General features: G+C 70.9%; 55 protein-coding genes (1 of these 55 cut by a window edge). 24 read left to right on the top strand and 31 right to left on the bottom strand.

Going from position 1 to position 56,356, the window contains the following annotated elements; all coding sequences use genetic code 11:
* On the bottom strand, positions 1-231 hold the 5' portion of the coding sequence (locus AB0G28_RS17265) for a VOC family protein (protein ID WP_361089311.1). The gene continues 165 nt to the left of window position 1, outside the view; 231 of the gene's 396 nt are visible here — the first part of the coding sequence; its start codon is at positions 229-231; its stop codon lies off the left edge, out of view.
* Positions 165-968, bottom strand: a complete 804-nt coding sequence (locus AB0G28_RS17260) for a helix-turn-helix domain-containing protein (protein WP_361089309.1) — start codon at positions 966-968, stop codon at positions 165-167. The genes AB0G28_RS17265 and AB0G28_RS17260 overlap by 67 nt, the downstream gene beginning before the upstream one ends.
* Before the next feature lie 215 nt (positions 969-1,183).
* Here AB0G28_RS17260 and AB0G28_RS17255 point away from each other — a divergent pair, with 215 nt between their 5' ends.
* Positions 1,184-2,152, top strand: coding sequence for a hypothetical protein (locus tag AB0G28_RS17255; RefSeq protein WP_361089307.1), 969 nt, complete (start codon positions 1,184-1,186; stop codon positions 2,150-2,152).
* 114 nt (positions 2,153-2,266) lie between these two features.
* Complete coding sequence (locus AB0G28_RS17250; RefSeq protein WP_361089305.1) at positions 2,267-3,784, top strand: right-handed parallel beta-helix repeat-containing protein; 1,518 nt, start codon at positions 2,267-2,269, stop codon at positions 3,782-3,784.
* 14 nt (positions 3,785-3,798) lie between these two features.
* On the opposite strand, the gene AB0G28_RS17245 is transcribed toward AB0G28_RS17250, so the two are convergent.
* On the bottom strand, positions 3,799-5,325 hold the full coding sequence (locus AB0G28_RS17245; RefSeq protein WP_361089303.1) for an MFS transporter: 1,527 nt from the start codon (positions 5,323-5,325) through the stop codon (positions 3,799-3,801).
* A complete protein-coding gene (locus tag AB0G28_RS17240) occupies positions 5,322-6,002 on the bottom strand; it encodes an LppX_LprAFG lipoprotein (RefSeq protein WP_361089301.1) in 681 nt (226 codons plus the stop codon). Before AB0G28_RS17240 ends, AB0G28_RS17245 begins: the two co-directional genes overlap by 4 nt.
* A 242-nt stretch (positions 6,003-6,244) precedes the next feature.
* On the opposite strand from AB0G28_RS17240, the gene AB0G28_RS17235 reads away from it, so the two are divergent.
* A complete protein-coding gene (locus AB0G28_RS17235; protein WP_361089299.1) occupies positions 6,245-6,991 on the top strand; it encodes a methyltransferase domain-containing protein in 747 nt (248 codons plus the stop codon).
* A gap of 90 nt (positions 6,992-7,081) precedes the next feature.
* Here the strand turns inward: AB0G28_RS17235 and AB0G28_RS17230 are convergent, their stop codons facing one another.
* Together AB0G28_RS17230 and AB0G28_RS17225 are read right to left on the bottom strand one after the other, a co-directional pair.
* Positions 7,082-7,387, bottom strand: a complete 306-nt coding sequence (locus AB0G28_RS17230; protein WP_361089297.1) for a hypothetical protein — start codon at positions 7,385-7,387, stop codon at positions 7,082-7,084.
* Between the two features lie 256 nt (positions 7,388-7,643).
* A complete protein-coding gene (locus AB0G28_RS17225; RefSeq protein WP_361089295.1) occupies positions 7,644-8,393 on the bottom strand; it encodes a TetR/AcrR family transcriptional regulator in 750 nt (249 codons plus the stop codon).
* An 85-nt stretch (positions 8,394-8,478) separates the two neighbouring features.
* Here AB0G28_RS17225 and AB0G28_RS17220 point away from each other — a divergent pair, with 85 nt between their 5' ends.
* A complete protein-coding gene (locus AB0G28_RS17220) occupies positions 8,479-9,609 on the top strand; it encodes an NAD(P)/FAD-dependent oxidoreductase (RefSeq protein ID WP_361089293.1) in 1,131 nt (376 codons plus the stop codon).
* 28 nt (positions 9,610-9,637) lie between these two features.
* Here AB0G28_RS17220 and AB0G28_RS17215 read toward each other — a convergent pair whose 3' ends face one another.
* Positions 9,638-11,065, bottom strand: a complete 1,428-nt coding sequence (locus AB0G28_RS17215) for a M1 family metallopeptidase (protein WP_361089291.1) — start codon at positions 11,063-11,065, stop codon at positions 9,638-9,640.
* A gap of 223 nt (positions 11,066-11,288) precedes the next feature.
* On the opposite strand from AB0G28_RS17215, the gene AB0G28_RS17210 reads away from it, so the two are divergent.
* On the top strand, positions 11,289-11,873 hold the full coding sequence (locus AB0G28_RS17210; RefSeq protein WP_361089289.1) for a dihydrofolate reductase family protein: 585 nt from the start codon (positions 11,289-11,291) through the stop codon (positions 11,871-11,873).
* Here AB0G28_RS17210 and AB0G28_RS17205 read toward each other — a convergent pair.
* Positions 11,870-12,748 carry a LysR family transcriptional regulator gene (locus tag AB0G28_RS17205; protein WP_361089287.1) on the bottom strand — a complete coding sequence of 293 codons (879 nt, stop codon included), beginning with the start codon at positions 12,746-12,748 and terminating at the stop codon, positions 11,870-11,872. The genes AB0G28_RS17210 and AB0G28_RS17205 overlap by 4 nt on opposite strands.
* A gap of 82 nt (positions 12,749-12,830) precedes the next feature.
* Here AB0G28_RS17205 and AB0G28_RS17200 point away from each other — a divergent pair, with 82 nt between their 5' ends.
* Positions 12,831-13,733: a DMT family transporter gene (locus tag AB0G28_RS17200; protein WP_361089285.1), complete on the top strand. Its 903-nt coding sequence runs from the start codon at positions 12,831-12,833 to the stop codon at positions 13,731-13,733.
* Here AB0G28_RS17200 and AB0G28_RS17195 read toward each other — a convergent pair.
* On the bottom strand, positions 13,629-14,111 hold the full coding sequence (locus AB0G28_RS17195) for a hypothetical protein (RefSeq protein ID WP_361089283.1): 483 nt from the start codon (positions 14,109-14,111) through the stop codon (positions 13,629-13,631). The genes AB0G28_RS17200 and AB0G28_RS17195 overlap by 105 nt on opposite strands.
* Before the next feature lie 443 nt (positions 14,112-14,554).
* On the opposite strand from AB0G28_RS17195, the gene AB0G28_RS17190 reads away from it, so the two are divergent.
* The 4 genes from AB0G28_RS17190 (at position 14,555) to AB0G28_RS17175 (ending at position 21,994) form a co-directional block, all read left to right on the top strand.
* Entirely contained in the window at positions 14,555-16,000 is a 1,446-nt protein-coding gene (locus AB0G28_RS17190; RefSeq protein WP_361089281.1) for a non-reducing end alpha-L-arabinofuranosidase family hydrolase, read from the top strand.
* Positions 16,001-16,144: 144 nt separating this feature from the next.
* The gene (locus tag AB0G28_RS17185) at positions 16,145-17,443 is read left to right on the top strand and encodes a DUF3592 domain-containing protein (protein WP_361089280.1); all 1,299 of its coding nucleotides are present in this window, start codon (positions 16,145-16,147) and stop codon (positions 17,441-17,443) included.
* A gap of 88 nt (positions 17,444-17,531) precedes the next feature.
* Positions 17,532-18,428, top strand: coding sequence for an S-4TM family putative pore-forming effector (locus tag AB0G28_RS17180; protein WP_361089278.1), 897 nt, complete (start codon positions 17,532-17,534; stop codon positions 18,426-18,428).
* 5 nt (positions 18,429-18,433) lie between these two features.
* Positions 18,434-21,994, top strand: a complete 3,561-nt coding sequence (locus AB0G28_RS17175; RefSeq protein ID WP_361089276.1) for a tetratricopeptide repeat protein — start codon at positions 18,434-18,436, stop codon at positions 21,992-21,994.
* On the opposite strand, the gene AB0G28_RS17170 is transcribed toward AB0G28_RS17175, so the two are convergent.
* Positions 21,991-22,602, bottom strand: a complete 612-nt coding sequence (locus tag AB0G28_RS17170; RefSeq protein WP_361089274.1) for a DNA-binding response regulator — start codon at positions 22,600-22,602, stop codon at positions 21,991-21,993. The genes AB0G28_RS17175 and AB0G28_RS17170 overlap by 4 nt on opposite strands.
* 175 nt (positions 22,603-22,777) lie before the next feature.
* Between AB0G28_RS17170 and AB0G28_RS17165 the strand changes: the two genes are divergently transcribed.
* Complete coding sequence (locus AB0G28_RS17165; RefSeq protein ID WP_361089272.1) at positions 22,778-23,035, top strand: hypothetical protein; 258 nt, start codon at positions 22,778-22,780, stop codon at positions 23,033-23,035.
* Positions 23,036-23,063: 28 nt separating this feature from the next.
* Here AB0G28_RS17165 and AB0G28_RS17160 read toward each other — a convergent pair whose 3' ends face one another.
* From AB0G28_RS17160 to AB0G28_RS17135, 6 genes are all read right to left on the bottom strand, one after another.
* Entirely contained in the window at positions 23,064-24,017 is a 954-nt protein-coding gene (locus AB0G28_RS17160; RefSeq protein WP_361089270.1) for an endonuclease/exonuclease/phosphatase family protein, read from the bottom strand.
* 88 nt (positions 24,018-24,105) lie between these two features.
* Positions 24,106-25,278 (bottom strand): FAD-dependent oxidoreductase, encoded by a 1,173-nt coding sequence (locus AB0G28_RS17155; RefSeq protein ID WP_361089268.1) that lies wholly within the window; start codon positions 25,276-25,278, stop codon positions 24,106-24,108.
* A 1-nt stretch (position 25,279) separates the two neighbouring features.
* Positions 25,280-25,495, bottom strand: coding sequence for a ferredoxin (locus AB0G28_RS17150; protein WP_361089266.1), 216 nt, complete (start codon positions 25,493-25,495; stop codon positions 25,280-25,282).
* 20 nt (positions 25,496-25,515) lie between these two features.
* Complete coding sequence (locus AB0G28_RS17145) at positions 25,516-26,364, bottom strand: fumarylacetoacetate hydrolase family protein (protein WP_361089264.1); 849 nt, start codon at positions 26,362-26,364, stop codon at positions 25,516-25,518.
* Complete coding sequence (locus AB0G28_RS17140; protein WP_361089262.1) at positions 26,361-27,272, bottom strand: catechol 1,2-dioxygenase; 912 nt, start codon at positions 27,270-27,272, stop codon at positions 26,361-26,363. The genes AB0G28_RS17145 and AB0G28_RS17140 overlap by 4 nt, the downstream gene beginning before the upstream one ends.
* Complete coding sequence (locus AB0G28_RS17135) at positions 27,272-28,735, bottom strand: aldehyde dehydrogenase (protein ID WP_361089260.1); 1,464 nt, start codon at positions 28,733-28,735, stop codon at positions 27,272-27,274. The genes AB0G28_RS17140 and AB0G28_RS17135 overlap by 1 nt, the downstream gene beginning before the upstream one ends.
* Before the next feature lie 69 nt (positions 28,736-28,804).
* On the opposite strand from AB0G28_RS17135, the gene AB0G28_RS17130 reads away from it, so the two are divergent.
* Together AB0G28_RS17130 and AB0G28_RS17125 are read left to right on the top strand one after the other, a co-directional pair.
* Positions 28,805-30,313: an aldehyde dehydrogenase family protein gene (locus tag AB0G28_RS17130; protein ID WP_361089258.1), complete on the top strand. Its 1,509-nt coding sequence runs from the start codon at positions 28,805-28,807 to the stop codon at positions 30,311-30,313.
* Positions 30,306-31,043: a gamma-glutamyl-gamma-aminobutyrate hydrolase family protein gene (locus tag AB0G28_RS17125; RefSeq protein ID WP_361089256.1), complete on the top strand. Its 738-nt coding sequence runs from the start codon at positions 30,306-30,308 to the stop codon at positions 31,041-31,043. Before AB0G28_RS17130 ends, AB0G28_RS17125 begins: the two co-directional genes overlap by 8 nt.
* Here the strand turns inward: AB0G28_RS17125 and AB0G28_RS17120 are convergent.
* Together AB0G28_RS17120 and AB0G28_RS17115 are read right to left on the bottom strand one after the other, a co-directional pair.
* Positions 30,982-31,494, bottom strand: a complete 513-nt coding sequence (locus AB0G28_RS17120) for a MarR family transcriptional regulator (RefSeq protein WP_361089255.1) — start codon at positions 31,492-31,494, stop codon at positions 30,982-30,984. The genes AB0G28_RS17125 and AB0G28_RS17120 overlap by 62 nt on opposite strands.
* Before the next feature lie 17 nt (positions 31,495-31,511).
* A complete protein-coding gene (locus tag AB0G28_RS17115) occupies positions 31,512-32,303 on the bottom strand; it encodes an acetoacetate decarboxylase family protein (RefSeq protein ID WP_361089253.1) in 792 nt (263 codons plus the stop codon).
* A 116-nt stretch (positions 32,304-32,419) separates the two neighbouring features.
* On the opposite strand from AB0G28_RS17115, the gene AB0G28_RS17110 reads away from it, so the two are divergent.
* From AB0G28_RS17110 to AB0G28_RS17090, 5 genes are all read left to right on the top strand, one after another.
* Positions 32,420-33,769 (top strand): glutamine synthetase family protein, encoded by a 1,350-nt coding sequence (locus AB0G28_RS17110; RefSeq protein ID WP_361089251.1) that lies wholly within the window; start codon positions 32,420-32,422, stop codon positions 33,767-33,769.
* A 9-nt stretch (positions 33,770-33,778) separates the two neighbouring features.
* The gene (locus AB0G28_RS17105) at positions 33,779-35,044 is read left to right on the top strand and encodes a cytochrome P450 (RefSeq protein WP_361089249.1); all 1,266 of its coding nucleotides are present in this window, start codon (positions 33,779-33,781) and stop codon (positions 35,042-35,044) included.
* Positions 35,044-35,751, top strand: a complete 708-nt coding sequence (locus AB0G28_RS17100; protein ID WP_361089248.1) for a type 1 glutamine amidotransferase — start codon at positions 35,044-35,046, stop codon at positions 35,749-35,751. The genes AB0G28_RS17105 and AB0G28_RS17100 overlap by 1 nt, the downstream gene beginning before the upstream one ends.
* A gap of 72 nt (positions 35,752-35,823) precedes the next feature.
* The gene (locus AB0G28_RS17095) at positions 35,824-37,257 is read left to right on the top strand and encodes an APC family permease (protein ID WP_361089246.1); all 1,434 of its coding nucleotides are present in this window, start codon (positions 35,824-35,826) and stop codon (positions 37,255-37,257) included.
* Complete coding sequence (locus AB0G28_RS17090; RefSeq protein ID WP_361089244.1) at positions 37,254-38,171, top strand: TIGR03619 family F420-dependent LLM class oxidoreductase; 918 nt, start codon at positions 37,254-37,256, stop codon at positions 38,169-38,171. The genes AB0G28_RS17095 and AB0G28_RS17090 overlap by 4 nt, the downstream gene beginning before the upstream one ends.
* Before the next feature lie 364 nt (positions 38,172-38,535).
* On the opposite strand, the gene AB0G28_RS17085 is transcribed toward AB0G28_RS17090, so the two are convergent.
* The 3 genes from AB0G28_RS17085 to AB0G28_RS17075 form a co-directional block, all read right to left on the bottom strand.
* Positions 38,536-39,195, bottom strand: a complete 660-nt coding sequence (locus AB0G28_RS17085) for a lytic polysaccharide monooxygenase (protein WP_361089242.1) — start codon at positions 39,193-39,195, stop codon at positions 38,536-38,538.
* Positions 39,196-39,280: 85 nt separating this feature from the next.
* Entirely contained in the window at positions 39,281-39,964 is a 684-nt protein-coding gene (locus AB0G28_RS17080) for a cupin domain-containing protein (protein ID WP_361089240.1), read from the bottom strand.
* Positions 39,961-40,533 (bottom strand): TetR/AcrR family transcriptional regulator, encoded by a 573-nt coding sequence (locus AB0G28_RS17075; RefSeq protein ID WP_361089238.1) that lies wholly within the window; start codon positions 40,531-40,533, stop codon positions 39,961-39,963. The genes AB0G28_RS17080 and AB0G28_RS17075 overlap by 4 nt, the downstream gene beginning before the upstream one ends.
* 103 nt (positions 40,534-40,636) lie before the next feature.
* On the opposite strand from AB0G28_RS17075, the gene AB0G28_RS17070 reads away from it, so the two are divergent.
* The 3 genes from AB0G28_RS17070 to AB0G28_RS17060 all read left to right on the top strand — a co-directional run bounded on the left by AB0G28_RS17070 (position 40,637) and on the right by AB0G28_RS17060 (position 44,546).
* Positions 40,637-41,020, top strand: coding sequence for a DoxX family protein (locus tag AB0G28_RS17070; RefSeq protein ID WP_361089237.1), 384 nt, complete (start codon positions 40,637-40,639; stop codon positions 41,018-41,020).
* Positions 41,021-41,034: 14 nt separating this feature from the next.
* On the top strand, positions 41,035-41,919 hold the full coding sequence (locus AB0G28_RS17065) for an RNA polymerase sigma-70 factor (protein WP_361089235.1): 885 nt from the start codon (positions 41,035-41,037) through the stop codon (positions 41,917-41,919).
* 338 nt (positions 41,920-42,257) lie between these two features.
* Positions 42,258-44,546, top strand: a complete 2,289-nt coding sequence (locus tag AB0G28_RS17060) for a LuxR C-terminal-related transcriptional regulator (RefSeq protein WP_361089233.1) — start codon at positions 42,258-42,260, stop codon at positions 44,544-44,546.
* A gap of 1,120 nt (positions 44,547-45,666) precedes the next feature.
* On the opposite strand, the gene AB0G28_RS17055 is transcribed toward AB0G28_RS17060, so the two are convergent.
* The 9 genes from AB0G28_RS17055 to AB0G28_RS17015 all read right to left on the bottom strand — a co-directional run bounded on the left by AB0G28_RS17055 (position 45,667) and on the right by AB0G28_RS17015 (position 54,216).
* Positions 45,667-46,488, bottom strand: coding sequence for a hypothetical protein (locus AB0G28_RS17055; protein WP_361089231.1), 822 nt, complete (start codon positions 46,486-46,488; stop codon positions 45,667-45,669).
* The gene (locus AB0G28_RS17050; protein WP_361089229.1) at positions 46,485-47,114 is read right to left on the bottom strand and encodes a hypothetical protein; all 630 of its coding nucleotides are present in this window, start codon (positions 47,112-47,114) and stop codon (positions 46,485-46,487) included. Before AB0G28_RS17050 ends, AB0G28_RS17055 begins: the two co-directional genes overlap by 4 nt.
* A 34-nt stretch (positions 47,115-47,148) precedes the next feature.
* The gene (locus AB0G28_RS17045) at positions 47,149-48,099 is read right to left on the bottom strand and encodes a hypothetical protein (protein WP_361089227.1); all 951 of its coding nucleotides are present in this window, start codon (positions 48,097-48,099) and stop codon (positions 47,149-47,151) included.
* A gap of 312 nt (positions 48,100-48,411) precedes the next feature.
* A complete protein-coding gene (locus tag AB0G28_RS17040) occupies positions 48,412-49,002 on the bottom strand; it encodes an ATP/GTP-binding protein (protein WP_361089225.1) in 591 nt (196 codons plus the stop codon).
* On the bottom strand, positions 48,983-49,354 hold the full coding sequence (locus AB0G28_RS17035) for a DUF742 domain-containing protein (protein WP_361089223.1): 372 nt from the start codon (positions 49,352-49,354) through the stop codon (positions 48,983-48,985). Before AB0G28_RS17035 ends, AB0G28_RS17040 begins: the two co-directional genes overlap by 20 nt.
* Positions 49,351-49,776: a roadblock/LC7 domain-containing protein gene (locus tag AB0G28_RS17030; RefSeq protein ID WP_003097762.1), complete on the bottom strand. Its 426-nt coding sequence runs from the start codon at positions 49,774-49,776 to the stop codon at positions 49,351-49,353. Before AB0G28_RS17030 ends, AB0G28_RS17035 begins: the two co-directional genes overlap by 4 nt.
* 54 nt (positions 49,777-49,830) lie before the next feature.
* Positions 49,831-52,233, bottom strand: a complete 2,403-nt coding sequence (locus AB0G28_RS17025) for a nitrate- and nitrite sensing domain-containing protein (protein ID WP_361089221.1) — start codon at positions 52,231-52,233, stop codon at positions 49,831-49,833.
* A gap of 390 nt (positions 52,234-52,623) precedes the next feature.
* Positions 52,624-53,841 (bottom strand): aminotransferase class V-fold PLP-dependent enzyme, encoded by a 1,218-nt coding sequence (locus AB0G28_RS17020; RefSeq protein WP_361089219.1) that lies wholly within the window; start codon positions 53,839-53,841, stop codon positions 52,624-52,626.
* A gap of 3 nt (positions 53,842-53,844) precedes the next feature.
* The gene (locus AB0G28_RS17015) at positions 53,845-54,216 is read right to left on the bottom strand and encodes a DUF5997 family protein (protein ID WP_361089217.1); all 372 of its coding nucleotides are present in this window, start codon (positions 54,214-54,216) and stop codon (positions 53,845-53,847) included.
* 42 nt (positions 54,217-54,258) lie between these two features.
* Between AB0G28_RS17015 and AB0G28_RS17010 the strand changes: the two genes are divergently transcribed.
* Positions 54,259-54,939, top strand: coding sequence for a LysR substrate-binding domain-containing protein (locus AB0G28_RS17010; protein ID WP_361089215.1), 681 nt, complete (start codon positions 54,259-54,261; stop codon positions 54,937-54,939).
* Between the two features lie 3 nt (positions 54,940-54,942).
* Here the strand turns inward: AB0G28_RS17010 and AB0G28_RS17005 are convergent, their stop codons facing one another.
* Positions 54,943-55,224, bottom strand: coding sequence for an isoamylase (locus AB0G28_RS17005; RefSeq protein ID WP_361089213.1), 282 nt, complete (start codon positions 55,222-55,224; stop codon positions 54,943-54,945).
* Positions 55,225-55,432: 208 nt separating this feature from the next.
* Between AB0G28_RS17005 and AB0G28_RS17000 the strand changes: the two genes are divergently transcribed.
* Positions 55,433-55,948: a hypothetical protein gene (locus AB0G28_RS17000; protein ID WP_361089212.1), complete on the top strand. Its 516-nt coding sequence runs from the start codon at positions 55,433-55,435 to the stop codon at positions 55,946-55,948.
* A 63-nt stretch (positions 55,949-56,011) separates the two neighbouring features.
* Positions 56,012-56,224 (top strand): hypothetical protein, encoded by a 213-nt coding sequence (locus AB0G28_RS16995; protein ID WP_361089210.1) that lies wholly within the window; start codon positions 56,012-56,014, stop codon positions 56,222-56,224.
* Positions 56,225-56,356 lie beyond the last annotated feature (132 nt).

Here is a 56,356-nt window from a genome sequence, read left to right as displayed (position 1 = left end):
CTTGACCATGAACGCCAGGTGCTGCAGGCCCGTCCGTTCGCTGCTGTGGGCACCGCCGTCGGCCGCCGGGTAGAAGAACACGTACGTTCCCGGCTTGCCGCCCGCGGGCCGGTACGCGAACTGGTCGCCGGAGCTCAGGAACGGCTCGAACCCGACCAGCGGCATCAGGCCGTCGTAATACCGCTTGGCCGCACCGAGGTCCGGCACGTTGATCCCCAGGTGACCGAGCACACCCCCGACCTTAACCGGCGCCGGCCCGGGGTGGCCGGGTCCGGAGGTGGTGCGTGCGTGTTTTTCGGCGGCGCGGAGGACGTCGTCGCCGAACTGTTCGAGGAATGGCCGGCGGTGGCGAGCCGGGTTCCGACGGCGGTGCCGGCGCCGAAGATTCCGGCGCCCCGCAGCACGGTGGTGGCGAGGCGCTGGTTGGCGCGGACGCCGGCCACCGCGGAGCGGACACCGGCGTTTTCGTCGAGGAAGTACCGGTGACGCCGGCTGTGGCCGTCGCGGCCGCGGCGGATCAGGCCGTGCTGGTGCAGCAGGGCGACCGCGTGCGAGATCGTCGCCGCCCTGACCCGCAGATGCCCCGCCAGTTCGACGGCCGTGCGGCTGCCGGTCTCGGAAACGAAGAGGCACGCCAGTACGCCCGCGGCGGTGCGCGGCATGCCGGTCCCGGTGAGCGCCGCGGTGAGTTCGGTGACGAACGCGGCGGTCGTGCCGGGATCGGGGCCGGGGTGCTCGCCGGTTTCCCGCGCCGCGGGCGGGCGAGGCCGGCGCCGGGCGCGGTGGGTGGTCGCGAGCTGGGCCAGCTCCGAGCGGTAGCGGCCCGGCCCGCCGTTGCGGGCGACCTCGCGGCTCACTGTCGAGGTGGGACGGCCGAGGCCGCGGGCGATTTCGGCGTAGTCCCGGTCCTGCGCGAGCCCCTCGGCGATCCGTTGCCGGTCGGCACTGGTCAGCCTGCGTCCTGGCATCCGGCCGGCTCCCGGGGTTCGGTCGTGGTGCGGCCAGTATGCGGGCCGCTCGCCGATCTTTGCAACGTGCGTGCATTACTCGGCATCGTCATTGCAATGATCATTATCGGGATGAGCTGGGTGGACAGTCTCGGTAGGGAATGTTCTCGTTGACCGGGTTTTGCCTCGTACCTAATGTTCCGGGCCGGTTGCCCGTCGAACGCAGGAGGTATCCGATGAGAGCTCGAGGCATCACCTACGACACCGGCTTCACCCCTGGGGGACGGTGTTCGCGGCCCGTTTTCGACGCCGAAGCGGTGCGCCGGGAGATCCGCGTCATCGCCGAGGACCTGCACTGCGACGCGGTGCGGATCACCGGCGGTGACCCGGATCGGCTGGCCGTCGCGGCCCGGCACGCCGCCGACGCCGGGCTGGAGGTGTGGTTCTCCCCGTTCCCCTGCGAACTGTCCGCCGCGGAGCTGGTGCCGTACTTCGCCGGCTGCGCGGACCGCGCCGAGGAGGTGGGGGCGGAGGTGTTCGTCACCGGCTGCGAGCTGAGCCTGTTCGCCCCCGGTTTCTTCCCGGGGCACGACAGTCTCGCCAGGATCGGCACCCTGGTGGGCGGCGCGCCCGAGGCGCCGGCCAAGGTCGCCGAGGTACCCGCGAAGCTGGATCCGTTGCTGGCCGGCATCGCGGCCGCGGTGCGCACCCGGTTCCGCGGCAAGCTCACCTACGCCTCCGGAACCTGGGAGCAGATCGACTGGACGCCCTTCGACATCGTGAGCGCCGACGCCTACGGCGATCCCGGCGACGCCTTCCGCCAGGGCCTGCGGGAGTACTTCCGGCACGGAAAGCCGCTCGCGGCGACCGAGTTCGGCTGCTGCACCTACCGCGGCGCCGCCGAGCGCGGCGGCCTGGGCTGGCTGGATGTCGTCGACCACGACGCCGATCCACCCCGGGTCGACGGGGCTTGGGTGCGCGACGAGGAGGAACAGGCCCGCCACCTGCGCGAGATGATCGCGGTCTTCGACGCGGAAGGGGTGGACACCGCCTTCTGGTTCACCTTCGCCGGTTATGAATACCCGCATCACGCCGACCCCCGCTTCGACCTCGACGTCGCCTCCTACGGGGTCTGCAAGGTGATGCCCGACGGCAGTCTCGCGCCCAAGCGGTCCTTCCACGCCATGGCCGATGCCTATCGATGACCACCGGGATCGTCCGTCGGCGGAGTGTCGACGGACTGTCGACAGGCCTTGCGATGGTGGCCACGTGGCAGCCGGCTCCTCTTTCGAGGATCCCTTCCAGGAACGGGAGAGCGCGTGAATCGGAACAAACGGCGGGTGTTGCTGGTGACCATGGCGATCGCCGTGTCGTCGGTCGGGACCGCGGTCGCCGTCCAGGCGGCCGGGTCCAGGGCCGGTTCGGGGGCCGGCGGGTGCTTCGACCCCGTCTCCTTCGGGGCCGTGCCGGACGACGCCGCGGACGACCGGGTGCCGATCCAGGCCGCCATCGACGCGGCGAGCGACGCGGGTGGTGGCACGGTGTGCCTCGGCAGCGGGCGCTGGCGGGTGACCCGTGCGCCCGTGGGTTCCTACGACCGGGTCGCGGCGCTGTCCACGCACGCAGCGCACGTGACGTTCAGCGGCACCGGGCCGGGCACGGTGCTCGAACTGGCGGGAGACCAGCAGGCCGGTGCGGTCTCGGTGATATCGATCGACCCGGGAGCGACCGATGTCACCGTGGAACGGCTGAAGATCGACACCTCGGCGGCGACCAACACCGACGAACAGACCCACGCGATCGCGATCGGCTCCGGTGTGTGCACGACGGCGAACGGAACCTGCTCGATGCCGGTCACGGACGTCACGGTGCGGGACGTCGTCTTCGCCCATCCGCCGGCACCCGGCGCGCGCAAGGGGGACTGCGTCCGGGTGCTCGGCAACACCCCGGCCACGGCGGTCAAGCGCGTGACGATCTCGGGCGCGTCGTTCGTCAGCTGCGCGCGCTCCGGGGTGGGGGTGCAGCGCAACGTGTTTTCGCTGGCGGTACTGGGAAACCACTTCGGCGAGCAGATCGGCGACACCGCCTTCGACGCGGAAGCCACCGGCGGTGACTGGGACGACGGCCTGCGGCTGGAGGGCAACTCCTTCGCCGATTCGCGGGTGACCTCCAGTGCCGCGTTGTCGACCTACCGGCATGCGACGATCACCGGGAACACCTTCAGCGGCAAGGGACTCGCCCCCTACCGGACCGAGGACGTCGTCGTCGCCGGCAACACGTTCGACGTGACGGCGGGGACCGGCGGCGGGGTCGTCGACTCGCAGAACGTCGCCACCCGCGACAAGATCACCGGCAACATCATCCGGCGGCACGGCGTGCCCGGTCCGGGCATCCGGATCACGCCGCACAGCGGCGGGATCCCGGCCCAGGTCACGGTGTCCGGCAACACGATCGTCGCGGACGGCAACGCGGACGCGATCTACGGCGACTCGGTGCAACAGATCGGCATTCGCGACAACGACATCACGTTCACCGAAGCCGCCCCCGACGGTTCCGGGATCACGCTGCAGGGCATCACCGGGCCGATCGAGGACGCGATGATCACCGGCAACACGGTGACCGGCGCGAGTCCCTACTTCGCGGCGATCCGGCTCGACTCGCGGCCCGAGCCGTTCGGCGGCGTCACCGTCGCACTCAACTCGTCACGCGGCGCCGCTCGCTCGCTGCAGTGCTCACAACGGGCACCGGGCGGGTTCCCGCCGTCGATCGTCTCGACCGGCAACCGCTGGAACGTCGCGCCGACCTGCCCGGTCGCCACGCTTCAGCCAGGTCAATAAGGTCCGAAGCGCTCCTACCGCCCCGGCCTGCCCTCCATGGCAGTCCGGGGCGCCCGGCCGCCGATGGTCACGGCGACGGCCGCGCCTGCCAGGCAAACCGCGGACGTGACCAGGAAGATCGCGCGGTATTCGGTCAGCAGCGCCTCGCGGACCGCGCCGAGGTAGTCGGCGAGGGCCCGGTCGTAGGCCGGCTGGGACGGGAACAGGATCCGGAGCGGCGGGTTCAGCGACGCGGTCAGCGTGTGGAAGTAGTGCAGGCCGAAGGCGGACACGGCGGCGACGCCGACCAGCATGCCGGTCATCCGCGCGACCACGACCGCGGCCGACGCGACGCCGTGCTGGGCGCGCGGCACCGCACGCAGCGCGACGGCCGACAGCGGGGCGATGACCAAGCCGAGCCCCAGTCCGGCCAGCGCCAGGTCGACGTCGAGGCGCGGCAGTCCCAGGACGGACCTGGCCGCGAGAACGTCGGCGGGCCAGCGGGACATCAGCAGGTAGCCGCCGGCCGCGAGCAGCATCCCGGCGCCGCAGATCCAGCGTTCGCCGATCCGCGTGGCGAGCAGGCCGCCGAGCAGCGCGCCGACCGGCAGCGCGACCAGGAACCGCAGGAGGAGCTCGACGCTGCCGCCGTCGTCGCGGCCGAGCAATGTCTGCGCGAACAGGTCGACGTCGACCAGCGTGATCATCAACGCCGCCCCGGCGGCGACGCTCGTCCCGAGTGCGGCGAGGAACGGCCGCAGTGCCACGTTCGCCGTGTCGACGAGCCGGACCTCGGCGCGCGACTCCCACCAGAGGAACGCGACCAGGCCGATCCCGGCGCCGACCAGGAACGGCACGCCCCACGGCGGCAGCACCTGCTCGCGCGGATCCGGATTGTCCAGGCCGATGACGAGCAACGCCAGCGTGAGCGCGAGCAGCAGGACACCACCGAGGTCCACGCGCGGCCGCACGGCGGGTTTGCCGCCCCGCACGGAAACCTGCACCGCGACGGCGGCCAGCACGGTCAGCGGGACGTTCACCCAGAACACGCCGCGCCAGCCGGTCGCGGCGGCCAGCCCGATGCCGTACAGCGGCCCGAGCACGCTGCCGAGCTCCTGCGCGGCGCCGACGGCTCCCAGCACGGCGGAGCGGCGGTTCCCCGGCCACAGGTCCGCGGCCAGCGCGAGGGTCACCGGAAGCAGTGCGCCCCCGGCGGTTCCCTGGATCACCCGGCCCACGACCAGTACCGGCACCGTGCCGGCCAGCGCGGTGACGACCGACCCGGCGAGGAAACCGCCGAGACAGGCCTGCAGCAGCAGCTTGCGGCCGAACCGGTCGGAGGCCTGGCCGAGCAGCGGCATCGCGGCCACGTAGCCGAGCAGGTAGCCGGTGATGACCGGCGTGACGATCTCCAGCCGGTTCACCGGAATGCTCAGGTCGTCGATGATCTGCCGCAGCAGGCCGACGACGACATAGGTGTCCAGCGCGCCGAGCAGCACGGCGAGACCGCCGGCACCGACCGCGAGCGCGCGGCCACCGCGCGAGCCGGTCAGCCCGGTCACGCCGGCGCGGTCACGGTGACCGGCTTGTCCACGTCGGACAGCGTCACGTCCACGCTGCCACCGCCCTGGTACCCGAGCGAAGCCTTGACCGGCAGGTGGCCGCCGTCCTGGCGGAGCCAGAAGGTGGCGTTCGCGTCCGAGGACACCCCTGGCACCAGGGCGGCCAGCGCGTCCTTCGGCACCGTTCCGGTGACGCGGTAGGTCGGCGTGCCGCCGACGTCTTCCTGCCCGTCGGTCTTCGGGCCCTGGACCGAGGACAGCACCTTCGGGATGCCGCGCTGCGGGTCGAGGATGGCGGACGGGTCGTAGATCGAGGAGCTCAGCATCGCGGGGATCCGCTGGAACCCGCCGGTGGGCCCCTTGATGTACAGCGAGCCGTCCACCAGGACGAACTGGGCGTCGACGACCTGGCCCATCAGCTCCAGCGTGCCGGTGCCCTTCGCACCACCGCCGTTGGCCTTGGTCAGGTCGCCGTCGAGGCTGTGCACGCTCAGGCCCGGCACGGTGCCGTTGACCTTGAGGGTGAAGTGCGTGCTGGTGACGCCGCCCGCGGCCGTCGCGCTGTCCTTGAGCAGGCCACCGGCGTCGGGCAGCGACGTGCCGCCGCCCGAGGAGCAGCCGGTGACGATCGCCGCGCCCAAGGCCACCGCCGCGAGCAGGGTACGCCGCAGAATCATGCGTTCACCCTAGAACAGGAGCCGCACTCCGGAACAGGCCGCCTCGCGATCGTGCTGGCGTGACTCGTCTACAAAGGACCCACCGCACCGGGCGCGATAACCGGTGGACCGGCACGGGTGACCCGCCTAGCCTTCCGTCGAACCGTCCGGCCTTCCGTCCGAAGAGGTGCATTTCATGAATGTCCGGGTAGCCCCAGCGCCGAGCAACGTGCACCACCCCTTGGACGTGAGGAACCCCCGAAGTGGATCTACCCCGTAGCTTCACCATCCGCGAGAGCGGCCACCGCATCCACAACCCGCTCACCAGCCGGAAACTGGCCGACCTGGGCGAGGCACTGGACCCGCCGCCCGGCACCCGGGTGCTCGACCTGGCCTGTGGTTCGGGCGAGCTGCTGTGCACCTGGGCCCGCGATCACCGCATCACTGGAACCGGCGTCGACATCAGCACCGTGTTCCTGGCGAAGGCCCGGGCACGGGCGATCGAACTGGAGGTCGCCGGACAGGTCGCTTTCACCCGTGGTGACGCGTCCGGCCACGTCGCCGACGACCCGGTCGACATCGGGTCGTGCCTCGGTGCGACCTGGATCGGAGGTGGCGTCGCCGGCACCGTGGAGCTGCTCCGGCGCAGCCTCCGCCCCGGCGGCGTGATGCTGATCGGCGAACCGTACTGGCGCAGGGAGCCCCCGGACCAGGCCACGGTCGAAGGCTGTCACGCCACCAGTGAAGACGACTTCCGCGCCCTCCCGGAACTGCTGGAGCAGTTCGGGGAGCTGGGTTGTGACGTCGTGGAGATGGTCCTGGCGGACCAGGACAGCTGGGACCGCTACGTGGCGGCTCAGTGGCTCAACATCCGCCGCTGGCTGGACGCACATCCCGAAGACGAGCTGGCCGGGCAGATGCGCGCGGAACTCGCCACCGCTCCGGCGCGCCACGCCAGGTACCAACGTGAATACCTCGGCTGGGGCGTCTTCGCTCTGATGGACCGCTGACCCCAGCGGCCGGGTGGGTCCCGGTGACCCGGCACCGGGACCCACTCACGCCGGCATGAGCGTGTGACCGTGGGATGGGAAGGTCGTGATCTACTGGAGCGGCTCAGGGGCGTGGTCGGGGACGGAGAAGCGGTGGTATCCCTCCGGCCAGTCGTCCTCGTCCACCCGGTGGTTGCTGATGAGGAAGCAGTCGGGGTCGTCGCGGAATCCGGGAAGGCCCCGTGCGGCACGGATGCGTTCTTCGGCCCGTTGCCGGGTGGAGTACACGCCGAGCAGCTTGACGTCGTCGCCGTCCTGTTCGTCCCAGGCGAGGTGACCGTCCTGGTCGAAGTGCCGCGTCGGTGAGCCATCGAGGTGACGGGCATGACCGACGTGCCACAGCAGGTGGACATCCATCACTGGAGGCTAACCGGTGGCTTCTCGGCGCGTGACATTCGCGGGTCCACGCGGACGATCGTCGTCTTCGGCCACCACCTGGTCCTTCGACGGCGGTGCCTCGCTTTGCTCAGTAGAGCTCGACCTCCCACCCATCCAGTTCCGCCTCCCCGGGGTGGGAGCTCTCCGGTGCAGTACTTGTAGAGCCACAGCGCGGCACGGCGTTCAGCGTACTTTTCGTTGACGGGTTGGTCCCAGTGGTCGTCCGACGGAGTGTTCACACGGCGGTGCCGGGCACCGGTGGCGGCCGGAGGCGGGTGAGGTTCTCCATGAACAGGGCGAGGGTGAACTCGAACCGGTCGTGGCCGGTGCCGGAGGTCAGCTCGGCCGCATGACGCCGGGTGTGGGGAAACGTGTCGGCCGGCAATGCGGTGAACCGGTCCAGCAGTTCCTCGCGGCTGAGGACCCATTCGTGGTCCGGGTGTTTCCGCCGCTGCCGCACCAACGACTGCTCCAGCGCGTAGGCACTGACGTAGAGCGACAACGCATCGAGCACCCAGGCCGCGGTCTGCGGCGCGATTCCGCCGGCCAGCAGGATGGCCAGTAGCCCTTCACGCACTCGCAGTGCGTCGAGGTTGGTGGGGACCATGCCCAGTGCGGCGCGGGAAACCCCCGGGTATTTCAGGTACTGGTCGCGCAGTTGCGCGTACACGTCGAGAATCTGTTCGCGCCACGTCGCCGGGTCCGGTTCGGGCAGCACGATCCCGGCGCAGATCCGGCCGACGAGGAGGTCGTCGATGTCGTCTTTGTTGACGATGTGCGCATACAGCGACGACGGCCCGGTGCCGAGGACCGCGGCGACCCGGCGGATGGTCAGGGCGTCGTAGCCCTCGGTGGCCACGACCTGCAGGGCGGCGTCGGTGATCCGGTCGACCGTGATGGGTTTCCGGCCCGGTGCGGGTGCCGCGGGATCTCCGCTGGGTCGCGCGTGCCGCGCGGCGCGGCGTTGCCGGGGATCGGAGGCCATGCCGTCACTATAGCTTGACCCGAACTAAGTTCGTCGAGTAGGACTTAGTTCGTTGAGAAGAACTTAGTTCGTTCCGGAGGTTGGGATGCGAGTTTCCGTGGTCGGGGCCGGTCTGGGAGGTCTGTGCCTGGCGCAGGGCCTGCGCCAGGCCGGCATCGAGGCCGACGTCTTCGAGCGGGACCAGGCGATCACCGCGCGGTTCCAGGGCTATCGGCTCGTGCTGAACCCGGCCGGGTTCGACGCGTTGCGCGGTTGCCTGCCGCCGCGCTGGCACCCGCTGCTGGACGCGATCGTCGGTGACGCCTACGGCGAGCGGCTGATCCTGGACCCGCGGCTGAACCGGATCGGTGAGCTCGGCCCCGGCAGGACCGGGATCGTGGTCGACCGGCACGTGCTCCGGCACCTGCTGCTGACCGGGCTCACCGTGCGCACCGGAGCCGCGCTGACCGGCTACGACGTGCTGGACGACGGCACGGTCCGAGCGCGGTTCGGCCATGGCGCCCCGGCCACCGCCGATCTGCTCGTCGGGGCGGACGGGGTGAGCTCCGCGGTCCGCGCGGTGCTTTCCCCGCGGACTGTCCCGACCGACACCGGCGTCCGGTTCGTCATCGGCCGCACCCCGCTGACCGAGCGCTTCGCCGGACTGTCCCGTGCCTTCGGCTCGAAGATCGCCGGCGACGGGGTGAGCCTGCTGCTCGGTGCGATGCGGTTCCGTACCCCACCGAAGGAAGCGGCCGGGCGGCTGGCACCCGAAGTGACCCTTCCGGATGTCCGCGACTACGTGCGCTGGGCCATGATCCTGCCACCCGGCGGTTCGCGCGAGGCCGATAATCCGCGGGAGGCGGCACTGTCCATGATGGACGGTTGGCATCAGGACCTGCGGGCGCTGCTCGAGCAGGGCGACCCGGACAACAGTGCCCTGCTGTCCATCCGGGTGGTCCGGCCAGGCGAGCGCTGGTCGCCCGGTCCGGTCACGCTGCTCGGTGACGCGATCCACGCCACCTCGCCGACCGGTGGCAACGGCGCGAACACCGCCCTGCGCGACGCCGACCTGCTGTGCCGGTGCCTGACCGACGTCGCCGAGGGCCGCCGGAACCTCCTGCGCGCGGTGGGCGACTACGAGCGGCAGATGTTCGAGTACGGCGCCGAAGCCGTGAGCCACAGCCTCGGCGCACTGCCCGCCTTCGTCCCGCAATCGAAACCGCAGCCGGCCTGACCGCTGCGCGCGAGAAGAGGATGGCTGGTCAGAGTGCCGGCTTGCCCGGCTGGTAGAGCCAGGCGTGGAACAACGATTCGAGGTTGCGGTTGGTCAGCCGCTCGACGAACCGGATGAATTGCGGCGTCGAAACATTGCCGTACCGGTGAGCCGTGGGCCACAGGGTGAGCACTCGGAAGAAGTCGCGGTCGCCGATCTTCGTGCGCAGCGCCTGCAGTGTCATCGCGCCGCGGTTGTAGACCAGGTCGTCGAAGATGTGGTCACGTCCGGGGTCGGCGACTTCGCCGCTCCAGTCCTTCTCGCCGGCGTAGACCTTCGCGAAGGTCTGTCGCACGGGGACGTTGTTGAACTTCTCCTGGTAGAGCCACTCCGAATAGGTCGCGAAGCCTTCATTGAGCCAGATGTCCGACCAGTGCGCCGGGGTGAGGCTGTCGCCGAACCACTGGTGGCCGAGTTCGTGGGCGAGCAGGTCACCGGCGACCTCGCTGGTCTTGCGGTCGTAGACCGGGCGGCTCTGTGTCTCGAGGGCGTAGCCGACGCCGACGTCGGCGAGGATGCCGCCGGTCGAATCGAACGGGTACTGCCCGTACAACGAGGATTCCCAGCGGACGAGCTGCGCCGTGGTCTGGTTGAACGCCCTGCCCTGACCGGGCCGGGTGTCGATCGACCTGCCGATCGCGGTGATGTCCGGCAGGCCGTCGGCCGTCACGCCCCGGGTGACGTCGTAGTCGCCGATCGCGATCATGCTCAGCTCGCTGGCCATCGGCCGGTTCATGGACCAGCGGAACGTGGTCTGGTGATCGTGCGTGGTCGTGGGCCCGGGTTCGCCGTTGGCCAGCACGGTGAGCCCGGTCGGCACGGTGATGGTCTGGGTGTAGGTGGCTTTGTCGTCGGGGGTGTCGTTCACCGGGTAGTAGGTCGCCGCGCCGATCGGCTGGTTGAGCGCGACCGCGCCGTCCTTGGTGGCGATCCAGCCGGAGAGGCCCAGCGCGGGGTCGTCGACCTTCCGCGGGACGCCCGAGTAGGTCACCGAGACGACGAACGCGCTGCCCTGCCGCAGCCCATACGGCGGGGTGATCACCAGCTCCTGGGCACCGCTGCGGGTGAAGGCGGCGTTCAGGCCGTTCACCGAGAGCCTGCTGATCGTCAGCGGCCCCTGGAAATCCAGGTCGAAGCGGGAGAGGTTCTGGGTGGCCGTGGCGAGAATCGTCGTGGTCGCGTCGATCGCTCCGGTTTCGGGGCTGAACGCCAGCCGGATGTCGTAGTGGCCGACGTCGTAGCCGCCGTTGCCCATGTCGGGGAAATACGGATCCCCGGCGCTGGGGGCGCCGGGGGAGTACTGCGCTGCTTGTGCCGGCGCGGCCTCGGCCGCGGGACTCGTCGCGGCCAGCAGGCCGGCGGACAGTGCGCAGGAGATGACCGACAGGTGGCCACGGTTGCGGTTCGCGCCTCGCAAGGGTCCTCCTCGGCAGTCATCGACGCTGAAGGGTAGGACCGGTTCGCCATGCGGATCAAGCCTGTTCAGGTGCCTCGAAGTCGGTTCCGGGTGCCCGGCGGCATGTCCTGCCCGGCCGAATCCCGGACCGGCTGTCGATTCCGCTGCCGGGCGATCGACGCATGGGTGAGCGCGGCTTCGCGAGGGGCCGGCCAAGGACCGCAACTGAGGAAGGGAATCGACGATGGCCAGGACGCCACTGCGGCTTTACATGTCGGTGTCGGTCGACGGGTACATCGCCGGGCCGGAGGATCGGCCGGGGCAGGAGCTCGGCCGCGACGGCGGGCGGTTGTTCGACTGGCTCGACGACCGGATGTCCGAAGGCATCAACGGGCAGGTGTACGCCGAGGCCTCTTCGACCGGTGCGGTGATATCCGGGCGCCGGACGTTCGAGCTGGCCAAGCGGTGGAACGGCGACCACCACGACGGTGTGCCGATCCACGTGCTCACCCACGACATCGATCCGGCCGATGTGCCGCCGGGCAGCGCGAAGTTCTACACCGACGTCGACGCGTGTGCCGAGGAGGCCCGGGAGGCAGCGGGAGATCGAGCCGTGCTGGTCCACGGCGCGGGCGCCGCACAGGCGCTGCTGGCGGCAGGTCAGCTCGACGAACTGGAACTGCACCTGGTCCCCGTGCTGCTGGGTGACGGGCGGCGGTTGTTCGAGCCGACCGGGCTCGGCCACGTCGAACTCGAGCTCGTCCGCCGGCTCGAAGGCCGTGGCGTCACCCATCTGCGTTACCGCGTGATCCGTCGAGAAGCGCGTTAGCCCGCGCGGACCAGGCCTTCCAGCAGCTCGATCGCGCGCCGGGCGGCGGGGTGCCGCGCGATCGACTTCTTCACCGCCAGGCTGAGGTGCCGGACCGGGGCGGGGGCCACCAGCTTGACCGTCGTCAGGTCCTCCGGCAGCTCGCCGATGCCGAGTTCCGGTACCACCGTCAGGCCGATTCCCGTGGCCACAAAAGACATCGCGGTCCGGTAGTCATGGGTTTCCACCACGAAACCCGGGGAGAACCCGGCTTGCGCGCAGGCGTTGAGGAGCACCTGGCGGCACGGCCCCTCGCGGAGGTCGTTGTCCACCCAATGCCGCTGGGCGAGGTCCGCCAGCGGTACCTGCGGCAGCGCGGCGAGGGGGTCGTCGACGCGGACGACGGCGAGGTAGGGATCGTCGGCGAGCCTGCGTACCTCGACGTCACCGGAGCGCTCGACGCCCGTCTCCTCCACGAAGATGTCCAGGTCCGGGTCGCCCGGGGTGAACTCGGTCAGCAGCAGGTCCAGCCGCAGGTCCGGGAACTCGGCGCGCAGCGTGGCGACGGTCGGCGCCAGCCAGGTCGCCCCGGCCGAGCCGAAGTAGCCGATCGACAGGCTGCCGACCCGGCCGGCGCGCAGGTCGCCGACCACCCGCTCGACCCGGCTGAAGGCCTCGAACAACGTCTCGGCCTCGGCGGCCAGGGTCCGGCCGGCCGCCGTGGGCTCGATGCCGCGCCCGGATCGTTCGAACAGCCGCAGCCCGGTCTCCCGTTGCAGCGCGGCGAGCTGCTGGCTCACCGCGGACGGTGTGTAACCGAGCGAGGAGGCGCTCGCCCGGATCGAACCCGTCGCGATCACCGCGCGCAGGACCCGGAGCCGCGGGATGTCCAGCATGAGACGAATGTACAGAGCTGCTTAACAAATGTCCACAATTAATCGCTTGTGCTGTACAGATCTGGTGGGTGACGATGCTGCGGTGACCGATCTAGTCGAGACCATCCGGCCCGCCGGCCCCAGCAAGACCGACATCGGCAAGATCGCGGCCGCCGCCGGGCTCGCGGTGGTGCTGTGGGGTTCGTCCTTCGTCGCCATCCGCGGCATCGGGCACGCGCTGTCCCCGGGGCCGCTGGCGCTGCTGCGGCACGCCGTCGCGGCTGTCACCCTCACGGCGATCGTGCTGGCCCGGCGGCCGGTCCGCGTCCGGTTGCCGCGCAAGGCGTTCCTGCTGGTCGGGGCCTACGCCGTGGTCTGGCTCGCCGGCTACACCGTGGCCCTCAACGCCGGGGAGCAACACGTCGACGCGGGGACCGCGGCGCTGCTGGTCAACCTCGCGCCGCTGCTCGTCGCCGTCGCCGCCGGGAAGCTTCTCGGCGAAGGCTTCTCGCGCTCTCTCATCGTCGGCTCGCTCGTCGCGCTGGGCGGAGCCGCGGTCATCGCGACGGGAGCCACCGCCCAGCGCGACTGGGCGGGTGTCCTGCTGTGCTTGCTGGCCGCCGCCCTCTACGCCGCGGGCGTCATGATCCAGAAGGTCGCCCTGCGCCACGTCGACGGGCTCACCGCGATCTGGCTCGGCTGTGTCGTCGCCACCGTGGTCCTGCTGCCCTGGGCGCCGCAGCTGGCCGGCGAGCTGCGGGTGGCTGCCACGCCCGCGGTGCTCGGCGCCGGCTACCTCGGCGTGTTCCCCACGGCGATCGGGTTCACGGCGTGGGCCTACGCGCTGCGCCGCATGGACGCCGGCCGGCTGTCGGCGGTGACCTACGCCGTTCCGGCGGCGTCAGTGTTGTTGTCCTGGCTGCTGCTGGCCGAGATTCCCTCGGTGTACGGACTCGTCGGCGGCGCGCTCTGCCTGATCGGTGTCGCCATCTCCCGCCGGCGGTAGCGGCGGCGGTACCGGGGCGGCTTCCGGACCGCGTTTTCCTCGCCGGGTGGCGTCGCCGACGTCGACGCACAGCCTGGTCAGCAACGTTCCCAGAACGAGGAAAAGGCCCAGCAGCAAAACCACGCGAAGGGCGGCACTGTCCGCGATGGCGCCGACGAGGACCAAAAAGACGACGGCGATTTCGGCGATCGTGGTACTGCAGACGAGGATGCCGAATATCCGGACGCGGGACTTCCGCCAGAAGTAGCCCCGATTCGTCCCCGGTTTCTTGCCTTCCCGGTCTTGGTCCCGCAGGCGATCCAGGTACTTCGAGTCCCAGCAGATCGCGAGAATCAGGAAGGGAAGTACTTGGGCCAGTGTCGTGTAGAAATCTCTCACCGGGCTGCCCCTTCGCGAGTACGTGGCCGGTGACCCGGTGATGTCAGAACGGTAGTCGTGGATTTTCGATCGGTGTTGCGGGGAATCGGTCTCCGTTCGATCACGATCAAGTGATCGTCGCCCCGGAGCGTCCGTCTGAGGTTGCCGGCGCGGACGGGCCGTGTGCGGCCACCCTCATCCTGCCCGCGCGAAAATGTAACTTACATCGCCAGTTCGTCCTTTGTAGACACATCATCGTGGCCTTGAAGTGCGAGGTCGCGCGCCCGGCGGCCGCGGCTCGGGGCGGCTCGCCGCGTTGATTGACAACTCTTCTCCGGAACGTCCACGCTGGCGCGGACGCGTGTTAACGGTAACAGTCGGCTCGCTGACGGGAATGCCGATCTGGCCGTGCGACGGCGGGAGGAACCGGAAGTGGATCCGAAGCTGACTGGGAGAAGGTCGTCATGAACAGAGGTAGTATCAGCCGCCGCCTGATCGCCGTGCTCAGTGCCGCGGCCGTGACCGTTGCCCTGGCGGTGACGCTCGGTGTCACGGACTCGGCCCTGGCCGATGCCACCGGTGCCCTGCGCGGTGTCGGTTCGAGCCGGTGTCTCGACGTCACCAACGGCAGCCAGAACGACGGTGCCTCCCTGCAGATCTACGACTGCTCGGGCGGGGCGAGCCAGCAGTGGACGTCGACGTCGGCCGGTCTGCTGACGGTGTACGGCAACAAGTGCCTGGACGTGCCCGGCAGCGCCACCGCCGCCGGGACCAAGGTGCAGATCTGGACCTGTCACGGTGGAGCCAACCAGCAGTGGCGGGTGAACTCCGACGGCACGATAGTCGGGGTGCAGTCCGGGCTCTGCCTGGATGTCACCGGGGCCGCCACGAGCAACGGCGCCGCCGTGGAGATCTGGACGTGCAACGGCGGCAGCAACCAGAAGTGGACGGGCCTGTCGGGCACTCCGCCGACCACGACCACCACCACGACCGGCGGGAACACCGGCTGCTCGCTTCCGTCGACGTACCGCTGGTCTTCTACGGGTGCGCTGGCGCAGCCGAAGAACGGGTGGGTCTCGCTCAAGGACTTCACCAACGTCGTCTACAACGGCAAGCACCTCGTCTACGCGTCGAACGTCTCGGGATCGTCGTACGGCTCGATGGCCTTCACCCCGTTCACCAACTGGTCCGACATGGCCTCGGCCGGCCAGACCGGGATGAACTCCGGCACCGTCGCGCCGACGCTGTTCTACTTCGCGCCGAAGAACATCTGGGTGCTGGCCTACCAGTGGGGTGCCTGGCCCTTCATCTACCGCACCTCGAGCGACCCCACCAACCCCAACGGCTGGTCCTCGCCGCAGCCGCTGTTCACCGGCAGCATCTCCGGCTCCGGCACCGGCCCGATCGACCAGACCCTGATCGCCGACGGCTCGAACATGTACCTGTTCTTCGCCGGTGACAACGGCAAGATCTACCGGGCGAGCATGCCGATCGGGAACTTCCCGGGCAGCTTCGGCTCGAACTACACGACGATCATGAGCGACTCGCAGGCCAACCTGTTCGAAGCCGTCCAGGTCTACAAGGTCCAGGGCCAGAACCAGTACCTGATGATCGTCGAGGCGATGGGCGCGGGCGGCCGGTACTTCCGGTCGTTCACCGCCAGCAGCCTCAGCGGTTCGTGGACGCCGCAGGCGGCCAGCGAAAGCAACCCCTTCGCGGGCAAGGCCAACAGCGGCGCGAGCTGGACCAACGACATCAGCCACGGTGACCTGGTCCGCACCAACCCGGACCAGACGATGACCGTCGACCCCTGCAACCTGCAGCTGCTCTACCAGGGCAAGAACCCCAGTGCCGGTGGCCCCTACGACCAGCTGCCGTGGCGGCCGGGCCTCCTGACGCTGCAGCGCTAGCCCGCAGCACGCCTTCCGGCGGGAACCCGGCCGGGTTCCCGCCGGAAGACGTTCTTGCACGCTTGGCGGGGCCGCCGGGTTGCCTTCGTCCGGTGTCTGGTTTGTCGCAGGTCAAGGCGGGTTTCCCGGGTCTACGCTGAGGCGATGACGCTGGGGATGGACCGGGATGCGACGAAGCATCGCCGGTGGCAGAACGCCTTTCTGGCCGGAGGGATCGTTTTCGGCATGGCCGCGCTCGCCGACGCGGCGGGGACGATCTACGCGCTGAGCGCGCCCGGGTACGTCTTCGAGGACGGCGAGCTCACGGGCGAGATCCTCGTCTTCGCCTTGGCCGTCGCCCTGATGCTCGGCTGCGTCGCGCTCGGGCGGCGCCACGACCGGGGACGCGCCGCGCTGGTCGCCGAGCACGGGCACTGGCTGCCTGCACCGGCCGAACGTGACGGCCAGGGGCAGGTCGACCTCGACGCCGAGACCGCGCGCTTGCGGACGCTGGTGCTGCGCTCGGTGGGCCTCGTGCTCGTCTGGCTGGCCGTGCTCGCCGGGGTGGTCGCGGGATTCGTCGCGATGAGCGCGTCCGCCGACCACCTGCTGAAGTCCGGGGCGCGCGTGACCGGCGAAGTGCTGGGCGTCCACCCGCAAAGCCGTAGCGAGGGCACGATCCACGTGGCGTACCCGGTCGGCGACCGTTACCGGTACGCGGACATCGTCTGGGACTCCGGACGGCCGTACACGCAGGGACAGCAGATCACGGTCGTCTACGACAAGGCCGATCCCACGCGGGTGCGCACGCTGGACGAGACCAACGACGACCCGACCTTGACCTGGGTGCTGCCGATGGTGACGGCCGCCGGGGGAATAGGGCTGGTGCTCTCGGTCATCGCCGCGGTGAACTGGCGGCGCCGCCACCGCGCCGTCCTCGCCACCGGCTGGCGGATCGCGTCGGTGACCGTGGTGCCGGACAAGCCGATGCGCTCGAACCGGCACCTGCCGGACATCCACGTCGACTACCGCGACGGCTCCCGGATCACGCTGCGCGCGGCCACGTCGACCCACGGCGCGGCGCCGTTGAAGAACGAGCCGAACCGGCGCGCCTGGATCGGCGGCACCGACCGCGACATGGTGGTGCTCTTCCCGCACGGCCGCTGGAGCGAGCCGCCCTACGCCGTGCCGGCCTACGCGCTGAACCTGCGGGCCGCGCCCCAGCCCGCGGCGGCGCCCGTCCCCGAGGACCCGGAGCAGGTGGCACTGGTCGAACGCAAGGTCCGCTGGTTCATGATCGCGGTCTTCGGCTGGGGCGTCACGCTGGTCGCGGTCAGCGTCCTGTTGCTGCTGCTGGACCTGTTGTGGCCCATGTTCTTCGTCGTGGTGGTGGGTTCGCTCGCGCCGATCCCGCTCACGCGGCTCTACTTCAGGCGGATGCGGGCGGGGCTGGAGGAGAAATGAGCATCCCTGTGGCGGCGAACTGACGGTACCGCCGGGGATGCCTGGCGTGTGACACTCAGAACGTCGAGCTGCGAGGGTGGGAGGGCCATTGACGAGCAGCCATCGCATCGCCGACCGGCAGGACGGCGTCGCCGCTCTGCGTCTCCTAAAAGCCGTCGCCGTCACGCACACCTACAACCAGCGGGCGCAGGCAGTGAGTATCGGTGTCTCCGTCGCTTTGGCTGTCGCCGGGCTACTTGCCGGGCCGAGCACGGCGTTCGGGGCTGCCGTCGCCGTGGGGGGCACACTCTGGGCCGCTGTCTACAAGGCGGTGATGGCCCCTTGGGCTGAGCGCTATCTGGTAATGGCCGCGACACTCCAAGAGATGTTCGACGCCGACCTGCTCGGTCTGCCGTGGAACCGCGTCGCGGTCGGGGATCGCATCGGCGAGGAGGAGGTGAGCCGGCTCAGCCGCCGGTTCCGGGGCGACGAAGAACGATTGCGGAGCTACTACCTCGTGGCGAACGCCGCGGAACCCTACGACGTGCTCTTCTGCCTGGAGCAGAACCTGGTCTGGGGTTCCAGGATCCGGCTTCGCTTCGCCCAGATGGTGCTCGGTGTGCTCATGACGTGGTCCGCGGTAGGTGTCCTGGTCACCCTGGCCATCGGCGCGACTGTGAGCCGGCTGGTCACCGGCTGGTTCGTGCCTTCCCTCGGGCTGCTCCTCCTGAGCCTCGACATGTACCGCACCCAGATGGCGAGCACGCGGGAGCGGCTGCGTGTCCTCAAGCTGGTGCGCACGGTCATCGACGAGCCCGGGTCGCCGATCATCTCCTCACCGGGGGCGCTGACGCGTTTCGCCCGCCAAGTGCAGGACACGCTTTACCACATGCGGCGGCTTCAGCCACGCCTGCCGACTTGGTACTTTCGGCGTTATCACGATCAGGACAAGGCTGATTTCCAGGTCAAGATGCACGAGCTGGAAGCGCGGTTTCCCCGGTCATGACTCCGTTGGAACAGCTCACCCGGGTATTCGAGGACGCGGCGGTCGCGTCGGCGATCATCGAGTCGTTGCACGACAACGGCATCGAGATCCGGGGCAGCATCGAGGCTCTGCCCCGTGGCTACTCCGGAGCACGACTGGTGAAGGCGGTGCTGGCGGACGTCCCCGGACCGGCGCGCCCGCGGTGGTGCGTGATCAAGTACTGTCCATCCGCGCAATCGAGCCAGCGGTGGGAGAGCCGGCGCCACATCGCTGCGCTGCGTGACTCGCCCCCGGAGTTCCGCGATCAGCACCTCGTCGAGCCCGCTTTTGCGCCGGTCCGGTGTCCCGATGGCGCTCTCGTCGTCGGCCAGTTGATGGCGAACGGTGATCCGCTGGGAGCAGTGGACGTCGACCATCTCGCCGAAGCCTGCAAAGTCGTCTGGGCGAAGGTGCTGGAGGAGTGGGCCGGGCTCCGTTACGACTACGAGCCGTCAACTGTGGCGGCGCTGCTCCGGTCCGAGCTGGACGACAGCTTCCGGGCCGGTGGATGGCTGCGCGAGTGGGCGCAGGGAAATGGCTTGCTCGAGCACGCGTTCCTGAAACTGCGCGACGAGAAGCATCTGCTTCCCAACCCTTGGCACATCTTCGCCGATGAGTCGTCCGCGCCCGTGGCAGAGATCCACTGCCTGGTTGGCCGGACGCACGGTGACCTGCACGGCGACAACATCCTAGTGCCGGTGGACAACGGGCAGGTCCAAGCAGCCGAGTTCCGGTTGATCGACCTCGCCACCTACGAGGCGCAGGCACCGCTCAGCCGCGACCTCGCCACACTGTTGGTCTCGCTGTGCTGGCGCGAGATCGGCGCTGCTTCCGAACGCAGCCGGTCGGCGTTCCTCGCCTATCTCGAACGCGACCACCGTGACGAGCGCCTCGACGACGCGATGCCGGGCGACGTGCGGAAGATCATCGACGCGCTGCGTGAACCGGCCGTCGAGTTCGCCAAGCGGAACAACTGGAATCCGGTGTACTGGCACCAGCAGCTCAGGGTGTCCCTCCTCGCGCAGGCGATGCTTCATAGCGCTTACACCTCGGGCACAGCGCAGGCACGTCGATGGTGCTCGCGACTGGCGTGCCGGCTCACCCGGGTCCTGCTAGGGCCGAAGGTCCCGAGCACCGGCCTCGCGATGGACTTCGACGCCGGCAAGGTCATCGGTGCGCCGGAGAACCGCAGGCACACCGGGGACGAATCCGTCTTCATCGACCGGACGGGCCAGAGGCGCCGGCTCCGTGCGGCTCTGGAAGACCAGGTCACCGCCATCGTCGTGATTAGTGGCCCGTCCGGGATCGGCAAGACCGCGCTGGTGCGCGAGACACTCGCCGAATTGGGCCGGCTGGACCCCGACGACGAGACGTCATCCGTCCGCTGGCACGACATCGGCCGGTACGGACAGGTCGATGTGCCGACCCTCGTCGAGGACATCGAACCACCCGGGCTGGGGCAGATAGCCGGTCCATCGGCGCGGGCGCGCTTGGAGCTGGCCTTGGACGGCCTCGACCGGTCCGGCGGCGTCCGGCCGGTGATTGTGCTCGACGCGGCGGAGAACCTGCTCGGCGACGGGCAGGTCTTGCGTGACTCCGAACTCGACCTGGCGCTGGAAGCCGTGCAAGGCCGGCTGCGCCCCAGCGTCAAGGTCGTCTTCGTGACGCAGCAAGTACCCAGGGCGGCTACCGGGGTTTCCTGGGTGGGGACAGCGTGCCGGATCGGCCTCGAAGGACTCGAGCCGCTCTCGGTAAGAGAGCATTTCGCCCGGCTCGATCCCGGCAACAGGCACGGCCTTGCCGCGTTGCCGGAGGACCAGCTGCGGACCGTTTACAGCCGCCTGGACGGCAACCCCCGGCTCGCCGAACTCCTCCACGCTGTGCTCGGCGCCGATCCGCCGGGAGTGCCAGCCCACGAGGCCGGGGCGTGGCTGTCCGCCATGCCGGCGAGCGAGGTGCACTGGAGTCTGACGAACCGGCTCATCGACCAGTTGCCCGCCGAACAGAGCCTGGTGGCGAAGGGGCTCGCAGCGCTGGGCGTCCCGGTGCGGACCGACGCCGTCGTCACCGTACTGGGACCGTACCTGCCCGCGGCGCGGGTGGAGCCCGCCCTGCGAGCGCTCGTCGCGGCACGCCTCGTCCTGGTATATAGGGACGGGCGCTGGGGTGTGCGGAAAAGTGAACTCGAGGCGATCCTCGGATACTCAGGCGAGGAGTCCCCCGGTCGGCAGAGCCTCCTGGTCCGGGCCGCGGGGGTGCTGGAGACGATGCAGAAGGATGACGACGACGTCCACGGCATGGCGGATCTGGATATCCATTTCGCCCGCATCGAGGTCTGGCTCCGGGCCGGGCTGCACGACATCGCTCACAGTGTCATCGACGCGACAGACGAACTGGTGCGTGTCTGGAGCAGTGGCATGGAACTGCGCGTTCAGCGGGAAGCAGTACGAGGCCGGCTCGGGGACGACCGCGAGGGTGAGATGATGAACCTCGCCGCGCTGGGCAAGATCTACTCGTCCGGCGGCGACACCCGGTCGGCGCTACCAGCCTACGAGTCCGCACTCACCATCGCGAAGCAGGACCAGGACCGTGAGGCACTGCGCCGAATCTACATCGGCATAGGCACCATGTTCCGGGACCAGGACCGGCTCACCGAGGCCGAAGAGAACTATCGGTGGGCGCTCGCACTGGCCAGTGAGGACGATGACGACGGCGGCGGTGACCGGGCCGCCGCGCTGATCGGCCTCGCCGACTGCCGGCGGCGATTCGGCAGGTACGGGCGTGCGCTCGCCGACGCCCGGGAGGCTTATGAAGCCGCTTGGCAGTCCGCGCCCCGACTGGCGTTGGACGTTGCACTGAGGCTAACGCGGTGGTACGCCGAACTCGGCAGCTTTCCGGACGCCTTGACGATGCTCGGGCGGTGCGGAGAACTCGTCCTGGCCCGGCCCCACCCATCGGCCCAGGCGGAACTGCTCACCTCGACGGCCGATCTGCATCTGTACGAGGGCCGGTACCACGAGGCACGGTCGGCGGCCGGGCAGGCCGTGGAGCTCGCGCGCGATCACCGGCTTCCGGCCGAGCTGAGGCGGTCGCTCACCACCCTGGCCCTCGCGCATGTGCACCTGGACGACTTTCCGGCGGCGCATCGGGCGATCGAGGAGATGGCCCGGTACCGGCTGGCCGGTCGGGACACCGTGGAGCTCGCCCTGCGGGCGATCATCGCCCACCGCTGCCGGCTGCCGGGCACCGCACGGGATCTCTTCCGGCAACTGCGCGAGGAGACGAGCGGGCGGACCCGGGCCGACAGCGGCGATCTCCCGGCCTGGGACTTCACCGGCATCGCCCGATGCCACTCCGTCCTCCTCGGCGAGATGGCGCCTGAGGCCGCACTGGAGGCGTTCGCGCGGGCTCGCCCGGAACCCGCCGAGCGGACGCCGGGGCTGGACGGGCGGGTGAGGTTCATGGTGGAGACGCTGGCCGATGGTGACCCGCGTCTCGAGCCTGTGCTCAGGGGACTCGCGCGCATCCGGCCGGGCCGCACCGGTTAGCCTCCGAACCAGCCCTCCTCGTGGGCAAGGATGATGGCCTCCAGCCGGCCGCGGACGCCGAGCTGGTCGTAGAGCGTGTGAAGCAGCCGGTACATCGCCCGCTCGGAGTAGCCGGCATCCGAGGCCAGCCGGGCCACGGTCCAGCCCTGGGCGAGCCGCCGCAACCAAGTGACCTGCTGTGCCGGGGGAGCCGGGCGGCGCGCGGGTCGGAGGTCGCCTTCGGCCAGCAGAAGATCCGCCACCTCGGCTGGCATGACCACCTCGCCTTCGAGAGTGGCGGACACCGCGCGCTGAAGAACCGGCACCGTCGCCGCGCGCGCCAGCACAGACCGGGCGCCGGCCCGTACGGCTCGCACACCGAGCGCGGGAACTTCGCCTGACGGCAGCGCGACCACGAGCGGGCGCGGCCGCAGTCGGCACAGCGCGGTCAGCCGGTCCAGGTCCTCGGCGGAGTGCAGCGTCAGCAGCACGATCCCGTCCGGACGCTCGCGTAACCAGCCGGCGGCGTCCGCGGGCTCCTCCACGACGTGCCCCAGACTCGACAATGCCGCAGCGACGCCGTGCCGGAACATTGGCAAGGGGTCCAGGACCGCGACGTGAACGGTCACCGTGTCCCTGCACCTCCCCGGTAGCCGCCCGGCCGCTGGCCGGAACGGCAGCCGACAGCTTAGGGCGGGACAGGAATCCGCCAGCGCACGGTCACGGTCGCGCACTATCGGTCATAGACCCGCAACGTTCCGCATTTCTAACGTCGAGTCATCAGGTGGGGCTTGGAGGTGCGGGGTGGTCTATTTCGAAAATTCAGGTGACGGCCCTGACCGGCCGCCTCGGCGCCGTGGCTCGGCACCGGATCCCGGGCTCGACGACGCCAAGGTCCGATACATCCTCGAGGTGGCCGCCGAGCATCCCCGGTTCACACCGGAGGAGGTGTACGCCACGATCTACTACGATCGGGGCCGGCACGACATAACCAAGGCCATGGTGCGCCAGACCCTCGACGGTCGTCGCCGCACCTTCGCGTGGCGCGGGTTCAGGCGTTGACGCCATAATTGCGCGGCGTGAACCGGGCTCAGCCGGCCAGGGTGAAGGTGGCGACGACCGGGGCGTGGTCGGAGCCGGGCTTGCTCACGTGCGCCGCCGGCTGTTCGGTGACCGAGGGCAGGTCGTAGTCGTGGACCGCGTGGACCTCGGGCAGGGGCGCCAGCAGCGCGTGGCTGACGAGGATGTGGTCGATCAGCTCGCGGCGGCCGTTGTTGATGCGGGAGTAGCGCTCGGCGTCCGGGATCAGCGCGGCGAGGTTCCACAGGCGCAGGCGGTCGCCCGCGTCGTCGCGGGCGAAGCCGCCGGTGCCGATCTCCGAGCCCGGTGGGCCGGACAGGATCTGGGTGGTCGCCGCGGCGGCTTCGTCGTTGAGGTCGCCGAGCACGATGACGCGTTCGCCCTCGCCCGGTTCGAGCGCGGCCGTGGCCAGTTCGCGGACGGCCGCGGCTTCCGCGGTCCGGCGGTAGAGGGCGTAAGCGCCGTAGCGGGCGCGTTCGTCTTCGCCGTGCGGGAAGAACCGGTTTCCCGGGTAGGACAGCAGCTTCGACTTCAGGTGGCAGGTGATCAGGGTGAGCGTGCCGCCGCCCGCGAGAGCCGCGGTGACGGTCAGCACGCCACGGCCCAGTTCGCCGCTGAGCGGGGCCGGCGGGTCGGCGATCTGGATCGGCGCCAGCTTCGCCGGCAGGGCCACCGTGTCGGCGACGACGGTCAGCGGCAGGCGGGAGAGGAAACCGACCCGGATCCCGCGGCCGTCGGGGTGATCCGAGCACGTCCGGTGCCATTCTCCGGGCAGCCGCGCGATGAGGTCGTCCAGCGCTTCCGGATCGCCGACCTCCTGCACGGCCAGCACGTCCGGGCCGATCGCCGTGATCGTGTCGCGCAGGGCCGCCAGTTTGGCGTCGTAGGTCGCGGGGTCCGGACGGCCGTCTCCGTCGCCGGGCCGGAACAGGTTCTCCAGGTTCCACGTTCCGATGACGACCATGACGCCTCCCGGGCCTCGTGTGCTATCAGAAGACTCGCCAGGTCCTGACGCAGAGTTACAAGACTCACCCGAATGCTGCAGTGCTCGGCTACCGCAAGGCGAGGTCGCGACCCTCGGTGACCAGCGCACGGTAGTGCGCGTACCGGGCGCCGAGGCCGATGAGCACCACGCCCGTCAACCGGCCACGGCGGTGGTACTCGACGGCGGCTTCGCCGTCGAGATCGCCTTCGAGGACGCGGACCTCGTCACCCAGGCCGGCCGCGCCGTAGGACTGGAGGCGGAAGTCGTACTGGTCGCTCCAGAACGACGGCAGCGGCGCGAACGGCGTCCCGTCCGGCTCGGCGCCGGCGAGGTGACGGCCGAGTGCCGTCCCGGCGCGCTTGGCGGTGTCGGTCGCCATGGTCCAGTGCTCGACGCGGCGGGGCACGTCGTCGAACAGCGGGTTCGGGAAGCGGGCGACGTCACCGCACGCCACCACGTGGGGACGGCCGCCCGCGCGCAGCGAGTTGTCGCAGAGGACGCCGTCGGTGAGGTCCAGGCCGGTGCCGGCCAGCCAGTCCGTGGCGGGGACGCAGCCGACCGCCTCGATCACCAGGTCGGCCGGCAGTTCGGTGCCGTCGCCCAGCACCACCGACGACGTCCGGTACTCGGCCGGCACCGTGCCCAGGTGGAAGCGGACGCCGTGCGCCTCGTGGCGGCGTCGCAGAGCCGCACCCAAGAGCTGCCCGAGCGGACGCTCGACCGGGACGCTCTCCGGCGCGACGACGTCGACCTCCGCCCCGAGGGCCCGGGCGGCCGCGGCGACCTCGCACCCGATGAACCCCGCGCCGACGACGACCAGCCGGGCTCCGGGCCGCAGCGCGGCGCGAACCCGCGCCGCGTCGTCGAGGGTCCGGATGACGCAGCGGTCCGGGCCGGGGATCGGGAGCCGCCGGGGACGCAGGCCGCTGGCGATGACGAGCCCCGACCAGCCGAGCACCTCGCCGCCGGCGCAGGTGACCGTCCGCGTGGACAGGTCCGCCGCTGTCACCGCCTCGCCGAGCCGCCAGGTGACGTCGCGGGCGTGCCGGGGGATCCGGAAGGCCAGGTCCGCGGGTTCGGCACCCAGCGCGGTCTTGGACAGCGGCGGCCGGTTGTACGGCATGTGCGGTTCGTCGCCGATGACGACGACCTCGCCGCCGTACCCGGCCTTGCGCACGGCCTCGGCGGCGCGCAGCCCAGCCATCGACGCGCCGACGACCACCACGCGGTCGGCGGCCACGTCAGTCCTCGACCGCGATGGCCTGCAGCGGGCAGACGTCCGCGGCTTCTTCGACGTCGTCGCGCAGGGCTTCGTCGAGGGCGGCCGAGACGTAGGTCCCGTCCGCCTCCGCGCGGAAGGACAGCTTTCCCTGTCCGTCCAAGGAGAACACCGACGGCGCGGAAAAGACGCACTGCCCGTGGTCCTGGCACTTGTTCAGATCGACGGCGATGTGCACGAAATCTCCCTTGTGGACGGTCAGGATCGGCGGGGCGGGCGGATGCCGCGGAACTCCCAGTCCCCGCCCTGGGCGGTGGACAGGACTTCTTCGCTCTCCGTCGGCTGCGCGCCGACGTCGGTGCGGATCGGCACCGGGCCCGAGACGATGTCGTTGGTCAGCGTCCCGAGCCCCTCCACCTCGACGGACACCACGTCACCGGGCTGGACCGGCCGCGAGTTCGCCGGCGTGCCGGACAGCAGCACGTCGCCGGGGAAGAGGGTGATGGTGCGGGCGATGTCCGCGACGAGGTAGTGCATGTCCCACTCCATCTCGCCGGTGCTGCCGTCCTGGCGGACTTCGCCGTTGACGAGGGTACGGATCGTCTTGCCGCGGAAGTCCCAGTCGTCGACCAGGCCGGGGCCGAGCGGGCACAGCGTGTCGGAGCCTTTGACGCGCAGCATCGAACCGGCGTCGGTGTCGCGGAAGTCGTGCAGGCCGAAGTCGTTCGCGATGGTGTAGCCGGCGATGTGGTCCGCGGCTTCCGCCGGCGAGATGTTGCGGGTGACGCGGCCGATCACGATGGCGACCTCGCCCTCGTAGTTGAGCCACTTGCAGCCCTCCGGCCGCACCACCGCGCCGTTGTGCGCGTTCAGCGACGACGTCGGCTTGTGGAAGTACGTCGGGGCCGGCGGGAGTTTCACCCCGAATTCGGCGACCCGGCTGTGGTGGTTGAGGTGGACGGCGATGATCTTCGACGGGACCACCGGCGGCAGGTGGACCGCGTCGTCGGCGGCGACTTCCCGGCCGTCGGCGGCGCGGAGGACTTCGCCGTCGCGGACGACGTCGACGGTCGCGCCGTCGAGCAGGATGCGGCGGTGTTCGGTCACGGGGTGACACCTTCGGTCCGTCGGGGGCGGGGGAAGCCGTCGGCGGGCCGGTCGAACCAGAGGTGGACCTGCCCGGTGCCGACGGAGTTCTCGTATTCGCCGTACTGGCGGGATTTCGCGGTGCAGGAGCCTTCGCCGAGCGCGCCGATCATCATCAGGTAGTGCCCGAACCGGGCTTCCGGCTTGAACCGCAGGAACTCCGGCATGGTCGCGAGCACGCGCTCGTGATCGCCGTCGGCGAACCAGCCGAGCCGCTCGGCGTCGGCGGCCGCGGCCTCTGGGCTGAAGATGTGCTCCACTCCGGCGGCTTCGTGCGCCCGCAGCTGGCGTAGTGACCAGAACGTGTGACTCATGGCGCCGGAGGCGATCAGCAGCACCTTGCGGTCGAGTTCGGCGATCGCGTCGCCGAGGGCCCGGCCGAGCCGCAGGTTGTCCTCGGTCTCGGCGGTCTGGCACACGCCGATGGACACCCAGCGCTTGTCCGGCAGGCCCTGGCCGAGGTACTCCCAGAGGTTGGTGGTGGCGTAGAAGATCGGCAGGTGGTGGTCGTCGATGGCGGTGATCCACGTGCCGTGTTCGCCGGCCTTGGCGGCGACGGCGTGGGCCAGCTCCGGGTCGCCCGGGAAGTCGTAGGGACGGCGGCACATGCCCCGCGGGAGTTCCTCCGAAGTGAACAGTCCCGAGCGGCGGTCGTGCGCGGTGATGACGAACTCGACGGTCGTCGCCCAGTGCGAGTCGAGCACGACGACGGTGTCGTATTCCAGGGTCTCGAAGACCTCGGTCCGCAGCTGCCGCAGCCCGGCGACGAGGGTGGTGTCCTCGCCGTGGTTGAGCGCCCGCCGTTCGGCCTCGGGCAGGACGATGGTGGGGACATGGGCCAGCAGGCCCGCGCCGACGACCTCACCCATCAGGACCTCCAGCCAACCGGTGCGAAGACGGTGTTCTTGACCTCGCAGTAGAAGTCGAACGACCAGGTGCCGCCCTCGCGGCCGATCCCGGACTGCCGCGCGCCGCCGAAGGGGGCGCGCAGGTCGCGGACGAAGAAGCAGTTCGTCCACACGGTTCCGGCGACGAGCCGGGCGGCGACGCGCTCGGCGCGTCCGGGGTCGCCGGTGAACAGCATCGCGGCCAGCCCGAACGCCGAGTCGTTGGCCGCGGCCACGACCTCGTCCTCGTCGCGGAACGTGTGCAGGACCAAAACCGGGCCGAAGACTTCCTCGGTGGCGATCTCGCTGCGCGGGTCGACGTCGGTGAAGAGCGTCGGCCGGTAGTAGAGGCCGCCGAGATCGGTGTTGGGGCCACCGCCGAGCAAGACCGTCGCGCCGTCCCGTTTCGCGCGCTGGACGAAACCGTCCACACGCGACAGGTGGTCGGGGTGGACGGACGGCCCGATGTCGGTCGCCTCGTCCCGCGGGTCTCCTTGCTTCAGCTGCCCGGCGCGCTCGAGAAAGCGCCGGACGAACTCGTCGCGAATGGACTCTTCGACGTACAGCCGGGTGCCGGACAGGCAGACCTGTCCGGCGTTGTCGTACTGCTCGACGGCGTTGGCGACCGCGAGGTCCAGGTCGGCGTCGGCGAAGACGAGGAACGGCGACTTCCCGCCCAGCTCCAGCGAAAGCGGCGTCAGGTTGGCCGCCGCCGAGCGGGCGATCACCTTCGCGGTGGGGACCGAACCGGTGAAGGAGATGCGCCGGACGTCGGGGTGGGCGACGAGGGCCGCGCCCGCTTCTTCGCCGATGCCCTGGACGACGTTGAGGACGCCGTCGGGCAGTCCGGCGTCGGCGGCGATGTCGGCGAGCAGCGACGCGGTCAGCGGCGACCACTCGGACGGCTTGAGCACGACGGTGTTCCCCGCGGCCAGCGCGGGCGCGACCTTCCAGGTGGCCAGCATCAGCGGCGCGTTCCACGGCGAGATGAGCACGCACACGCCGGCCGGGTCCCAGCTGACGTGGTTGCGGTGGCCGCGGGTCTCGAAGTCCGGGTGACCGAGCTCGTGCTCCAGGTAGTCGGCGAAGAACCGGAAGTTGTGGGCCACGCGCGGCATGACGCCGCGGCGGTGCGAGCGGATCAGCGCGCCGTTGTCGGTCGTCTCGACGATCGCGAGCTCTTCGAGACGTTTCTCGACGCCGTCGGCGATGGCGCGCAGCAGCCGCGCGCGTTCGGCCGGGGGAGTGGCGGCCCAGGCGGGAAAGGCGGTTTTCGCCGCGGCGACCGCCGCGTCCGCTTCCGGCCGGCCGCCGCGGGCGACGTGCGCGATGGTGCGGCCGTCGATCGGGGACAGGTCCTCGAAGGTGCCGGTCGACCCGATCCGGCGGCCGCCGATCCAGTGGCGGGTGTCGACGGCGGTTCCGGCGACGAGCGCGGTGTTCATGACGCCCTCCAGGATGTATCGTTCGGATCCAAACGTATCCCGCGTCTCGTTCTCGGTCAAGGAGTGCTGATGACCGCACCGCAGGTGGACGATCCGGTCGTGGCCACGGACTGGGCGGCGCTGGCCGCGGCCGTCCGGGTGCCGGAGGGGCTGTTCGTCGACGGTGAACCGCGCGGCGCCGCCCGGACGCGCCCGGTGCGGTCCGCGCGTGACGGTGTGCTGCTGGCCGAGTTCCCCTGGGCCGACGGTGACGACGCCGACCGGGCCGTCACGGCCGCGCGGCGGGCGTTCGACCACGGGCCGTGGCCGCGGCTGCACCCCCGGGACCGCGGCGAAGTGCTGCAGCGCTTCGCCGCGCTGGTCGACGCGCACCGGGCCGAACTCGCGCTCCTGATCAGCCTGGAGATGGGCAAGCCGATCCGCCAGGCGTACGAGATCGAGCTGCGCGCGCTGGTCCGGACCCTGCGCTTCTACGGCGAACTCGCGGACAAGGACCACGGCGAAGTCGCGCCCACGACCGAGGGCGAACTGGCCCTGGTGACCCGCGAGCCCGCCGGTGTCGTGGCCGCCGTGGTGCCGTGGAACTTCCCGCTCACCCTGGCCGGGTGGAAGTTCGCCCCGGCGCTCGCGGCGGGCTGCACGGTCGTGCTCAAGACGTCGGAACGCAGCCCGCTGTCGATGCAGCGCGTGGCGGCGCTCGGAGCCGAGGCGGGCCTGCCGCCGGGCGTGCTCAACGTCCTCTCCGGGGACGGCGCCGTCGTCGGCCGTCGCCTCGGCGAGCACGGGGGAGTCGACGTCCTCACCTTCACCGGCTCCACCGAGGCCGGGCGGCACTTCCTGCGGTACGCCGCGGACAGCAACCTCAAGCGTGTCTACCTCGAACTCGGCGGGAAGTCGCCGAACATCATCCTGCCGGACGCGCCCGACCTCGACGCCGCCGCCGACACCGCCGCGTGGGCGATCTTCTTCAACTCCGGCCAGATGTGCACCGCCGGTTCGCGGCTGGTCGTGCACCGCGACGTCGCCGACCGGGTCGTGGACCGGGTCGTGGCCACCGGTTCCGGCTGGTTCCCGGCCGACCCGCTCCTGCCGGGCACGAAAATGGGCCCGCTCGTCGACGCGGCGCACCTCGGCCGGGTGCGTGACGCCGTCCGCCGCGGCGTCGACGAGGGCGCCCGGCTCGTCACCGGCGGTGAGCAGGTCCTCGCCGAAACCGGGGGGAACTACCTCGAGCCGACCGTCCTGACCGGCTGCGCGCCCGGCAACCCCGTGCTGCGCGAAGAGATCTTCGGGCCGGTGCTGGCCGTGCAGGTGGTCGCCGGCGAGGAAGAGGCGATCCGCGTCGCGGGCGACACGCCGTACGGCCTCGCGGCCGCGCTGTGGACGGCCGATCTCGGGGCGGCGCACCGGATTTCGCGACGGCTGCGCGCCGGGACGGTCTGGGTGAACTGCTACGAGGAGGGCGACCTCGCGGTCCCGTTCGGCGGCGTGAAGCTGTCCGGCTTCGGCCGCGACAAGTCCCGGCACGCCCTCGACGAGTACCGCGACCTCAAGACCACCTGGATCCACCATGGCTGACCGGCGGCCGCTGATCGTCGTCCCGGCCCGGTTCTCGGCGAGCGCCTCCGCACTGCGGTACCGGGCCGAGGTCGGCGCGCGGGCCCTCGTCGAGGCGGTCTACGCGGCCGGCGGCGAGCCGCTCCTGATGCACCCGGCCGACCCCGGCGAGGTCGCGTCGCGACTGTCCATCGCGGACGGCGTGCTGCTGCCCGGCGGCGGCGACCTGCACCCGAGCTGGGCCGGGCAGGACGCCCACCCGAGCGAGTACGACGTCGACGTCGAGCAGGACGCGTTCGACCTCGCGGTGGCGGCCTGGGCCCTGGAAGCGGGACGGCCGCTGCTGGCGATCTGCCGCGGCGCGCAGGTCGTCAACGTGGCGCTGGGCGGGGACGTCGTGCAGGACCTGCCCGGCCACCGGCATCAGGTGCACCTCGCCAAGGCCGCCCCGGGAACGCTGCTGGCCTCGCTCACCGGCGAGGCGGTGGAGGTGTCGTGCTTCCACCACCAGGGCCTGGGCCGCCTCGGCGCCGGGCTCACGGTGGTGGCCGAGGCGGCGGACGGCGTGCCGGAGGCGATCGAGCTGCCGGGCGCGCGCGGCTGGTTCCTGGGCCTCCAATGGCACCCGGAGGACACCGCCGCGACCGACCCCGCCCAGGCGGCCGTCTTCGCGGCTTTCGTCACCGCCGCTACTGAGCGTCCCAGGACTTGTCTTCGACCGTCTGGACCATCGTGCGCAGGCCGTTGGTGATCGTGGTGAGCTTGCCGCCGCTGATGCGGGCCACCACCTCGGCCTCGGCCGCGTTGAACCGCGGGTAGAGGTCCTCCATCAGCGCCAGGCCCTCGTCGGTGAGGACCAGGTGCACCAGGCGGCGGTCGCCGGCGTCGACCTCGCGGCGCAGCAGGCCGCGGCCCTCCAGGGTCTTCGCGACGCCGGTCAGCGTGCCCTTGGAGATCGCCGCGACGGTCGCCGCGTGCCGGGTTTCGAGGCCGTCGAAGATCCACACGCACCACAGGACGACGAAGCCCGTCCAGCTCAGGTCGTGCTCGCGCAGCACCGCGTTGGTGAGGTGGTTGCGGACGGCGTTGGCCGCGCGGTACAGGCTGGACAGCGCCGCCGCGGCGGGGAGGTCGAGCGCGAGCTTGGCGATGTGCGCGGACATCGCCTTTTCGGTTTCGGCGAGGCTGTATCCGTCCGGCATGTCCCGATCGTACGGCCTCAAACGGACGGCAGTTCGGCCAGCCGCCGCCCGCCGTCCCAGGTGACGCCGACCTGCCGGTAGTAGCCGCCGATGAGCTCGTGGACCTCGAGCCGGGCCAGTTCCTCGGTGGGCGCGTCGAACAGCCGCAGCTCGACGTCGCCGCGCCACGCCTGGCCGCCCTCGAACGCGCTGGCGCCGGACTCGATCAGCTCGGCGTGCGCGTCCCCCTCGCCCCGGCCGATGCCCGGCAGGACGCGGTGGTGCGCCATCGGGTGGCCGTTGACGAACCCGTTGGTCGCCGACTCCCCGGTGAGGCTCAGGACGGCTTCGGCGAGCCGCCGGTCACCGGCCGCGAGGGTGGCGCCGAAGGCCGCGCCCGGCGCGAGTCGGGGGGCCGGGCCGAAGGGGTGCGGCCGGGTCTGCCAGATCGAGCCGAGCTTCTTCGGGTAGCCCTGGTGGATGCCGCGGGCGATGGCGAAGTCCTTGTCGACCCAGATGTAGACGCATCGGGAGTAGGTCCGGCCTTCGAAGGCGCACCGGACCACCACGAAGGCCTCCTTGTACTGGGCGCGCACCGGGTCCAGCAGCTCCTCGCGCGAGGTCGAGCACGACTGCCAGTCGGCCCAGATCAGCGCGACCGCGCCCGGGTCCTCGTCCGCGAGCGACAGCGGCTCCGGCAGCAGCTCGGCGACGCGGGCCGGGTCGGTCCGGTACTCGACGGTGAGCAGGTCCCCCGAGTAGAACCAGGGCGGCGCGGGGACGATCGACGCCTGCCCGGTCGCCGTGCGGGGGTAGAAGAAGCCGGCCACGCACCCTCCTTCGGTCGTTTGGATCCGCACGATACAACGGCAACTGACCGGGGGAAAGGCTTGTCAGGTAGGTCCGCCACGTCTATCGTTCGGGTTCAAACGAACCGGGAGGTGTCGTGGGTCACTTCGACGAGGACGCCCTCGCGGCCGCCGCGGCCGCGCTGACCGAGCGCGGGATCGACGTCGTCCGGCTGGGCTATCCCGACTTCATCGGCACCGAACGCGGCCGCGACGTGCTGGTCGCGAACTTCGCCAGGACACTCGGCGACGGCGTCGCGTTCTGCCGCACCGTGTACGGCACCAGCCCGATGGGCGACGTCATCGAGCTCGGCGAGGGCGGCCTCGCCGACGGCCTGCCGGACGTCGTCGCGTTCCCCGACCTGGCCACCCTGGCCGACGTGCCGTGGGAGCCCGGCGTCGCGCACTGCCTCGCGGACGTCTTCAACCCGGACGGCACGCCGTCGCTCGAGAGCCCGCGCCAGGTGCTCCGGGGCGTCCTGGCGCGGTTCGCCGAGCTGGGGATGCGGCCGGTCGTCGGCCCCGAGCTGGAGTTCTACGTGCTCGAGCCGGACGCGGCCGGCGGCTGGCGCCGCTACGGCGAGGCCACCGGCAACGTCTACGTCTCCGGCAGCAAGGGCGACCCGGAGAACCTGCTGCTGCGCTCGTTGCGCTCCCTGGCCGGCTACGGCCTCGACGTGGTGACCGCCAACCACGAGTTCTGCAGCGGCCAGTTCGAGATCAACCTCTGGCACTCCGAGGCCCTCGACGCCGCCGACCGGGCCTTCCGGTTCAAGACCGCGGTCAAGGAGCTGGCCCGCCGCGAGGGCAAGCTGGCCACGTTCATGGCCAAGCCCTTCAACGACGAAGGCGGTTCGGGCTTCCACCTGCATTTCTCCACTGTGGACGACGACGGGCGGCCGCTGTTCGACGACCCGGGCGGCGAGTACGGCCTTTCGAAGGTCGCCCGCGCCGCCATCGCCGGGATCCTCGCGCACGCCCCGGCGCTGTCCGCGCTCGCGAACCCGACGGTCAACTCGTACAAGCGGTTCGGCCCGGACACCCTGGCCCCGTGGCTGATCGACTGGGGCCTGGACAACCGCAGCGCGATGGTGCGGATCCCACCCGAGCGCGGCCGGGCCGCCCGGCTGGAGCTGCGCCAAGGCGACGCCACCGCCAACCCCTACCTGGTGACGGCCGGTCTGCTCGCGGCCGCGTACCTGGGCATCGAGGACGGCCTGGCCGCGCCGGCGCCCCTGGAGGGCTACGGCTACGACCCGGCGAAGGCGCCGAAGCTGCCCGCGGACCTGGGGGCGTCGCTCGACGCCCTCGAAGCCGACACGGCGTTCGCGGAGCTGCTCGGCCCCCGGTTCGTCACGGCCTTCCTCGCCTACAAACGCAACGAGCTCGAACGGTTCTCCCGGTACGTCACCGACTGGGAGTTCCGCGAGTACGCCTACCACCTGTAGAGGAGTGCCATGACCACCGCGCACCCCCTGACCGCCGCCCAGGTCGACCTGACCGACCTCGGCGTCTTCGAGCGCAACGAGGCGTGGCCGCGGTTCGACGTCCTGCGCCGGGAGGCACCGGTCCACTGGAACCCGGAACCGGCGCCGAACTCCGGGTTCTGGTCGCTCACCCGGCACGAGGACATCGTCGCCGTCGACCGGGACCCGGACACGTTCACCTCGACCGGGTACGTCAACCTCGAGGAGGTCGTCGACGACGACCTGGCCGAGCTCCGGCGGTCCATGCTCGAATCCGACGGCGTCCGCCACCGGGCGCTGCGCAGGCTGCTGCAGCGCGACTTCGGCGGCCGGACCCTGCTGAAGTACGAGGAGTTCCTGCGCGGGCTGACCGAGGCGACGGTCGACGCGGCGTTGCGCCGGGGCGAGTTCGACTTCGTCAAGGAAGTCAGCGCGGACTTCCCGATCCAGGTCCTGGCCCGGATGCTCGACGTGCCCGCGCGCGACACCGGGCGGCTGATCGCCTGGGGCAACCGGATCATCGGCAACACCGACCCGGACTACGCCGACGTCCTCCTCGGCGACGCCGAAAGCGACCGCTACAAGCACCTGCCGTTCCGCTCGCCCGCCGCGCTGGAGGTGTTCGAGTACGGGCGCGAACTGGCCCGGCAGCGCCGGGGCGGTGACGGCGAAGACCTCGTGAGCAGCCTCGTCAACCGCACCCCGGCCGACGGCGAGCCGCTGACCGCGACCGAGTTCGACAACTACTTCCTGCTGCTGGTGGTCGCCGGCAACGAGACCACGCGGCACGCGATCAGCCATTCCATGCTGGCGTTGCTGAACAACCCCGACCAGCTGGCGCTGCTGCGGGGGGAGCCGGACCGGATCCCGGTCGCGGTGGAGGAGATGCTGCGCTGGGCGAGCCCGGTCTACCACTTCCGGCGGACCGCCACCCGCGACGTCGAACTCCGCGGCCGGCACATCAAGGCGGGGGAGAAGGTCGTGATGTGGTTCGCCTCGGGCAACCGGGACGAAGACGTCTTCGACGACCCGTACACCTTCGACGTCACCCGCAAGCCGAACGACCACGTCACGTTCGGCAAGGGCAGCCCGCACTTCTGCCTCGGCAACAGCCTCGCCCGGATGGAGATCCGGCTGATGTTCGAGACGCTGCTGCCCCGCCTGCGCCGCATCGAGCTCGCCGGCGACGTCCGGCGGGTGCGCAGCAACTTCGTCAACGGGATCAAGCAGCTCCCGGTGCGGGTCGAGACCGCCTGATGCGCGCGCTGTGCGTCCTCCACGACGCGTTGTCCGATCCCGGGTACGTCGGTGCCGCGCTGCGCGGGCTCGGCTGGGCGGTCGACGAGCTCGTCGTCGTGCCGGAGGACCGGCACCACACGCCGGACGTCGAACCGTCCTTTCCGGACAGTTCGGCGTACGACCTGCTGGTGCCGCTCGGCGCGCCGTGGAGTGCCGGCGTCGACGACGCCCGGATCGGCCGGTGGCTGGCGCCGGAACTGGACTGGCTGGCGCGAGCCGTGGACGACGGCGGCGCCGTGCTCGGCATCTGCTTCGGCGCGCAGGCACTGGCCCGCGCGCTCGGCGGCACCGTCACGCGGTCGCCGTCGCCGGAAATCGGCTGGGTGGACATCGAGTCCGACGACCCGGACCTGGTGCCGCCGGGCCCGTGGCTGCAGTGGCACTTCGACCGGTTCACCGTGCCGCCCGGGGCGGCCGAGATCGCGCGCAACGCCGCGGCGTCGCAGGCCTACCGGATCGGCCGGAGCCTCGGCGTCCAGTTCCACCCCGAGGTCACTCCGGCCGGTCTCCGGCGCTGGGTCGGCAACGGTGGCGCGGCCCAGGCGCGGGGCCTCGGTCTCCGCCCGGCGGACCTCGTCGCGGACGCCGACCGTTTCGCCGCGGACGCGCGGCGCCGGGCCAAGGCCCTGGTTTCGGCTTACCTGAAAGAAATCTTCGCGAGCTGACCGCACACTGTTGCGATCCAAACGTTTGTACCCGTACGATTCCCGCGCCGGGGGCCGAGTCGAGGAGACACCATGGTCGACCATGCCGTATCGGAAAGCACGACCACCGGCCACCGGCTCGGTGGCTCCCTCAAGCTGGTGGACGCGATCGCGCAGTCCGTCGGCGTGATCGGGCCGGTCTTTTCGATCGCCTTCCTGGTCCCGCTCCTGGTCGGGCTCAACGCCTCCGGCAGTGGCGCCGGAGCCGCCGCCCCCCTCTCGGTGGCGATCGCGGCGGTCGGCGTGCTGGGCCTCGGCTGGATCGTTTCCGAATACACGAAACGCATCCAGGCCGCCGGATCCCTCTACGACTACGTCACCGACGGCCTCGGCAAGCGCATCGGCGCCGCGGCCGGATTCCTTTACTACGCGGGCATTCTCGCCCTCGGTGCGGGCATCCTGGTGATGATCGGCGGCACGATCCACGACACCCTGCAGGCCGAGTTCGGCATCACGCCGCTGCCCGAGGCGGGCTGGGACCTCGTCCTGCTGATCGGGCTCTCGGTCGTGCTGTACCTCGGCGTCGCGCTGTCGACGAGAGCGCAGCTGCTGCTGGCGCTCGTCTCGTTCGTCGTCGTGCTGGTGTTCTTCGTCGTGGTGATCGCCAAGGTCGGCGCCGCCAACGACGTCGCCACCGCGTTCACGCCCAGCACGTCACCGCAGGGCTTCGGCGGGATCCTCTTCGGCGTGCTGTACGGCGTTCTGCTCTTCACCGGCTTCGAGACGGCGGCCAACCTCGGCGAGGAGACCGCGCACCCGAAGCGGGACATCCCGCGCGCGGTGCTCATCTCGGTCCTCACCGTGGCCGCCTTCTACGTCATCGGCTCCTACAGCCAGGTCGCCGGCTATCACTTCGACCTCGAGACGCTCGGCAAGAACGCCGGCGCGCCGCTGTTCGGCCTGGCCGGCCCGGTCTCCGACGGCGGGTTCGGGTCCGTGCTCGTCCGGCGGCTGCTGGAGCTGGTCGTGGTGCTGGACATGCTCGCGGTGCTGATCGGCTGCGCCGTGGCGGCGTCGCGCGGCATGTTCGCGCTCGCCCGCGACCGGCGGCTGCCCACCGCGCTCGGCAAGGTGAGCCGCCGGGGCACGCCCCTGGTCGCGTCGGGTGTCGTGGTGCTCGTCCACGCGGTGGTCCTGGTGCTCACCGCCGTCTGGAGCGGCTTCCTCGCGCAGGACGGGATGCCGCACTACGTGGCGATGTTCAGCTGGGGCTCGACGTTCGGCGGGTTCTCCCTCGCCGTGATCTACCTGCTGATGTCGGCGGGGGCGTTGCGCGGCCTGCGCGACCACCCGCGGCGCTGGGCGGTGTACCTGGCCGGCACGGTCGGCATCGTCGTTACCGGGGCCGCGATTTTCGGGGCCGTGTACAAGGTCGGCGCGCCGATCATCTACGCGCCGTACGCGGCCGCCGTGGTCTTCGTGCTCGGCCTGGTGGCGGCCTTCCGGCACGCGGCGGTGCGCGCGTGACCGCACCCCGGATGCTGCTGATCCTCAGCGAGAACTGGACGCTGACCTCGGGCCGGGACCTGCCGACGCTGGTGCGGTGGGCCCGCGAGGCCGAGGACAGCGGGTTCGACGCCGTGATGATCAGCGAACACGTCGTGCTCGGTCCCGACGCCTCCGACCGGGGTGTCATGGGCAACCCCCGCGAATATGCGTTGCCCGGCAACCAGGATCCCTTCACGCCGTGGCCGCATTCGCTGTCGCTGCTGTCCTCGATCGCCTCGGTGACTTCGCGGCTGCGGCTGGTCGCCGGGGCGATCCTGGCGCCGCTGCGGCACCCGCTGCTGCTGGCGCGGGAACTGGGCACCCTCGACCTGCTGAGCGAAGGGCGGCTGGTCGTCCAGCCGACGGTCAGCTGGAGCCGGGACGAGTACGACGCCCTGGGCGTGCCGTTCGCCCGGCGCGGGAGGATCCTCGACGAACAGCTCGAGATCCTGGAGCTGCTGTGGCGATCCTCGCCGGTCTCCTACGCGGGGGAGTTCTTTTCCTTCAAGGACATCTACTTCGAGCCGAAGGCGTACCGCCCGGACGGCCCGCGGATGTGGTTCGGGGGCCGGCGCCTGCACGACCGGCTGCTGGACCGGATCGTCCGCTACGGCCACGGGTTCCACCCGCTCGGCGTACCGTCCACAGAGGACCTTGCGCGGTTGCGTGCCGCGGTGCCCGGCCGGGAGCTGGAACTGATCGGCGGGACCCGGGCGGTGTTCCCGGACGCGCGTTCGTGCGCTGATGTCGGCCAGGCCATGGCCGCGCTGCCCGAGCAGATCGAGCAGGGCTTCACGACGTTCTGCCTGAAGCCGTCCCAGTTCACCGACGACCCGGACGACGTCGGGCGACTGTGCCGGGACGTGATGCGCCGGGCCGAAGCGATGGGCTGACGGCCCGGCGCCGCCGCGCCCAGCCTCAAGCGCCCCAATGTGGCGTTGGGTGCGTTGGACGCACCGAACGCCACATTGGGTGCGTTGGACGCAACCAACGCCACATTGGGTGCGTTGGACGCACCGAACGCCACATTGGGTGCGTTGGACGCAACCAACGCCACATTGGGGTTTTCTCAGGAGCGTCGATGTCTGCTGTGGTGATGCGGGTTGCCCCGCGCGGCTACCTGCACCCGGCGAGCTCCTGTGGCCGGCGGCAGCCGTGAATCCGGCGGGGCTGCGGGGCTGGGGTGTCTTGAACGAGTCGTTCAAGACACCCCAGGTCCTGAACGACTCGTTCAAGACATGAGCGGGCCGCAGCGCGTCAGCCGAAGTTCACGTCGCTGCACCACATGTACGTCTGGTCCTGGTGGGAAGCCTGCCAGATCGTGAAGATGACGTGGTGTCCCCGGTACCCGCCGGAGGTCTGGACGTTGAACGTGATGTCCTTGGCCGGCGCGTACTTGCCCGTCTGCGTGACGAGGTCGAGGTTGCCCCAGCCGAGGCGCTGGGTGACCGGGTCGTACCCGTTCTTGCTGACGTACACGCGGATGTAGTCGGCGCCGTGGCTGGCCTGGTCGTACAGGTGCATCGAGAAGCTGCTGCCGATGCTCGTGGTCCGCCACTGGCCGGGCGTGTTGAGGGAGTTGTTGCGGGACAGGGCGTTGCTGCAGAGCTGGCCGTCGGGGGTGGCGCCCTGGAAGTTCCCCTTGAGCCCGTCCCGCAGGGCGCTCATCCAGTTCCACATCGTGTCGGCGTTGGCCTGGAACGCCTGCCAGCACATGGGGTCCTGCTGCTGCATCGCCGGGTTCGTGTGCTGGTTGCCCCAGTCCTTCCAGCACTGGTACGCGCGGGTGGCGGGGCTGACGATGGTGCCGTGCGCGGAGGCCGGCGGGGCCCAGAGGAACAGGCCGGCCAGCACGCCGATGATCACCGCGACGACGCCGTGCCGTCTGGTGACGGACCGGGAAGTGGGCATACGCATGGATGAGCCTCCATTCTCGGATGATCGAGCGGTGGCTTTGGGAGCGCTCCCGGAGCAACAGGTTATACCGGCACCCGGTGAAACTTCAACCGGACATCTCGACCGGATCCAGGCGCGGCGTTTCGCCGGGGCCGACGGGGAAGCAGGCCAGGAAGGTGACCCCCTCGCCTTGGGCGTCGAACCGCGCGACGGGAGTCCCTTCCGGCTCGTAGAACACGTCTCCCGGGTTGAGCACCGTCTCAGGTTCACCCTCGATCCGGTAGATGGCCGAGCCGGCCTCGATGCTGCCGAAGACCGGGCCGTTGTGCGTGTGCGGGCCGGGGCTGTGGTGCGGAGCGATGGTGATGCGGCGGACCTCGACGTGACCGACCAGCCGCGGTTCCGGCAGGTGCTGGTCCAGCAGGACCGTGCGGGTGACGGCGGGAACGTCCGCCGGTTCGCCGATCTCCGTCGGGCTGCCGTCGGCGAGGATCTCCTCGATTGCCAGGTGGGTCATCGACGTCGAGTCCGTCGCGCCGTGCCAGTGCCATTCGCCGGCCGCGACGCGGACCGTGTCGCCCGCGCTGATCAGCGTCGCCGGCTCGCCTCGCCGCTGGAGGTAACCGGTGCCTTCGGTGACGACCAGGACCTGGTCGAGCGGGTGCCGGTGCCAGTGCGTGCGGGCGCCGGGCTCGAACCGCACGCGGTCGACGCGGGTGCGCGAAGCGGCGGCGAGCGGGGTGATCCACGCGGTGCCGGTGATCGCGTCGGCGGGGGCGGGGAAGCTCACGGAGTACTCCTGGAGTGGGCGGCGAGCAACGAGAGCACGCCGGAAACGGCTTGGTCGAAGGGTTCCGGCGTGCTCGCCGCGCGGGCCAGGACGTAACCGCCTTGCAGCACGGCGACGATCGTGGCGGCCAGCGCGGCGGTGTCCGTCGCGGCGGGCAGGTCCCCCGCGGCCCGGCCTTCCTCGAGCACCTCGGCCAGCCGCGCGCGCAGGCGGGTGAGGGTCTCGTCCACCGGGGCGCGCAGCGCGGGGTCGGCGACGATGTCGGGGTCCTGGGTGAGCCTGCCGATCGGGCAGCCCTTGAGCACTTCGCGCTCGCGCCGCAGGTACGCGGTGATCCGGTCGACGGCGGTGCCGGGGCCGCGCAGCTGCTCGTCGGCGGCGGCCAGCAGGACGTCGGCGCTGCGCCGCACGGCGGCCAGCGCCAGCTCCTTCTTGCCGGCGAAGTGGTGGTACATGCTGCCCTGTCCGGCGCCGGCCCGCTGCTGGATGGCCTTCGGGCTCGTTCCGACGTAACCCCGCTCCCACAACAGCTCGCGGGTGCTGTCGATCAGCTGGTCCCTGGTCCCCATGGCGCCCGACTGTACATACTAGTAGGTACAGAATCAAGTGACCCAGGTCATGTCACAGGGTGGCGGCGAGCGGTGTCTGGATGCCGAACGGAAAGGAGAACCCATGGACCTCGCACTGTGGATCGCCGCCGGGCTGCTCGCCCTCGTCGCCTTGACCGGCGGCGTCAGCAAGGTGTTCGTACCGGCGGAAAAGCTGGCCGCCGCACCGGGCGGGGAGTGGACCGCCGCGGCCCGCCCCGGTTTCGTCAGGACGCTCGGTGCCGTCGAGCTCCTCGCGGCGGCCGGCCTGGTGCTGCCTGCCCTGAGCGGGATCGCGCCGGTGCTGGTGCCGGTGACCGCCGCCTGCTGGATGCTGCTGATGATCGGTGCGATGATCACCCACGTCCGGCACGGCAGCGCGAACTTCGCGGTGCTGAACCTGGCCTACCTCGCCGTGGCCGCGTTCGTCGCCTGGGGCCGCTTCGGTCCCGCCGCCTTCACCGCCTGAGAAAGGAGAGGGTCATGAGCGACCACGCCACGGAAACCTTCGTCGCCCACCGGAACCTGCTCTTCACCGTCGCCTACGAAATGCTCGGTTCGGCGGCCGACGCCGAGGACGTTCTCCAGGAAACCTGGCTGCGCTGGGTGAAGGTCGACTCCGAAGACGTGCGCGACGAGCGTGCCTACCTGGTCCGGATCACGACCCGGCTGGCGCTCAACCGGCTGCGCACGATGAAGCGCCGCAAGGAGGCCTACGTCGGCCCGTGGCTGCCCGAGCCGCTGCTCACCACGCCGGACGTGGCCGAGGACGTCGAGCTGGCCGAGAGCGTCTCGATGGCGCTCATGCTCGTCCTCGAGACGCTCGCGCCGACCGAGCGCGCCGTCTTCGTGCTGCGTGAGGTCTTCGACCTCGGCTACGACGAAATCGCCGACGCCGTCGGCAAGACGCCCGCGGCCGTCCGGCAGATCGCGCACCGCGCGCGGCGGCACGTCGACGCGCGCCGCCCGCGCGAGACGGTCTCCGCGCGCGAAACCCGGGCGGTGCTGGATTCGTTCCGGCGCGCGCTGGAAGGCCGGGACCTGCAGGGCCTGCTCGACGTCCTCGCGCCCGACGTGGTCGTCGTCGGCGACGGCGGCGGCGTCAAGCAGGCCGCGCTGCGCCCGGTTTCCGGTGCCGGCAAGGTGGTCCGCTTCATCCTCGGCGGTCTCGGCAAGACCACCCAACGGATCACCGTCGACCCCACGACGGTCAACGGCAACCCGGGTTTCGTGGTGCGCCTGGACGGCGAGCTCGACGGCGTGATGGCGATCCGGTTCGACGACGGCCGCATCTCCGGCCTCTACTACGTCCGCAACCCGGCGAAGCTGACCCGGCTCGCGTCCGAAACCCCGCTCACCTTGCGCTGAAAGTAGTTCGCCGGGTGCGGTGAGTGACCACGAAACAGGTATGGAGTGAGGTACTTGTACGGGTGTGGCGCGAGGCCGCCCGGAGCACGCTCGGACGGGCCGTCGAAGACCGCGGGAGGTCCCAGCAGATGGTGCCCGGCCGGTCGCGTCCCCTGATCCGGGTCGTCTCCCCCTCGGACGATCCGGCGCCGCGACCGGCCACTCCCGGCCGGTGACCCCCGGAGGTTGCTTCCTCCGAGGGACGACCGCCCGGTCGCATTGACCGCTCGTGACGTCCTCCCTACGGTTCAGTGGTGGGCGGTGTAAGGGGAAACCTGCCTGCGGACGCCACGAGCTTCGTGGGACGCAAGCGCGAAGTCGCCGAGGTGAAACACCTGCTGGCCGAGGCCCGGCTGGTCACCCTGACCGGCGTGGGCGGCGCCGGGAAGACGCGGCTGGCCGTGCAGACCGCGGCCGGGCTGTCCCGCGCGTTCCCCGACGGCGTCTGGCTGGTGGAGCTCGCCGGGCTCGAGGACCCGGCGCTCGTGGCGCACACCGTCCTGGAAGCGCTGGGCGTGCCCGACGAAACCGGCCGGCCCTCGGCGTCCGTGCTCGCCGGGCACCTGCGGGACCGGCGGCTGCTGGTGATCCTGGACAACTGCGAGCACCTCCTGGACGGCTGTGCCGCGCTCGCGCACGACCTGCTGCGGGCCGCGCCCGGCCTCCGGCTGCTGGCGACCAGCCGGGAGCGCCTCGCGCTGGCCGGCGAGCACCTCTGGCCGGTGTCGCCGCTGCCGCTGCCCGACCCCGGGTGCCCGCTGCCCGGCGGCGGCTGGCTGCGCTACCCGGCGCTGACCTTGTTCGCCGAACGCGCGGCCGCGGTCGTGCCGGGATTCGCCGTCACGGCGGAGAACCAGGACCGCGTCGCCGAGGTGTGCCGCCTGCTGGCCGGCATCCCGCTGGCCATCGAGCTCGCGGCCGTGCGGCTGCGGGTGCTGACGCTGGCGGAGCTGGAAGCCGGGCTGGGCGACTGCTTCCGGCTGCCGGGTACGGCGAAGCGCGGCGGAGAAGCCCGGCACCAGACGCTGCGGGCCGCCATCGACTGGAGTTTCGCGCTGTGCGACCCGGCCGAGCGGCACCTGTGGGCCCGGGCGTCGGTGTTCGCCGGCGGCTTCGACCTGACGGCCGCCGAGCGCGTCTGCGCCGGTGACGGACTGCCCGCCGGCGAGCTGCGGGACAAGCTCGCCGGGCTGGTGGAGAAGTCCGTGCTGGTCCGGGAAACCGACGGCGACCGGCAGCGGTTCCGCCTGCTGGAGCCGCTGCGGCAGTTCGGCCGCGACAAGCTGGCCGGCTCCGGGGAGACGGCGGAGATCCGGCGGCGGATGCGGGACCACTACCTCGCTCTCGCCGTGCGGAGCGAACGCGCCTGGTTCGGCCCGGAGCAGGCGGACATCTTCCGGCGGACGCGCCGGGAGCACGCGAACCTGCGGGCGGCGCTGGACTACAGCCTGACGGCGCCCGGCGAGGTCGAAACCGGCCTCCGGCTCGCCTCGGCCCTGTGGTTCTACTGGGTGGGCTGCGGGGTGTTCGGCGAGGGCCGTCACTGGCTCGACCGCGCCCTGGCCCTCGGCACCGAACCGGGTGAAGCGCGGGCGAAAGCGTTGTGGGTCAACGGGTACGTCGCCATGGTGCAGGGCGACAAGGCCGCGGCCGTCGCGATGCTGGAGGAATGCCACGCCTACGCACTGCGGGCCGGCGACGACGTCGCGCTGGCGTACGCGACCCACCGCCTCGGCTGCAACCTGCTGGCCGGGGACGACATCGGCGACGCGAAGCCCCTGCTCGAAGATGCGCGGGCCCGCTACCGGCGGCTCGGCGAGCTCAACAGCATCGTACTGCTGGCCGGCGTCGAACTCGCCGTGACGTCGGTCTTCCTCGGCGACCTCGACCGCGCCGGGGAACTGTGCGAAGAGGCGTGCGCGACCGGCGCGGCCCACGGCGAGCAGTGGGCGTGCGCCTACGCGGGTTTCGTGCAGGCCCTGGTCGCGCTGCGCCGCGGCGAACTCGACCGCGCGGCCGCGCGCGGACGGCATTGCCTGCGCGTCAAGGGCACGTTCCACGACCTGCTGGGCATCGTGCTCGCGATCGAGGTGCTGGCCTGGACCGAGGCCGCGCGCGAACGCTGGGAACCGGCCGCGACGCTGCTCGGGTGCGCCCAGCCGATCTGGGCCGGAGTCGGCTTCCCGTTGTTCGGCTCCCGGCACTTCGGCGCCCCGCACGGCGAATGCGTGACGCGGACCCGCCGCGCGCTGGGAGACGGCCCGTACGAAGCCGCGTTCCGGCGCGGCGCCGAGTTCGGCTTGCCGGAGGCGATCGCCTACGCGCTCGGGGACGGCTGCCCGTCCCCGTTCCCTTCGCCGTTCCCTGCGCCGGAACCGGAACGGCCGACGCCGCTGACGGACCGGGAAGCGCAGGTCGCCGCCCTGATCGCGGAGGGCCGGACAAACCAGGAGATCGCCGACCGCCTGGTCATCTCCCGCCGCACCGCGGAGGGGCACGTGAATCGGATCCTGCGGAAGCTGGGTTTCGATTCCCGGGCGCAGGTGGCCGCGTGGGCGGCCAGGGCGTCGCGGGTGCGGTCGCCCTGAGCGTCCCGCAATCCAGTAGTCGCGCTGCTTGGTCACTTGAGCAACAGCCCCGCCTGCCCGGGCGATCCCGCCGGTCAGGCCCTTCAGCGACTTCCGCCGCGCGGATTCGCCGGCGACCGAGACCTTCGCCGCCTCGTCGTCGAATCCCGTTGTCTGGTAGACCGACGCGAGCTGGGCGTAGATCTGGGGCACATAGCGCTTGTCGCGCCCCAGCCGGCTCCCGCGCCGACGCAGTGGATGTGCGTGCGCGGGCTCCGCCCGCGGCCGAGTTCCGGTGCCCGGTTGATGCGGCTCGTTCTGCCTATGACGGGCGTGGCTGAGTTTCAAGATACGGCTTCGCCGTGGCGTGGGAAATCGGCGCTCTCTGTGGTTGCTTGTGTTTGTGGTCGCCGGCGCCGATTCCCCACGCACCGAGTCTCTCTGCCGCTTCTCCCGTGGGGTGTCCGTCTGCGGTGGCTGGCGACCGTGCGGTCTGCGGAAGCCGAGTTGGGTGCGGCGCTGGTGGAGATCGAGCAGCGGGGCGTGCTGGAGCTGTTCGGTTACCGGTCCGTGCCCCGGCTGCTCGAACACCTCGCGGATGTCTCGAAATCCTCCGCTGAGCGGATGGTGAAACGGGCCCGGGCGGTCAATCCCGGCCGCAACCTCGACGGCACCCCGATCCCCGCGGTGGCCGCGGCCACCGGGGTGGTGGCTCGGTCGGGGCGATTGATTACCCCGATGATCGATGTGATCGTCGGGGTGCTGCAAGACATCCCGACGGAGCATCGGGAGGGTGCCGAGCGGCACCTGCTGGACTTCGCGGACTCACCATCGGTTGCTGCACCGCTCCGGGTGGGAAGTCCGCATCGCCGCCGACGGCCTCCCGGAATTCCTGCCCCCGATGTTCCTCGACAGGCAACGAAAACCGAGGCGCAACAACCTCCACCAACCCCTGCCCTTCGCGGCATGAACACGGGACAGGCCCGCAGCCACCGGCTACGGGCCTACACCCACGTCCGGAAGACCGTGCCGGCGGCGCATTCGGCGTGGACGTCGGACCGCACGTGGGCAAAGGTCCGCCTGCTGCGGGCTCCACGTTTGGCATCCAGGGGTCAAGCCGCCCCAACCTCAAGCCCGAGCATCACCCCAGCCGATCGCTCCAGTCCGTCAAAGCGGCAACAAGATCCCCCGGACCACCGACCTCGCGCAACCGCCGCACCTCGGCCTCGATGTAGTGCCGGTACAAGGGAACCAACCCCGCGGCCAGCTCGGGACCAGCCTCGTCGGCGTCCAACGGCTGCCCCTCCCGGACCCGCGCTCCCAACCGGACCAGAGACTTCGCCGGTGCCTCCGGCTGAGCCAGATACCACTCCAGCGCCTCGTCGTTGGTGGCCGCGCGGCCGGTCTCCGTCGTTCCCGAATACAGGAACCGGACCGGGAAGAACACCGCCTTCGTGAACCACACCTTGTCGGCCAGGAGACGGCGTGGGGCGCGGAACTCCGCCGTCACCTCGTCGGTCGCCAGAACCGCCACCGCGAACCGGGCGCTCTCCAGCAACAGCTCCTCCGCCGCCGGGCGGGCCACCTCGGCCGTCACGTCCTCGCCCAGCAGGACCCGGCCGTGCTCGGCCAGCTGCAGGCGGTCCAGGGCCGGGAACCGGCCGTCGTCCTCTCCCGCTCGCAACGCCGGCAACGATGCCCAGAACACCGACAGCTTGCGGTGCAACGGGCTTCGCCCCTGCAGCTCCTCCGTGGCCGCCGCCACGGCCGAGTGGTCGCCCTCCTGGACTTCCGTCAGCACCAGGGCCAGGTCGATGTCGCTCACCGCCGGGGAGTAGCCGCCGTACGACAGGCTTCCGAGTACGTACGCGCCGAGCAAGCGCGAACCGAGCAGGTCCCGGTATGCCCCCGCAGCCTCGGTGGCGATCGCGCGAGCCTCGGTCGCGGGTTCGGTCGTCGTCATGCCGCCACGGTATCGCGGCGGGCGCACTCCGCTATGCGGTCGGACACCACCCCGATCACCTGCCACGCCCGGTCCAGTACCGCGATCACCGCGTCCGCCGTCCAGTCCTCGCGCCGCCGCAGGAGTTCGTAGCCCATCTCGAGGTGCTCGACGTCCGCCTCGTCGTGCAGGTCGAAGTATTCGTCGTCCGGGAACGCCTTGGTGCCCGCCTGGCTGAACACCAGGCTGCCGGCCTCCAGGGCCAGGTGCGCCAGGACGGCCCGCTGCACGCCGGGCAGGATCGCGAACTGGTCCACGAACCACGACGCGCCCATCTCGATCACCGGGTCCCAGACCAGCTCCCGGTCGTCCGCGCGGCTGCGCGCCAGGATCCGGTCGTGGCCCACCTCCTCCTGCTGGTGCTCGCACGCCAGCGCCCGCAGTTCCGGGTCGCTCTCGAACGTGACGCGCGCGCTGATCATCCGCTGGAAGGCGTTCGACCACGGCTGCAGGTACGTCAGCACCGCCTTCTTCGTCTCGGCGGGAGTGTCCTCGCCGGTCAGCAGCCGGATCAGGTCCGACGACTCGTACTCGCGTTGCCGCTGCTCGTTGTGGCGGGCGACGCGCTCGACGTCCTGGTGGGTCACGATCGGCTCCTTACCGTGGTGCTGCGGGAGATCACTAGGCGACATCGACGGGAGACAGGGGAGTGGGACCGGGCCGGTCGTAGACGGGGAACCGGAAGTACGTGGTGACGTCGCCGCGCCGGCCCGCCGCGCGGTAGCTGACCAGCTCCAGTACGCCCCGGCTTTCCGACAGCGGCCCCGGCGCCAGCGCGGCGGCGAGCGTGCGGAACCGGCCGGGGTCCACGCCTTCGTCGCGCAGCAGCTCGGCGGTCCGCTCCACGGCTTCCTGGTCGTCCGGCACCAGATCGGGCAGCCGCAGGTACGTCGTGGACTCGGCGGCGCGGTCCACGCCGGACCGGAACGCCAGGCAGCTCAAGGCCGCCTCGCCGGCGTCCGTACGCCCGCCGGCCAATATCCGGTAGGCGGACTGCGCTTCCCCCTCGTCGTGGCGCAACGCCACCGCGGCGACCCGGCCGACCTCCAGAAGGCCGGCCGTGTGGTTGCGGTAGTAGATCTTCACCCTGGCCCGGGTTTCGCCGGCCAGGTCGACGGCGAAGAACTCGATCTCCCGCTCGCCTTCGACAGTTTCGATACGACGGTGGGCGTCTTCCCACGCGGCCCCCAGGCCGAGCTGCGCCATGGCTTCGGCCACGGCCGCCTCGCGTTGCGCGTGGGGCCACGAGTACAACCCGAAGTAGGTCTTGTGGACTACCCCGGACGGCGGCCGCCAGGCGATCGAATGCCACAGCGGCGCGGGCGAAGGACGGCCTGCCCGCGGCGTGAACGTCTCGTGGACGCGCTCGAGCCTGCGGGCGGCGAAACCGCTTTCACCTGGGAAAACCAGGTGGTGACCGAGGCTGTCGAACAGCACGCGCAGCTCCGGGCGCCCGCCGGACCAGTTCACCGACATCTCGGCCGGGAAGCCGTCGTCCGCCACATAGGACGGCTGGACGGGCGCATGGCCGATCCGCTCGTGCGCCCACGGCGGCAGCAGTGCGCGCAGCATCCGGGTCGTCCGGACGGACTGCTCGACCGGGACCTCGAGCGCGTCACACGCCGTCGACCAAAGCCCACACAGAAAGTCACCGAAGAGCCGGCCCTGTGCCGGATAGTTTTCCCTTATATATTCGGGAATTTCCGGTACACGACTGGTCACGCCCGGATGCTATCAGTTGGATGCGTGCTCAACTAAAAGTCTGCACCCGAGTGGTCCAGTCAATTGCGCCATGTGGGTACGCCGGTGTCCGGGGTGGACACGGAGGGGCACATCGGACACCGGCGTCGTCCTGTCCGGACACGACCGGGCGTGACCGGGCTCTCAGACCCGGGCCGGCACCACGGTCATCGCGTGCTTGACCAGCCGGATCAGCGCGAGCTTGCTCGAGTCCCGGTCGCGTGCGTCACACATGACGATCGGGACGCGGTCCGGGATGACCAGGGCCTCGCGGACCTCGTCGGTCGTGTAGCGCGGCGCGTTGTCGAAGCAGTTGACCGCGACGACGAACGGGATCTTCCGGCGTTCGAAAAAGTCGATCGCGGCGAAGCTGGTCTCCAGCCGCCGCGTGTCGACCAGCACGATCGTCCCGATGGCCCCGCGCGCCAGGTCGTCCCACATGAACCAGAAACGCGCCTGCCCCGGCGTCCCGAACAGGTACAGCACGTGCCGGGGCGAGATCGTGATCCGGCCGAAGTCCAGCGCGACCGTCGTGGTCGTCTTCCGCTCGACGCCGGACAGGTCGTCCACCCCGGCACTCGCCTCGGTCAGCACCTCTTCGGTGGTCAGCGGCGGGATCTCGCTGACCGAACCGACCATCGTGGTCTTCCCGGCGCCGAAGCCGCCCGCGATGATGATCTTGACCGGCGTGGGGACCAGTTCCGTCCCCGCGGGGTCAGTACTTGATGAGGCCATCGAGAACCGCCTGGAGTGTTTCGAGGTCCGGCGACTGCGCCGGGTTATGGGTGGGCGACCGCGTGATGACGAGGCCGCGTTCGATCAGGTCGCCGACGAGCACGCGCACGACCCCGAGCGGGATCTTCACGTAGACCGCGATCTCGGCGATGGACACCGGGTGGCGGCACAGCTGCACGATCGCCTGGTGCTCCGGGCCGAGCCCGGCCGGCTCCTGTTCCGACCGCAGCGTCATCACCTGCGTCGACAGGTCCAGCCGCGCGTTCTCGGCCGGCGTCCGGCCGCTCGTGATCGTGTACGGCCGGACCAGCGGCCCGGCGGCCTCGTCGTACCAGCCGTCTTCGGCACTCATGTGGCCTCCCGCAGGACGGACGCCGCTTCTCGCGGCGCGGACGCCATGTAGTCGCCGACGCGCTTGACCAGCCGGCTCATCTCGTAGGCGATCATCTCGACGTCGACGTTGTCCGCGGCCAGCACGGCGAGGCAGGCGCCCTGGCCCGCCGCCGAGACGAACAGGTAGCCGCGTTCCATCTCGATCATGTTCTGCAGCACCGGGCCGCGGTTGAACTGCTTGCTCACCCCCTTGGCGAGGCTCTGCAGGCTGGAGGCGATGGCCGACAGCTGGTCCGAGTCGTCCTTGCCCATGCCCGCCGACTTGCCGATCAGCAGCCCGTCGGCGGACAGCACGATGGCGTTCTGCGCGCCGACCACGCGGTTCACCATGTCATCGAGCAACCAGTTGAGATCGGGTTTGGGGTTCCCGTACTCGTTCATTCGACGTCAGACCCTGACTTTCGGTGTGTGGACTTTCCTGTGTGCTGTCGCGGACTACGAGTCGTCCGGCCCGCCGCGTCCGCGGCGGGTTCCCTTGTGGAACGCCGCGAGCGTGCGCGCGGTGCCTTCGCCCGGCGCCACGACCTCGTCGGCGCTGTCGTCGGGTTCGTTCTCGAGCTGGGCGACGAGGTTCTGCTGGGGCTCACGCCGGGGGAGCCGGGGCCGGTCGTCGGTCGGCTGGTCACTTACAGCCTTGGCGGGGGTGACGACGGGCGCCGGTTCCGGTTCCGCCACGGGGACCGACGGCAGAGCGTCGGGCGGCGTGAGGGCGCGTGCCGGGTACGGCCGGGGCTTGGTGTCTCGTTTCATCGGGATCTGGCCGCTGAACGAGCTGGGCGTGTCCATCGTGCGGAGCGAGCTTTCTGCTGCCTGCGGCTCGGGGCCGCCCACCGGCGCGAGGACCGCGGTGGTCTCGGCAGGCGAGGTCTCTTCGGCCGGCGTCCCGTGCTCGCCGGCCAGGTGCTGGGTGGGGATGAGGACGGTGGCGCGGAGGCCGCCGTAGCGGGACGGGTCGAAGGTGACGGTGATGCCGAGCCGGGCCGCCAGGCGCGCGACCACGAACAGGCCGAGGCTGGAGTCGGCCCGCAGGGCCATCGCGTCGAACTCGGGTGCCTCGGCCATCATCGCGTTGGCCCACTCGCGGACGGCGTCCTTCATGCCCAATCCCTGGTCCGACACGTCGACGACGACGCCCCGCGCGACCAGGCGGCTGGTCACCTCGACCGGCGAGCCGGGCGGCGAGAACGACGTCGCGTTGTCGACCAGCTCGGCGACGAGGTGGATCGTGTCGGCCACCGCGGCGCCGACGATCGAGACGTCGGGCACCTGCTCGACCTGGACCCGCGCGTACTGCTCGGTTTCCGAGACGGCCGCGCGCAGCACCTCCATCAGCGCCACCGGCTTGCGCCAGCGGCGGCCGGGCTGCTTGCCGCCGAGGATGATCAGGTTCTCGGTGGTGCGGCGGGCGCGGGCGGCGAGGTGGTCGAGCTGGAACAGCGACGCCAGCTGCGTCGAGTCGTCCTCGCGGGCTTCCATCTCGTCGAGGATCTGCAGCTGCTGGTGGACCAGGACCTGGTTGCGGTGCGCGATGCCGAGGAAGACGTTGTGCACACCGCTGCGGGCCTTGGCCTCGCTCGCCGCGGCGTTGACGGCGGTCAGCTGGGCGACGTTGAACGCCTCGGCCACCTGGCCGATCTCGTCCCGGCCGTGGTCCAGCTGCGGCAGCTCTTCCTTGAGGTCGACGGCTTCGCCGCTCTTCAGCCGCTCGACGATGTCCGGCAGCCGGTGGCGGGCGAGGTCGAGGGAGTCGTTGCGCAGCCGGGCGAGGCGGGTCATCAGCGCCCGGTCGACGAGCGAGCGGGACACCCGCACCGCCACGATGATCGCCGCCAGCGACGCGAGCAGCGCCACGATGCTGCCGATGATCACGTTCCGCAGCTGGGCGTCGCCGGAGTCGATCGCGGCCGCGGAGACCTTGTCCGCCTGGGTGATCGCGAGGTCGTTGAGGCCCTGGGCGACCTGGGTCGTCGCGTTCTCCCAGTCCGTTTCGGACACCGGCACGGTGTTCTGCTCACCGGTGGACCACGGGCCGCGCTTCACGAGCGCCTGTTCGGCGGTCGCCAGCTGCCGCCAGGCCGTCCCGGTGGTCAGCGCCCGGTACTTGTCGCGGACCGCCGGGTCGAGGAACGGCGCGATCTCCGCCAGCTGGGTCCGGTACAACCCGGACAGCTGCGCGAACTGCGCGAAGTCGTCGGGCGCGAACGATCCCGAAGAGAACGCCGTCGAGACGAGCGACGTCTCACGCGACATCATGTCCCCGGCGCGGAAGACCGAGGTCGCCGTGATGCCACCGGTCGCCGCTTCGGCGTCGGGCACGACGCGGGCCTGGGTGTCGAAGAGGTTGGACGCCGTGTCCATCACGCCGTTGTAGTAGCTGTTGACCTGCGCGCGGTCGATGCTGCGGAAGCTGATCTGCGAGCGCAGCACGGGCAGCTGGTCGAACTGCGACTTCAGCGCGTTCACCTTGGACGCGATCTCGTCGGGCGCGTTGGAGATCGTCGCGGCGAAGGCTTCCTTCAGCGCGGAAAGCTTTTCGTCGGTCGCCCGCTGCTGCTGCTGGAGCCGCGCCGGGCCCTGCCTCGGGTCGTCGAGGTACTGCAGCGCGGTCTGGCGTTCCTTCTGGAACTCGGCCAGGGCGGTGGCGGCGGGGATCGACACTTCGCGCACGGAAGCCGCGACCAACCGGACGTAAACACCATTGAAGAGGAAGTAGGACGAGACCGCGATCCACAGCACCAGCAGTGTCACGCTGGGAATGAGGACGGTCCTGGTCAGCCTGTTGCGGATCGACTTGTCGTACGGCTTGTCCGACTCGTCCCTGGGGTCTTTGTTCAGCACGGCGGTTCACGAACTCCTGAGTGACGGTCGGCGAGAAAAGGGGACCCGGACGAGGAAGCAGACACGAAGATGGGACACAGCGGCCGCCGTCACCCGTCTTCGCCTCACCCTCCGTGTTGCCGCGGAATCGATCAGGGCCCGATTTTTACCACGAACCCGTGCAGCGCAGTGCCGGTGACCCGGTTGGCGGACAGTCGTCCGGCGCGGAGCGAACGGCGTTTACTCAGCGCTCCGGAGTGATCACCGGCATTTCCTCTGGTAACAGGCCCAGGACACATTTCGGACTCAGCCGCACTGGTCCGAACGGGTGAAATCGAATTCGTCCGCTTCGCGGTGCGGAGTGTCCGCGGCGAGGGAAAGGAAGGGCACGGTCGTTGCCCGGATGTCCCGTCAGCCGGCGAGTTCCCGCACGCGCGCCATGGCCTGCCGGACTTCGGCGAAGCCGGTGGTGAGCGGGCTCAGCCCGATCCGGATGCCGTCGGGGCGGCGGAAGTCGATGAGCACGCCGTTGTCGATGAGCACGCGCGCGAGCCGTTCGGCGTCCGGGTGCCGCAGCGTGACGTGGCCGCCGCGCCGGTCGTCGTCGCGGGGTGAGGCGACCGCGAACCCGAGCGGGACGAGCCACGCGTCGGCGAGGGCGAGCACCCACCGGCCCAGCGCCACGGCCTTGGCCCGCACGCGGTCGATCCCCGCTTCGGCCAGCAGCGCGGCACCCTCCTGGACACCCACCATGCCGAGCACCGGCGGGGTGCCCGACAGCGCCCGCCGGATCCCCGGCGCGGGCACGTAGCGCGGCGCCATGGCGAACGTGTCGGCCGCGCCCATCCAGCCGGTGATCGGCTGCCCGAACGTCTCGTGGTGCCGCGCGTTCACGTAGAGGAAGGCCGGCGCGCCGGGGCCGGCGTTGAGGAACTTGTACGTGCAGCCGACGGCGAAGTCGGCGCCCGCCGCGTCCAGCTCCACCGGGAGCACGCCGACGCTGTGGCACAGGTCCCAGACGACGAGGCCGCCGCGCTCCTGCACCAGCCGCGTGACGGCGGCCAGGTCCGTGATCGCCGCCGACCGGTAGTCCACATGGGACAGGACGACCGCCGCCGTGCGCGGGCCGGTGACCGCGGCGACGTCCTCGGCGCGGACGCCGGTCAGCGGGTCGGTCTCGATCCACCGCACTTCCCGGCCGAGTTCGGCGGCGACGCTCTCGACGAGGAACCGGTCGGTGGGGAAGTTCGCGGTGTCCGTGACGATCTCGTCGCGCCCCGGCCGGAGCGCGACCGCCGCCCGGAGCGTCTTGTAGAGGCACACGGACGTCGAATCGGCGACGATCGTCTGCCCGGGCGCGGCCCCGAGGGCGACGCGCCCCAGCTCGTCCCCGATCTCCCCGGGCAGCGTGAGCCAGCGTTCTTCCCACGACCGGATGAGCCGGGCGCCCCATTCCTCGGCGACGAGGCTCTGAAGCCGCTCGGCGGTGGCCCGCAGCGGACGGCCCAGGGAGTTCCCGTCGAGGTAGGCGACCACGCTCGCGTCGGTGATCGGGACGAACCGGTCGCGGAACGCGGCAAGCTCATCGGTGGTGTCGAGCCGCTTCGCCGCTTCGGGCGAGATGTCCATGGCTCAGCCGTGCTTTTCCTTGACCCGCACCGCTTCCTTGCGCACCTCGGCCTGGGTGGCGCGCTCGCGCACCAGCCAGTCGGGGTTTTCCGCCTTCAGCGCGTCGATCTGCTCGGTGGTGAGCGGCTCGGTGACCCCGCCGCGCGTCAGGCCGCCGATGGAGACGCCCAGCTTCGCCGCGACCACCGGCCGCGGGTGCGGGCCGGTGCGGCGCAGCTCCCGCAGCCACTCGGGCGGGTCGGCCTGCAGCGCGTTCAGCTCGTCGCGCGAAACGACGCCCTCCCGGAACTCCGCGGGGGTGGCTTCGAGGTACACACCCAGCTTCTTCGCCGCCGTCGCGGGCTTCATCGTCTGGGTGGTCTTGTGCGACGTCATGCCGTCCAGGGTAGCCAGCGTCACCCCCGGTAACCTGACCCGGTGACCTCTTTCAAGCTCGCGTACGTCCCGGGCGCGACTCCCGCCAAGTGGGTGCGGACCTGGGGCGAGCGGGTGCCGGAGGTTCCCTTGGAGCTCGTCCCGGTCGCCGCGGCCGACGCGACCGGCCTGCTGCGCTCCCGGGACGCCGACGCGGCGCTGCTGCGGTCGCCGATCGACCGCGACGGCCTCCACGCGATCCCGCTCTACACCGAGACGACGGTGGTCGTCGTGCCGAAGGACCACCTGATCGCGGTCGCGGACGAAGTGTCCACCGTGGATCTGGCGGACGACGTCGTGCTGCACCCGCTCGACGACACGCTGGAGTGGCCGGCGCTGCCGGGCCGCCCGGCGGTCTCGCGGCCGGAGACGACCGCTGACGCGATCGAACTGGCCGCCGCCGGGGTCGGGGTGCTCGTCGTCCCGCAGTCGCTCGCGCGGCTGCACCACCGCCGCGACCTCACCTACCGCCCGGTCACGGACGCGCCGCAGTCGAGCGTCGCGCTGTCGTGGCTGGAGGAGGAGACGACGGACCTGATGGAGCAGTTCATCGGGATCGTCCGCGGCCGCACGGTCAACAGCACGCGCGGCCGTCAGCAGCAGCCGGCGGAGAAGAAGCGCGCGCAGCGGCAGCCGCGCAAGCCCGTGGCGGCGAAACCGGGCAAGCGGCGCCGCCGCGCCTGAGGGTCAGGGAGTCGTGCAGACGCAGTTGCCGTCGGCGCGGTCGGGCAGGTCGGGGTCGTCGAACCAGAGACCGTTTTCGCCGAGGTAGCGGAACTGGAGCACGGTGCCCGGGACGACGTCGACCGACGCCGAGCGGCGGCCGTTGGACCGCGGGGTGAGGTGGTGGCGGCCGGGCGTCCAGTCGTTGAACGAACCCACGACGCTCACCCGTCCGGGCGGTGCCCCGACCGGGAGGCTGAAGGTGACGCGCTGGGTGCCGGCCCGGCTCTTGCTGATCTTGATCACGGGGTGCTGGCCTTTCGCGGGAGGAGGCGGAGAGTGGCGTGCTCGGCACTGAGCGCCGACATGATGACACAGCTGTGACGACTCGGTCACTTGCGGTGCCCGATGGAGGGAATGCGCCGCTCAACGGTTCGCCACCGACCGGGTGGTCCTGCCGCGAACCATGATCATCTTGCTGCCGGACGTGCGATCTGGTGCGAGACTGTCTGCCGTGACAGTCACCGTTGATCGTCATGTCGAGGACCCGTGTGCCTGGCTCGGCGCCGTCGCCCACGAGCTCGCCGGCCTCCACCCGGCGGACACGCGAGCGGTGCTCCTGACGGTGTGGGACGGGCTGGTCGGCGCCCGGCTGGCCGGCCTGCACGCCGCCGCGGTTTCGCCCCGGTGGTGCGCCCGGCAGCGGCACGCCGAAGCGGTGGAGTTCGACCTCGCCGCGCAGCTGGCACGCAACTGCACCGTCGGCACCGGCCTGGCCATCCCGGCCCGGCTGCCCGGAGCGGCGGTCGCCTGGCCGGGCGAGCGGGCCGACGCCGCCGTCGCCGCGATCGTTTCCTGTTGCGGCACCGCGGAAGCGGTGCTGCGCCGGGCGGGCGAGCTGACCCCGGTGTGGGAGGACAGCCTACTCGGACCGGTCGCGCTGACCCGCCGGCTCGCGGACTGCTGGACGGGCCGCCACCCCGGCCGCCCGCTGCGGCTCCCGGTGCCCCCGCCCTCGTGGTGGCGCTGAGGGCCGTGTCCGTCAGGTGAAGGCTGGGCCGGCGGACGCCGGCCCCGGGCGAGAGGAGGCCGGGTGACCGAACCAGCGGCGGCCCCCCGCACGAGACTGCCGCCCGCGACCCGCACGGCGGTGCACGCGTTCCTGCTGGCCGAACTGGTGGCGGCGGGGAAGCGAGCCCGCGCGGCGGGCTGCCCGCCGGAGGTACTGGCGGCGCTCTTCGACGCCCGCCGCCGCTCGGCCGCCGTCGACGGCCGGGGCGTGGAACCGGTCGCCGAGTACGGCTAGCGGCTCGGTGGTCGTTTGCGGCGCACGGCTCGCGCACGTCGGCCTCAAGCGCCCCAATGTGGCATTGGGTGCGTTGGACGCACCGAACGCCACATTGGGGCGCTTGAGCCGGTCAGCGGCCGAGGATGGCCA

This window comes from Amycolatopsis sp. NPDC021455 (genome assembly GCF_040640995.1).
Classification (GTDB): Bacteria; Actinomycetota; Actinomycetes; order Mycobacteriales; family Pseudonocardiaceae; genus Amycolatopsis.
The sequence above is the reverse complement of the archived record's forward strand: the minus strand, read 5'-3'. Positions and strand labels throughout refer to the sequence as shown.

What these genes read in the sequence shown, in the direction of transcription:
- AB0G28_RS17260 (WP_361089309.1), bottom strand. Translation starts at nt 968, where the DNA reads ATGCCAGGACGCAGGCTGACCAGTGCCGACCGGCAACGGATCGCCGAG.
- AB0G28_RS17255 (WP_361089307.1), top strand. Translation starts at nt 1,184, where the DNA reads ATGAGAGCTCGAGGCATCACCTACGACACCGGCTTCACCCCTGGGGGA.
- AB0G28_RS17240 (WP_361089301.1), bottom strand. Translation starts at nt 6,002, where the DNA reads ATGATTCTGCGGCGTACCCTGCTCGCGGCGGTGGCCTTGGGCGCGGCG.
- AB0G28_RS17230 (WP_361089297.1), bottom strand. Translation starts at nt 7,387, where the DNA reads ATGGATGTCCACCTGCTGTGGCACGTCGGTCATGCCCGTCACCTCGAT.
- AB0G28_RS17225 (WP_361089295.1), bottom strand. Translation starts at nt 8,393, where the DNA reads ATGGCCTCCGATCCCCGGCAACGCCGCGCCGCGCGGCACGCGCGACCC.
- AB0G28_RS17220 (WP_361089293.1), top strand. Translation starts at nt 8,479, where the DNA reads ATGCGAGTTTCCGTGGTCGGGGCCGGTCTGGGAGGTCTGTGCCTGGCG.
- AB0G28_RS17210 (WP_361089289.1), top strand. Translation starts at nt 11,289, where the DNA reads ATGGCCAGGACGCCACTGCGGCTTTACATGTCGGTGTCGGTCGACGGG.
- AB0G28_RS17205 (WP_361089287.1), bottom strand. Translation starts at nt 12,748, where the DNA reads ATGCTGGACATCCCGCGGCTCCGGGTCCTGCGCGCGGTGATCGCGACG.
- AB0G28_RS17190 (WP_361089281.1), top strand. Translation starts at nt 14,555, where the DNA reads ATGAACAGAGGTAGTATCAGCCGCCGCCTGATCGCCGTGCTCAGTGCC.
- AB0G28_RS17185 (WP_361089280.1), top strand. Translation starts at nt 16,145, where the DNA reads ATGACGCTGGGGATGGACCGGGATGCGACGAAGCATCGCCGGTGGCAG.
- AB0G28_RS17160 (WP_361089270.1), bottom strand. Translation starts at nt 24,017, where the DNA reads ATGGTCGTCATCGGAACGTGGAACCTGGAGAACCTGTTCCGGCCCGGC.
- AB0G28_RS17140 (WP_361089262.1), bottom strand. Translation starts at nt 27,272, where the DNA reads ATGGGTGAGGTCGTCGGCGCGGGCCTGCTGGCCCATGTCCCCACCATC.
- AB0G28_RS17135 (WP_361089260.1), bottom strand. Translation starts at nt 28,735, where the DNA reads ATGAACACCGCGCTCGTCGCCGGAACCGCCGTCGACACCCGCCACTGG.
- AB0G28_RS17130 (WP_361089258.1), top strand. Translation starts at nt 28,805, where the DNA reads ATGACCGCACCGCAGGTGGACGATCCGGTCGTGGCCACGGACTGGGCG.
- AB0G28_RS17125 (WP_361089256.1), top strand. Translation starts at nt 30,306, where the DNA reads ATGGCTGACCGGCGGCCGCTGATCGTCGTCCCGGCCCGGTTCTCGGCG.
- AB0G28_RS17120 (WP_361089255.1), bottom strand. Translation starts at nt 31,494, where the DNA reads ATGCCGGACGGATACAGCCTCGCCGAAACCGAAAAGGCGATGTCCGCG.
- AB0G28_RS17105 (WP_361089249.1), top strand. Translation starts at nt 33,779, where the DNA reads ATGACCACCGCGCACCCCCTGACCGCCGCCCAGGTCGACCTGACCGAC.
- AB0G28_RS17100 (WP_361089248.1), top strand. Translation starts at nt 35,044, where the DNA reads ATGCGCGCGCTGTGCGTCCTCCACGACGCGTTGTCCGATCCCGGGTAC.
- AB0G28_RS17095 (WP_361089246.1), top strand. Translation starts at nt 35,824, where the DNA reads ATGGTCGACCATGCCGTATCGGAAAGCACGACCACCGGCCACCGGCTC.
- AB0G28_RS17085 (WP_361089242.1), bottom strand. Translation starts at nt 39,195, where the DNA reads ATGCGTATGCCCACTTCCCGGTCCGTCACCAGACGGCACGGCGTCGTC.
- AB0G28_RS17075 (WP_361089238.1), bottom strand. Translation starts at nt 40,533, where the DNA reads ATGGGGACCAGGGACCAGCTGATCGACAGCACCCGCGAGCTGTTGTGG.
- AB0G28_RS17070 (WP_361089237.1), top strand. Translation starts at nt 40,637, where the DNA reads ATGGACCTCGCACTGTGGATCGCCGCCGGGCTGCTCGCCCTCGTCGCC.
- AB0G28_RS17065 (WP_361089235.1), top strand. Translation starts at nt 41,035, where the DNA reads ATGAGCGACCACGCCACGGAAACCTTCGTCGCCCACCGGAACCTGCTC.
- AB0G28_RS17055 (WP_361089231.1), bottom strand. Translation starts at nt 46,488, where the DNA reads ATGACGACGACCGAACCCGCGACCGAGGCTCGCGCGATCGCCACCGAG.
- AB0G28_RS17045 (WP_361089227.1), bottom strand. Translation starts at nt 48,099, where the DNA reads ATGCTGCGCGCACTGCTGCCGCCGTGGGCGCACGAGCGGATCGGCCAT.
- AB0G28_RS17040 (WP_361089225.1), bottom strand. Translation starts at nt 49,002, where the DNA reads ATGGCCTCATCAAGTACTGACCCCGCGGGGACGGAACTGGTCCCCACG.
- AB0G28_RS17035 (WP_361089223.1), bottom strand. Translation starts at nt 49,354, where the DNA reads ATGAGTGCCGAAGACGGCTGGTACGACGAGGCCGCCGGGCCGCTGGTC.
- AB0G28_RS17030 (WP_003097762.1), bottom strand. Translation starts at nt 49,776, where the DNA reads ATGAACGAGTACGGGAACCCCAAACCCGATCTCAACTGGTTGCTCGAT.
- AB0G28_RS17020 (WP_361089219.1), bottom strand. Translation starts at nt 53,841, where the DNA reads ATGGACATCTCGCCCGAAGCGGCGAAGCGGCTCGACACCACCGATGAG.
- AB0G28_RS17015 (WP_361089217.1), bottom strand. Translation starts at nt 54,216, where the DNA reads ATGACGTCGCACAAGACCACCCAGACGATGAAGCCCGCGACGGCGGCG.